Genomic DNA, 57146 nt, shown 5'->3' on the forward strand with positions numbered 1-57146 from the left:
GGGACATTGCGCCCGGCGAATCCACGGTTTCGCCAGCGGCCTTTTATCTCCCAGGCCAGCTGGAGCGAGTGACCGGCTGGGAAGGCAAGCGTTTCTACCCTTATGTCCACCCCGCACGGACCATGGAGGGCGGGGAGTGCATCGAGCAGGGCGCAACCCGTGGCTATCTGATCAAGGACGCCTGGCTGATCGACGGCGCGCTCTACAAGGGCAATGCCAGCCATTGGTTATCGCGAAAACCCAGCACCTTCCCACGGATCAGCGTGGACCATGAGATCGAGCGTGGCGCCGTTTATTGCACGCAGAACGGCAACTCGTGGTTTGGTACCTGGCTGATGGAAGACTGCGTCACTTATGCCCTGGCCTGTGACGAGGGGGTGCCGGTGACCACCGCGCCGTCGGCGCGATTCCCGCTGTTCACCCAGGCCCCGGCCTATGAAGATTGGCTGGATATGCGACCGCTGCGCCTGCACAGTGCGTTTTTCCGCGAACTGGTTTTGTTCGACGACCACTGCAACAACCGCAGCCGGCATGCCCGCTACCGCGCGATGGGCCAGAAACTGCTGGCGCATGTTGATGCAGCGCCCCACCCGGGGGTGTTCATCCTGCGTGGCGGCGATGGCGACTTGCGCTTGTTGCGCAATGAAATCGCGGTCGCCGAACACCTGGCCAAGACCCGAGGCTTTCGCATCATCGACCCGCTCCGGGCCGATGTGCCGAGTATCGTCGCTGCCTGCGCGGGGGCGCAGGTGGTGATCGGCGTCGAGGGCAGCCAGCTGGTGCATGGCGTCAACGTGCTGCAGCCAGGTGGCAGCGTGCTGACCTTGCAGCCGCCGAACCGGTTTGTCAGTTACTACAAGTACCTGACCGATCGCGATCACCAGCATTTCGGCTTTGTGGTCGGGGTGCCGGAGGGTGATGGCTTTCGGATTGATGTGGCAGAAGTGGAGCGCACGTTGGACTTGATGCCATTGTGAGCGTGGCCCCGGTGGCCATGGAGGCGAGGCGTTGGTGTTTTGACTGTAAGCTGAAGCATTAGCATTTGGCTTCTCATCGGTGAAACACCTGAGCCGCTGCCTGGTCGCTTCAAGTGCTTGATGGATACTTCAAGCACTCTTGTGGTAATCCGAAAATAGCCGAAGATAAACACCTTTCGCAGCCATTCGGCCGGGCCGTGTCGATGTCAAATCCCTGCATGTTTCATTTGGCGAGAAATTGACGTGAACAGAGGTCTTCGATTGAGATTTATTATGGTGTCGGATCGTTGACGTAGTGTCACTGTGCCCATAAGCTCAAATTCAACAGCGATACAGTCTTTGTTCCCCAACAATAACGTTCATCCTCTTGTGCAGGAGGGGATTATGCGCTCGACACTCTTCATTAAATCGATTTTTCTGTTGGTCCTGTTGAGCGGCGCCGCACGGGCAGCCGATTCCTATATGAGCCATGCCAGCGTTATTCCTTTGGCGACGGCGGGTTGGCTGTTCGTTTTTGCGGTGATCGGTTTTGTAGCTGTTGCCAACAGAAGTAAAATTTGAAGTGCGTCAATGAGTTGTGTAAGCCATTAAAGGCTGCGTTAAAAGTTGCAATGCTTTTTGGTAATAAGCCAGTAAATTGACAGGTGAAATGTGTTGTTGGCGGCCCTGGCATCCTACAGAAGCTTGTCAATTTTCCTACCATTGCTATATTCCAGTAGCCGGCGAGCTTGACGCTCAGGTGTCAGCGATCAGGCGCAAGACGGTACTGGCTTCCAGGATGATCGGGGCCATCGCGGCGGCGGTTTTCGCCGCGACCAGAGCGAGATGTAGTGCGTTGTTCTCAATCAGTGCTCTTTGCAGGCCATCAGGCCGGAGGGACCCCATGGTACGTCTAATGTCTGCTGTGCTGTGCGTGCTGATGCTGTGGTCCGGTGCCGGCCGTGCTGATGACCCATCCGCTACCCCCTATCTGCTGAGCCCTGGCGACCGGGTGATGATCTCGGTCTGGCAGGAAGAAACCCTGCGCCAGGAAACCACTGTCCTGCCTGACGGCAGCATCACCTTCCCGCTGGCGGGGCGGGTCAATGTGGCCGGGCTCGACCCGACCGCCGCCGCGCAAAAGATCAGCGCCGGGTTGAAGGCGTACCTCGCCGAGCCTAATGTCAGCGTCGTGGTGACCGGTACCGCCGGCAACCTCGTCTATGTGCAGGGCAAGGTGATCAAGCCCGGCCCGGTGCCTATGGCAGGCCCCACCGCCGTGTTGCAGGCGTTGAGCATGTCGGGCGGCCTGGACAAATTCGCTGACGAAAGCGCCATCAAGGTCATTCGCGGTACGGGCGCGACACAAAAGGTTCTGCCGGTGCGTTACAAGGATCTGGTTTCCGGGCGTGACCTGTCCACCAACTTCCAACTCCAGGCGGGCGACACTCTGGTCGTTCCCTGATCTGTCTACTCAATATTAAGACCGCATAGTGCCAATTATTCGAACAACAAGCGTTGCAACGGCAATCATGATGATGCCGTTTTCCGGCCTGGTACAGGCCGCCAACTGGCAGTCTTCGGTCGTGGTACCCACGACCGTCGAGTACGACAGCAACCCGCTGTTGCTGACGTCTGACGAGAAGGGTGTTATGCGCACACTCATCGAGCCCACTTACAACCTTGTCGGTACCTACGGCCGCGACCAGGTGAACCTGGGGCTCGGCGTGCATGTGCTGCGCTCCTCCGACACCAATGTGATGGGCAACCGTGAAGACCCCGACGTCAGCCTCGGCTGGCAACGCGATACCGACAAGGGGCGCTTCGGGCTCAAGGCGCAGTATGTCGAAAGTTCGACATTGTCCGGCAGCGTTCTGGACACCGGTGTGGTGACCACCGACGGCACCCAGAAGATGACCCTGCTGACGGGTAACTGGACCCACGCCCTCACCGAACGCACCACCCTGGACAACCAGACCACCTACTCCCACGCCCGTTACGACATCACCACGCTGACGGGCTACGACGAGTATGCCAACGCCACTACCCTGACTTACGCCTGGAACGCCCGCACCGATGTGTTCACCGGCCTGTTGGTGCGCCGCTATGAACCCGAGCAGACCGACACGGCGCGGGCCACCAACAGCTATACCCCGACAGTCGGCGTGAAGTACCAGCTGACCGATCGGCTTGAAGGCACTGTGCACGCTGGCGTCAACCAGGTCTCCGGATCCGGTGGCGGGCGCCGTGGCGAGGGCGGGGTGGCGCTCAACTACAACGGTGAGCGTGCCGATGCCAGCTTCAGCGCCGAACGCAGTACCGTCGCCAGCGCCGAGGGCGGTTTCGCCGAGCTCGACATGGTGCGCGGGCTGTGGAGCTATGCCGTGAGCGAGACCAACCGTGTGGGCCTTGAAGCGTCCTGGCAGGACAGCAAGGGCCAGACGCCGAACACCCTGCAGACCTACAGCGCCTGGGCCAGCCATGAATTCTCGCCGTTCTGGGACTTGCGCCTGTCGATGATGTACAAGGAACGTCAGCAGGACCACGTGCCGGATGCAGTCGCTACGATCATTGGATTGACCCTGACCTACAGACTCCCAGACCTTTGACTTTCAGCGTGGGCCCGCCATGAAGACTGAATACGAGATGTCCGTCAAAGATTACCTCGCCATCATCAAGGACCGGGCCCTGCTGCTGGGGTTGAGCATGATCGTCATCCTGGCGGTGACGGTCGGGATTGCCCTGACGGTGCCGCCCACCTTTCAGTCGACCGGCACCATCCTGGTGGAGTCGCAGCAGATCTCGCCAGAGCTGGTTTCGGCGAACAACAACAGCTTTGCCGATGAGCGCATCGAGGTCATTCGCCAGCGCGTGATGACCCGCGAGAACCTGCTGCAGATCATGGACAAGTACGGCTTGTTCAACGACAAGGGCCACCAGCTCAGCGAGTCGGACAAGATCGACCAGATGCGCAACGCGATCCTTGTCACTACCCTCAGCACCTTCGTCAAGGGCCGCGGCGAGACCACGGTGGCGTTCAACGTCTCGTTCGAGCACAAGCGCCCGGAAGTGGCCAAGGAAGTTGCCACCGAACTGGTCACCTTGTTCCTCAACGAGAACATGAAGCAACGCACCGAGCGGGCCAGTGAAACCACCGAGTTCCTCACCCAGGAAGCCAACAAGCTCGGCGCCGAGCTGGCCACCCTGGAGAACCAGCTCGCCGATTTCAAACAGGCCAATGCCAATGCCTTGCCCGAGAACCAGGCCTTGCGCATGAGCATGCTGTCCCGCTCGGAGCTGGAGTTCCGTGAAGTCGATCGCGACTACAAGAGTGCCCAGGAGGAGCTTCGCTACATGGAGCTGGAGCTGTCGGCGGCGAATGCAGGGGTTGCGACCAAGACCGATGGCGCACGTTCGAGTGCACCCGACCAGATGCAGGACCTGCCCAGCCTCAAGGCAGAGTACGCTCGGCTGCTGACCCGCTACACGCCAGCGCACCCGGATGTGCTGGCGGTCAAGCGCAAGATCGACGCGCTGCAGGCCAGCGGCAGCAAAGCCAACGCCGCCTCGGGCGTGAGCCTCGACGTAGCTCGGGCCCGGGCCAAGCTGGTGGCGGCCCAGGACCGGATTGCCTCGCTGGCCGAGCAGAAACGCCAGCTGAGCAGCAAGATCGAAGGGTACGAAGCGGAAATCCTCCAAGCCCCGCAAGTCGAGCGCGGCCTGGTCACCCTGATGCGTGACCATGACAACGCACGCAAGAAGTACGAAGAGATCCGCGCCAAGGAAATGGGGGCGAAGATCACCGAAAGCCTGGAGCAGGAAAACAAGGCCGAGCGCTTCGTGCTGCTGGAGCCACCGCTGATGCCGGAGAAACCGGTAAAACCCAACCGCAAGAAAATCGTCGCACTGGGCCTGGTGCTCGCACCTGCCGGTGGCGGGGCGCTGGTAATGCTGCTTGAGTTGCTCAATCAGCGGGTGCGTGGTGTCGGCGCCCTGGAGAGCGTGCTCGGCCGGCGCGTGCTGGTAGCCGTGCCATTCATCTCCACCCAGGCTGAGCAGGCGCGACGCAAGAAATGGCGAGCGTGGGGGATCATTGGCGCGTTGGTGATGGCGTTGGTCCTGCTGCTGCTTGTGCATCTCTTCTATATGCCGCTGGATCTACTACTGTTTAAAACTATGGCGCGGTTTGGCTAGGGAGCGCAGCAATGGACAGGAATACGCCAGCAATCGGCAAAGGCCTTCATCAGGTTCCACCTACCGAAAAACTGCCGGCACCGCTGGTTCAGCGAACCGACGTGCTTGGCCCGTTCGACTATGTGCAAACCAAGGTGGTGCCGCTGCGCGCGGAGCACCTTGAGCGCCACCGGATCGTGGCCTACAACAAGAACTCGAACATGAACTGGGCGTTCGATCTGCTGCGCACCCAGGTGCTGCAGACCATGGAAGAGAACGGCTGGCGCACCCTGGCGATCACCTCGCCGACGCCCGCAGCGGGCAAGACGGTGCTGGCGATCAACCTGGCCATGAGCATTGCCCACCACACCAACAAGACCGCACTGCTGGTCGATTTCGACCTGCGCCGGCCACGGGTCGGCAGTACCCTTGGCCTGCCGATGGACCGGGCGCTCAATGACCTGCTGGCCGACAAGGCGGGGCTTGAGGAGGTGCTGGTCAACCCGACGTTGCCACGTTTCGTGGTGCTGCCGACTCGAGAACCGATCCCGATGTCCACCGAGATGTTGTCTTCGGCCAAGGTGGGCAACCTGATCAACGATCTGCGCGATCGCTACGAATCGCGTATCTGCATCTTCGATCTGCCGCCTTTGCTCAGCTCGGATGACGCGATCACCGTGCTGCCCAAGATCGACTGTGTGCTGCTGGTGGTCGCCAATGGCGTGAACAGCAAGAAGGATATCGAAGACTGCCTGTATCACCTGGCCACCGCCAACATGATCGGCGCCGTGTTGAACAAGGCCGAGCCCGAGACCCGCGACTATTACTGAGCACAGTTGTGAGCTGTGAGGCGTACCCCTGGGGTCAATCCCAGGGGTATTTTTTTTCCCAGTTCCAGGCGTGACGCACGATTGCCTCAAGCGAGCCATAGACCGGTTGCCAGCCGAGCAGCTGCCTGGCCTTGCCGGCATCGGCCACCAGCCGCGGCGGGTCGCCGGCGCGGCGTGGCGCGTCTTCGACGCGGACCTCACGCCCCGTCACATCGCGCACGGTGTCGATCACATGCTGCACGGAGAAGCCGAGGCCGTTGCCCAGGTTGAACGCGGTGCTGGCGCCACCGGCTATCAGATAATCCACTGCCAGCGCATGGGCCGAGGCCAGGTCGGCCACGTGGATATAGTCGCGAATGCAGGTGCCGTCCGGGGTGTCGTAGTCGCGGCCGAACACGGTGATGGCGGGGCGACGCCCCGAGGCCGCTTGCAGGATTAGTGGGATCAGGTGGGTTTCCGGCTCGTGGCGCTCGCCGCATTCACCCTCGGGGTCCGCCCCGGCGGCATTGAAGTAACGCAGGCACACCGAGCGCAACCCATAGGCGCGGTCGAAGTCCTGGAGAACCTGTTCAACCATCCATTTGCTGCAGCCATAGGGGTTGATCGGTGCCTTGGGGTGTTGCTCGTCGATCGGGACATACTGCGGGTCGCCATAAACGGCGGCGGTGGAAGAGAAGATCAGCCGCCTTACCCCGGCGCGAACCATGGCCTGCAACAGCACCAGGGTCGCCGCCACATTGTTCTGATAGTACCTGCCAGGCTCTGTGACCGACTCGCCCACCTGGATGAACGAGGCGAAATGGAACACCGCATCGAAGCTGTATTCGGCGAACAGGGCATCCAGTGCAGGTGCATCGGCAATGTCGAGTTCCACCCATTTGATCTTGGGCCGTGTGGGGGCAAGGTCAGCCACCACCACCTCATGCCCCTCGGCCAGCAAATGCTTGACCATGTGTGAACCGATGTAGCCTGCACCACCGACAACCAAGAACTTCATGCAAACCTCCTGGAAGCTGCTGCCCGTACGGACGTCCCTTCACGGCAACCGGGCGCGCCGGCTGCCGCAACAGGCCTTTGCAGACTCTAGATGGCTATTTGAGGAACAGCCAATTGGACATGTGCTGGCCATCGAAGCGGATGTTGTAGCGCCCATTCTCGTAGGTCGCAGGCACCTGCGCTTCTTCCCCTTCGGCATTGCGCGCGAACAGTTTCAAACCTGGCAATGCCTTGACGCTGAGCGTGCCGGCGAGGGGCTCGACATGGAAGGGTGTCTTGTCATCCTCGCGGGGCACCGCGCGGGTGCCCAGCGAGATCAGCAACGCCTGCGACTGGCTCAATGGCTTGGCATCGAGGCTTTGCACCGCGACGCTGGCATAGGGGGTCTGCAACTGGACCTGGATGTTGCTCAGTTGGATCGACTGGCCTCCCAGCCAGCCGGTGGCGACCTGGCTCAGGGCGGTGTCGATGGTGTACAGCCCTGTTTGCCAGTTACGCTTGAGCTCGCCGGTATCACTGGTGGACTCGCTGGCGCTGGCGAGCAACAGCGACTGGTCTGGGTCGTGCAGCACTTTCGCATCAGCCGGGATCACGCTTGGTTGCAACCACGGCAGCTGGGGTGTGGCAGGCATGGCGATCTGCAGCCGGCCTTTCTCCCAGGCCGTGCGCAGCAGGGCCGAGCTGTTTGGGCTGATAGCACGGTTGTAGAGGGTCTCGGGCGTGGGCGCGAACACATAGCGGGTGGTGGCCTTGCGCACATCCCCGCGGCGGTAGAGCAGGGCAGCGGCGGGGAGGGTGGCGAGCATTGCCGGGTCGTTGTAGGCGTGCCAGTTGTCGGCGGTGCGCCAACCTTCGATGAATTTCTGCTGGCTGTAGGCGTACTGCATCAGCCCGTCCCAGCCTTGGTGGCTGGCGGTGCCGGCGATGTACAGCGGCAGTGAGTGGCGGTCGGGGGTGGGGAAGGGCTCGGCGTTCCACTCGGTAACCGTCATGGGCTTGCCGACTACCTGGGCCGCCGCGAGCCAGTCGAGCATGCCGTCGCTGGTCAACGGGTTGCGCTCCAGTTGCCCGCCGCCACCATAGCTGTGGGCGTCGATCACATCACCCGTGGTCAGCGCCGGCAGCGCGCTCAGGCCATTGCCCCCCCAGGTGCTGGTGGTGACGATCGGCACCTTTACGCCGAGCCCGCGTAGGTGCTGGATCATGTCGATGTCGAAGCGGTGTTCCAGGTCGTTGAGGAACAGCTTCGATGGGCCGGGCAGCCAGGTCATCTGGATTTCGTCGACATTCAGGTGTTGGCGCTGGGCGAAGGCCTTGGCCTCGTCCTCGAACAGCTTGTAGTGCCTGGGCACGTTCTTGTCTTTCAACAGGGCATTGCCAAAGTGCTGGGTGATGTCGTTCTCGTTGGTGATCAGTACTGCGGCGACCGCCGGGTCGTCCTTGTAGGCCAGGCCGGTATACCGGTTGACATGGGTCAGGTACTGCTCGGCGAAGGCTTTCATGGCCTGCTGCAGGGTGACGTTGACATAGGCGTAGCCCTTGAGCCCTGCGGCGCCGTGGGTCTTGGGCAGTTCATCGAAGCCATAGATGTCATCTGCCGGGGTGACCGGGCGCTCCACGTGCAGGTCCAGCCACACATAGATCCCTTCGTCCTTCAGGCTCTTGATCCACAGGTCGAGCTTGCGCAGCGACTCGGCATTGAGCCGGCGCGTGTCGCGCAGGGTGGTCATGTCGCCGAAGACGTTCGGGCTGACCCAGGGCGAGTCGTGATGATGCAGGCGCACCAGGTTGAAGCCCAGGGCCGAGAGGCGCTTGGCCTGCACCTTGATCTCCTCGTCCGGGGTGCCGAACAAGGCGTAGGCCGTCAGGTTGGTGCCCCAGAAGCGTGCCGGGGAACCATCGGCAAACTGCAACTGCTCGCCTGCAGCCTTGACGAAGCCACGTTTGCCCGCCGGTATTTCCGGCGCGTTGAGAAACGACAGGTCGACCGGTGACTTGCGCCAGTCGAGCTGGTCATCGGGCCAGCTGGCAGGGTCGGCCAAGCCGAAACGTTCGGTGGGCGTCGGGCCGATGGCGATGTCGCCACTCACCTGCAGTTGCGCCTTGACCTGCTGGCGACCGGGCTCGATTGCCTCGCTATAGAAGAACGCCCGAACTTCGCTGGGATTGCCGCGTTCGAAGTACACCTTGGCCAACGCCGGCTCGAAGCGCATCTCCAGGCGGCGCCCCTGCGCATCATTGCCCCATGACCAGCCGCGATTGCCGGGTAACAGTTGCGGGGCGCCCATCTCCCCGGCGACCAGTGCCGGGTCGAACTGGAAGACCATGCCGCCACCCATCACCTTGGTCTTGCGGCTATGGGCATCCAGGTCGAAGTTCCAGGCCAGGGTGCGTTCGCCGGGCCTGCTGATGTCCGCCTTGAGGTCAAAGTCCAGGTCTTTGTTCTTGCCCAACAGGGTGTAGCGGTAGGGTGCGTTGACCTTGAGCGCGGCGTAGAAACCGGTCCAGTCCCAGTCAGCGCCCCAGAAATCGAACTTGGCGACCATCGCCGGCCCTCCGCCGCGGGTCACGGTCGGCAAGCCGTTCTGTTCCTCTACCTTGACGGTCCAGGCCGCAGCCTGTGCTGCACACGGCAGAATCATCAGGCCAGCAAGGAGCGAAACCCGCAGGAACGGGCGCAGTGCAGATGACTTCATTGTCGTTACCTGGGTTGGAGGCCACGTTGGGCAATGGTTGCGGGCTGGGCTGCACGAAGCCTGCGGACCATCTGCATGTAGGCCACGCTCAACCCGGCAACGGACCAGTACACCACGGGGATCACCGTGATGCTGCTGACGGTGAAGATGATCACCAGGATGCCCACCAGGGTGGCCAGCAGCGCCCGCCCCAGTTGGCGTTGTTCGTCATCCTTGTTCGGGAATGCCAGCATGGCCTTGCGCACCCCCCGCAGCACGCAGAGGAAGAACGCCACGAACAGCCCCAGGCCCACCAGGCCAACCCTCAGCGCAAGGTTGAGGTAGGTGTTGACGATGTCGATGATGCCGTCGCCCTGGATCATCGACTGCATTTCCGGGGTGTTACGAAAATCGAACGAGCCGAACAGCGGGTTGCGCTGGATGACGATCCACGAGTTGTCGAGCAGGCGCTCGCGGTAGGTGATGTTCTCTTTTTCCAGGTTGCCGATGAACGGCAGCATGTCGAGCACCTTCTCGCCCCCCGGCACCACGGTCAGCAGCGGGATGGCCAGCACGCCGGCGACGGCCAGCAGGCTGAGGCGCTTGACCGCGCCCTTGCCGGTGGCGATGAACACGGCGACGATGATCGCCGCGCCGATCCATGGGCCGCGCGACAGTGGCGCGACCAGCCCGGCCGCCAGCAACAGCGCGCCCATGGCACGTTGCAAGGGGCTGCGCACATAGCCCTGGACGAACAGGAACAGGCCGATCGCAACGCTGATCACATAGCCCAGGGCGATGGCCTGGCCGGTGGTGACGCTGGCGCGCAGCGAGCCGCCGCGGCTCAGGTAGCTGGCCATGCTCCACTGCACACCCATGGCCTCGAGCAGGGCGTTGTACAGCAGCCAATGGCGGACGAACTCGGCCACGCCGATCAGCGCCAGGACAAAGCCGGCCAGCACGAAGGCCAGCATGGCGTCCTTGAAGTCGCTGACCTGGCGCAGGGCACGGCTGGCCACGTAGTACGGCAGGAACACATCGATATACAGGTACAGCGCCTGGCGCAGGGTGTCGGTGAGGGTGGTTTCGCGCAGGTACAGCGCGCCTATCAAAACAATGCTGGCGGCCAGCAGGCGATCGGGCCAGAGACGCCCGAAACCAGGTGTGTCGGCCTGCCTGCGCAAGGCCAGGGCTGCGGGCAGCAACACGCACAGGGTCAGCAGGCGGACGTGGTTCAGGTCGAACAGGTAGTTGATCACCCCGAAGCCGGGTATCGGCACCGTGGCAGGGGGCATCACGAACAGCAGCATGAAGAACAGCGCCATGATGTTGCGCTCGCGCCGTCCCGCCAGGTACATGATGACCGCCGCAGCCCCGGCGTATACCCAGAAGCTGTACGAGACGAAGGCCAGCAGCGTCAGGGCGAACCACAGGTTGCGTCGCCGCTTGAAATCGCGCTCGGGAATCAGGTCGCTGGCGGGGCCGCGTGCAAGCACGAACACCACGGTGGCGAGGAACAGAATGACGATCAGCGCACGAAAATGTTCAGGCATTGGCAACGGCACCTATCCGCTGGTGGAGGACGGCTAGCATCATGGCTAATTGAAACTATAGTGACTTCTTAGACATCCAGTCAGGGATTGAAGCCATGCCGTCTGTTGAAGTGTCTGCATCGGTGAGTCTTCGCAAGCGTGCACTAGGGGCCGGGGCATGGAACCTGGTGTCGTTGATTGCGTCGCAGGTGATGCGCCTGGGCGGCAACCTGATCATGGCCCGTTTGCTGCTACCGGAAATGTTCGGGGTGATGGTCATCGCCACCACCGTTTCGGTACTCCTTCACTTGCTCTCCGATGTGGGCCTGCGGCAGAACATCATCCAGAGCCACCGTGGCGACGACCCGCTGTTTCTCAATACGGCCTGGAGCGTGCAGATCGTCCGTGGTTTCGTGCTCTTCGCGCTGACCTTGCTGCTGGCCCTGGCGGCCTGGTTCGCCCAGTTGGGCAACCTGTGGCCGGCAGACTCCACCTATGCTGCGCCCGAGCTGCCACTGGTGCTGGCGGTGACCGGTGTTTCGGCGGTGATCTACGGTTTCCAGTCAACCAACATAGATGTGGCGGTGCGCACTTTCCAGCAGAAGCGCGTGGTCCTGGTGGAACTGGCATCGCAGGTCGTCGGGTTGGTCGTCATGCTGGTGATCGGTTACTTCACCCGTTCCATCTGGTCGCTGGTGATTGCCGGCCTGGCGGGCGCCCTGACCGGCACGCTGCTGGGCCACCTGGTGTTCCAGGGCCCGAAAAACCGCCTGCAATGGGATCGCAGCGCACTGAACGAACTGGTGGTGTTCGGCCGCTGGATCCTGTTGTCCTCTATCGTTGGCGTGCTGGCCATGTACGGCGACCGCATGTGGTTCGGCGCCAGCATGAGCGCTGCGGAGCTTGGGGTGTATTCGATCGCCGTGCTGATTCTCGGTTCGCTGCAGACCGGCTTGTTGAAACTGGTCGGCACGGTGGCGCTGCCAGCGTTCAGCGAGGCCGCCAGGGCCGGTGACCATGAACGGCTCAGGGCGCTGTATTACCGTTTCAGGCTGCTGGTGGACCTGGCCATGCTGTTCACCTGTGGCGTATTCATCACCGCCAGCCCACTGCTGATCGGCTGGATGTACGACGAGCGCTATGTCGCCGCAGGCACTATGCTCAGCATTCTGTCGCTGTCGTTCTTTACGCTGCGCTACACCCTGGCGCATCAAATCTGGATCGCCCAAGGGCTGACCAAGTACCAGGCCATGGACAACATCATCCGCCTCGTTGCGCTGTGGCTGGGGTTGCCGTTGTTGCTGGCCATCGGTGGCGTGCAATGGGCAATCTGGGGGGTTGCCCTGCACACGTTCCCGACCTTGGTGCTGATTGTGTATGTCAATCGCAAGCTCGGTATCTTCAGTATCAGGCGCGAGCTCATGGTGTTGCCGATGATCGCCGTCGGTGCGCTGTTCGGTGAGTTGGCAACGCGTTTCTTCAACTGGCTTTGAACCCCTTGCAATAACGCGCGGTGCCCAGGCGTCGGCGACAGCGGTTTACCTGGTTTTGGCACAACAATGGTGGGGGCTGGGGATCATGGGCAAGCTTCTGTTCTTTACGCAGCTGTCGGGGCGCAGGGTGTTCCTGCGTAACTGTGCCGTACTGGGTATCGGCGCTGTGGCGTTCGGCAAGACGGTGGCCGAAGGGCCTGTCACCCTTCCCGCTGATCCTGTCGGCAGCAGTGCCCCGGGCGGGTTCGTGGTCATCAACGGCTGGGTCCTGCCTTCGAGCTATTTCAGGGACGGGCAGGCATGATCCGCGACTACCAGGCGCAGAAGACCCTGCGCGAGGATTATGACGTCTGCATCATCGGTGCCGGGCCCGCGGGTATCACGCTGGCACTGCGCCTGGCGCAGGCCGGCTGGAAAGTGGTACTGGCCGAGGGAGGCGGGCACGACTACTCGCCGCGTTCGCAGGCACTGTACCAGTGCACCTCGACCGGCCTCGAGCTGTACCCCCATGAAACACGCCTGCGCTACCTTGGCGGCACATCCAATCACTGGGCAGGCCGTTGCCGTCCGTTCACGCCTTCCGATTTCGCGGTCCCGCCCCAAGGCGAGCTCCCCGGCTGGCCCATCGCCTATGCCGAAGTGGAACCCTACCTGGCAGCGGCCATGGAGATCGTCGACCTGCCGCAGGGCGGACAATTCAAGGCAGAGAACGCTGGGCTCAAGGGCGGTGACTTCGAGCCGGACAAGTTCCTGCTCAGCCCGCCGACGCGCTTTGCGCAGAAATACGCCGCAGCGCTCAACGATACCGCCGGGCTGGATGTCTTCATCAACTGCAACTGCGTCGACCTGGAGTTCGACCAGACCACAGGGCGCCTGGCTGCAGCGGTGGTGTCCGACTATGACCTGCAGCGCCAGCGGTTGGTGGCCAGGCACTTCATCCTGGCGACGGGGGCCCTGGAGAACGCCCGGCAACTGCTCAACAGCGCGTCCCTGCGCAAGGCCGGGGTGGTCACCCAGGATGGGCTGGTGGGGCGCTGCCTGATGGAGCACCTCAACGTCGAGATGGGCACCTTCATCCTTGAGGACGGCCAGACTGGCGAGCCGCGCCAGTACTACACCAGCGATGCCTTCGTCAGCGAATACAAGGCCGGCAAGGGCAATGTCTCCGCCACGGTGCTCGATGAAGTGCGCACCTTCGGCCGGACCGCCGAGGTCAAGCACTTCCTGGAAAATCTGCTGTGCGAGATGAACCTTGCCCACAAGGTCAACTTCATCGCCAACTTCAGCTGCCCGGGCGAAGGGGTGCTCAGCACCATGATCGAACAGTATCCCAACGCGCTGAGCCGGCTCTCGCTGCTCGAGGAGAAGGATGAACTGGGCGTGTCCAAGGCCAACGTCAACTGGGTGCTTAGCGCATACGACCGCCACACCATCCAGTGCATCGGCAGCGAGCTGGCCAAACAGTTCGTCGACACAGGCCTTGGCTTCGTCAGGCTGAACGAGTACGTCTACGACGCCGCGATACCGCTGAAGTTGGAGCCTCACGCGCACCATATGGGCACCACGCGGATGGCCGCCTCGGCGCAGTACGGCGTGGTCGACCGCGACTGCAAGGTATTCGGCACCGACAATCTTTATGTCGCCGGCAGCAGCATCTTCGCCACCGGAGGCGCCTCCAACCCGACCATGCCGCTGTTGCAGTTCGCCCTGCGGTTGGCGGATCACCTCGATCAAAGGTTGAAATCGGCGCGCGGTGCGCTCACCTGAGCAACCGGCGCAGTGTCAGGGCAACAGCAGGGTAGGTATGGGAGTGAGCGCGGGGCGGTCAGCATCAACAAGAACGAGACCGCATTCGCCTCAGGGACAGTCCAGGATCGCTTCATTTGCGAGGCTAGCAGCATGTATGGATGGATACGCAAAGCATTGGCCAACTACGCCAACTCGACCGGGCGCGCCGGCGGGACCTACAAGAAGTTCTGCAATCCGAATGCCCGCGACTGGGGCGCTTACCTGACCCGCTGGGGCAAGTTCTATTCCGTGGGCAGCAACGTTCATATCAACCCCGGGTGCAACGTCACCGACCCACGCCTGGTGCGCCTTGGCAGTAACGTCGGGTTATCGGACTGCACGCTGATCGGCCACGACGGCGTGGTTGCGCTGATCGAGATCTGTTACGGCAAACAACTCGATTCGGTCGGATTCATCGACATCCGTGACAACTGTTTCATCGGCCACGGTGCAATCGTGATGCCGCGCGTGACCATCGGCCCGGACTCGGTGGTTGCCGCCGGGGCCGTGGTCACCAAGGATGTGCCACCCGGTACCGTGGTCGGTGGCAATCCGGCGAAATTCATCTGCACCACCGAGGCGTTGATCCAACGCGTCGAGGAACGCTGCGCCGCCTACCCCTGGATAGAGCTGGTCAAGCAGCGCCAGGGTGCCTATGACCCGGCATTGGAGCCGACCCTGGCCGCTGCGCGAGGTCAGTACTTCTTTGGGGATGGCAGCAATGGCTAGCAAACCTGTCGATGTGATGGTGGTCAATTTCAATACCGCCGGCTTGCTCCAGCCGATGTTCGACGCCCTGCGCCAGGCTGACGGCGACAAGCTGGCGAGTTACCTGGTGGTGGACAACGCCTCGGTCGACGATTCGGTAGAGCGTCTGGCCAAGGTCTGCCCTGAGGCCGTATTGGTCAGCAACCAGAAGAACGTCGGTTTCGGCCGGGCCAACAACCAGCTGCTGGCGCACCTGAACGGCAAGTACGCGTTGCTGCTCAATACCGATGCGTTCGTCGCCAGGGACACCCTGGACAAGACCCTCGAGTACATGGACGCGCACCCGGAATGCGGGGTGCTGGGCGTGCGGCTGGAGGGGCGCGACGGCGACCTGCAACCCAGTTGTCGCTACTTCCCGACCCCCTTGAACGTGTTCGTGGCACGCACCGGGCTCGGGCGCTTCTTCCCGGGGCTGAAGATGGTCGACGAGATGAACTGGGACCACGGCTCGGTGCGCGAGTGCGACTGGTTGCCCGGCTGCTTCTACCTGGTGCGGCGCGAGGTGCTCGACCAGGTGGGCCTGTTCGACCCGCGCTACTTCCTTTACTACGAGGAAGTCGACCACTGCAAACGGGTCAAACAGGCCGGCTGGAAGGTGGTGTTCTATCCCCACACCACGGTGGTGCACATCGGCGGCGAAAGCTCCAAGTCGGTCGCTGAACTTGAGGCGGCCAGCCGCCAGATCTCGGCCTACCAGATCGAAAGCGAACTGCTGTATTTCCGCAAGCATCATGGGCTGGCAGGGTTGACCCTGCATATGGCGCTGGTGACCCTCGGCGATCTGGTGCTGGCCCTGAAGGCCTTGCTCAAAGGGCGGGGGCGGGCAGCCATCACGGCTTGCTGGCGGCATTGCCGGGCCACCTGGGCGCTGTTGTTCGACACCCGTTTTGCAAGCCAACCCACACGGTAGGTGACGCCATGTTCGAGAATATTCGTGCCGATCTGCGGGCCCATGGCGGTGACTGGGGCGCCCAGGGCTTCTGGGTGTTGCTGGTCTATCGCTTCGGGCGCTGGCGTTACGGGGTGCGCCCGGCGTTGCTGCGCAAGCCGCTGTCGCTGGTCTACAAAGTGCTGTTCAAGTGGGTGCAGATACTGACCGGCGTCGAGCTGCCCTGTGAGGTGCAGATCGGCCGGAACTTCGTCATCGATCACTTCGGCGGCATCATCATCAGCGGCTATGCGCGTTTCGGCGATGATTGCCGGATCCGCAACGGCGTGGTGGTGGGGTTGAAGAATGTCAGCGAACCGACCGCGCCGGTGTTCGGCAACAACGTCGATATCGGCGCCGGCGCCAAGGTGCTGGGCAACATCCGCATTGGCAACAACGTAGTGATCGGCTCCAACGCCGTGGTGCTGGTGGACGTGCCGGACGACTGCCTGGCGGTGGGGGTGCCTGCGACCGTCAAGGCGCGCAAGCCCGCCGAAGCGATGCCGTGTTCATGAGGCAGGCAACACTGCCCAGCGCCGGCAGGAGGGCGCCATGCTGACAGGGATTGGCGTTGTGGTGATCGGCCGCAACGAGGGCCAGCGCTTGCAGCGCTGCCTGACGTCACTGGCCGGTTGCGCACAGCAGGTGGTGTATGTCGACTCGGGCTCGACCGATGGCTCCCAGGCCTTGGCCCAAGGCCTGGGCGTCGAGGTGCTGGCGCTGGACATGACCCGGCCCTTTACCGCCGCACGGGCCCGTAACGAAGGCTTCGCCTGCCTGCAATCTTTGTTGCCGACACTACGCTACGTGCAGTTCGTCGATGGTGATTGCGAAGTCATGGACGGCTGGCTGCAGCAGGCGTGCGAATTTCTCGATGCACGGCCGGAAGTCGCGGTGGCGTGCGGTCGGCGCCGCGAGCGCTTCCCGCAGCATTCGGTCTACAACCTGCTGTGTGACCTGGAATGGGACACCCCGGTGGGCGAGGCCCGGGCCTGTGGGGGGGATGCGTTGATGCGTGCCGAGGCGTTCAGGGCCGTGGGCGGTTTTCGTGCGGGGCTGATCGCTGGGGAAGAGCCCGAGCTCTGTATTCGCCTGCGGGGCCGCGGCTGGAAGATCTGGCGCCTGCCCGCCGAAATGACCTTGCACGATGCCGCCATGACCCGTTTCAGCCAGTGGTGGCGGCGCAGCCTGCGCGCAGGCTACGCGTTCGCCGAGGGCACCTTCCTGCATGGCGCGCCTCCTGAGCGGCATTGGCAGCGTGAGTCGCGTCGTGCCTGGCTCTGGGGGCTGGGCATACCGCTGGCGATCGTGGCTGCGTGTGCATTGCTGGGGGGCTGGGGGTTGCTGCTGTTGCTGGCCTACCCGCTGCAGGCCGTGCGCCTGGCGCGCCGTGGTGGCCGCTCGGTTCGCGAGAACTGGCTGCAGGCGGTGTTCCTGGTGCTGGGAAAATTCCCGGAGATGGTCGGGCAGGTGCGGTTTCTGTTGAACCGGCTTACTGCCGGCAAGACGGTGTTGATCGAGTACAAGTGAGAGGCCCATGGCGTTCAGATCGTTACTCAAGAGTGTGCTCACTTTGCAACCCGGCTATTCATTGCGGGCGTTGAACAACAAGTGCAAATTGCTGGTGCTGATCATCACCCAGTGGACGGACCTGCGGCCGTTCCTGCGGCACATGGAAGCTGCGCTGGGCAAGGAAGGCTTCGACAGGCTCGGTGTCGATTGCATCGGCATGGTGCAGTGGCCCTATATCAGCAAATGCTGGTCGGTGCGTGAACGCCTCGACGCCGTGGCTTCGCACTACCAGGTGGTGACGGCGCAGTTCCCGACCCTGTTGCTGCTGGGCCGGGACGAGCGGCGGACCCTGTGCGACCTGTCAGGCATTTCTGCCGACTGCACCCTGGTGCTGGACCGGCCGATCTGGTTCAAGCGCGAAGGCGAATTGGTGCTGAACCTGTTCCAGGGCGACCTGCGCGTGGCGTCACTGGCCTTCACCCTGCAGCGCACGGCGGCAGGCCTGTGCCTGTTCATCGGCGCGGTGCAGGGGATCCACAAGGGCATCGACAGCGAACGCTCGCTGGCCATCTACCGCGACCTGACCAAGGACTTCGAAGGGCTGCGCCCGCGCAGCCTGCTGCTCGAGGCGCTCAAATGCGTGGCCAGGGCGGTCGGGGCTGACGGCCTATATGCGGTGGGCGACGCCTACCGGCACCATCGCCACCCCTACTTTGGCGCCGAAAAGTCCCAGGACCTGGCCGCCAACTACGACGCTATCTGGCTGGAGCATGGCGCAGTGCCCAGCGAGCGCGAAGACTTCTTCAGCCTCCCGCTGGCGGCGGCGCAACGTGCGGCAGAGGATATCGCACCGAAGAAACGCGCCATGTACCGCAGGCGCCAGGCCATGCTCGAGGCGTTGTTCGCGCAACTCGAAGCGGCACTGGCGGCCAGTGCGGGGAAACTGCAGGCACATCGGCAACGGCTGGGCTATGCCCTTGTGCTGCAGGAGGCCAGTGCGCCGACAGCCACGCATTCGCGGTTGGCAAAGATTGTGCAATTGTTCCGTCAGGCCCTGCGCGAACCCCGGGCGGATCAGCGTTTCATGGCGTATATACGCAAGGCCGGACTGTATCCGACCCTGAGAAAGGCGTGGCGAGAGCTGTTGCGCCATGGCCCGGCGCTGCTTTGGAAACCACCCGCCGAGCAGCGTCACGAGCTGCCCCTGGATGCCCCGGGCGTGGCGGCCAGCACGCTGTTCCCCGGGCACGTCGTGTTGATTTGCGAGAGCGACCCGGCACAAGCGCTCGATGGCCGCCCTGCGCAACTGCGGCAAATGCTGGCCGAGCTTGGCTATACCTGCACGATGGTGGACTGGGGCAATCCACAAGCCTGCCTGAATGCTCTGCAAACCTGCGCTGCAGTCATCCTGCACCGCCTGCCTTACTGTGCGCAGTTGTCGAGGCTGCTCGAAGAAGCCAGCCGCCTCAAGGTCACCTCTTGCTGGGATACAGACGAGCTGATCTTCGACCCGCAGGCGTATCGCCAGGGCAACGACCTGAACGGATTGAGCGACACAGACGTGGGTAAGCTGATGGCGGCCGTGGCCCTGCACCGACAGGCACTACTGGCGTGCGAGTGCGCGATCGCGTCGAATGCAGCACTGGCTGCGGCGATGCAGGAGGCGGGGGCCCGGCAAGTCACGGTGGTCGAGTGCAGCCAGCAGTTGGGGCAGGTCTTCCCAGCCCTATCTGGCGTTCGCCCACGCAGGGTGCTGTCGGCGAACATCTTCTTCGCCCCCAGGAGTTTCGGTGGCGCCACGGTTGTCGCCGAGCAGATGGCGCGGTTGCTGGCGGCCACTTCGCCCTGGCAGCAGTTCGTGTTCACATCGCTACCGCCGAGTGACACGGCCCCCTACAGCCTGTTCAGGTACCAGGCGCAGCAGGCTGCGGTGCTTGGCATCGGCCTGCCAGACCAGCGCTCGGCCCTTGAGGACTTCGAAAACCGCGCAACCCTGCCGCTGTTCGACGCCGTGCTCGAGCGCGTCGCCCCGGACCTTGTGCACCTGCATTCGATCCAGGGCCTGGGCGCACTGCTGGCCGAAAGCTGTGCGCGGGCGGGCATACCGTTCGTGGTGACCTTGCATGACGCGTGGTGGATCTGCGGGCGCCAGTTCATGATCAACGGCCACGGGCAATATTGCGGGCAAACGCGTATTCGCGCCGAAGTGTGTGCCGCCTGTGTCGAGGATGCGCCGCTGAACGCCTACCGTCAGCAGGCCCTGGCCGCCACCCTGCGCAAGGCCAGCCTGCTGCTGGCGCCAAGCCGCTTCGCCCGCGACCTGTACGTGGCCAATGGTTTCGATGCGGCGAAGATTCGCATCAACCGCAACGGCATCCTCGCCCCCGGTGCTGGCTACCACAAGCAGCCGGGGGCATTGCTGCGCTTCGGTTTCGTCGGTGGCAACACCGCGATCAAGGGCATCAATCTGATTACCCAGGCGTTTGCCGGGCTACCCCGCTCGGACTACGAATTGAAGGTGGTCGACAACCTGCTGCACCTGGGTTTTCGCTCGTTCAACCGGCACAGCGTGAAGATCCCGGGCACCGTCAGCATCATCCCCGGCTACACCCAGGACGACATCGACGCGTTCTTTTCCTGCATCGACGTGTTGCTGTTCCCGACTCAGTGGAAAGAGACCTTCGGCCTTGCCGTGCGCGAAGCGCTGGTGCGCGACGTCTGGGTGATCAGCACCGACGCGGGGGGCACGGTCGAGGACATCGTCGACGGGGTCAACGGCACCATCATCCCATTGAGCTCCGACCCAAGGTATCTGCGCCAGGCATTGGCCGATGCGCTCGAGCACCCGGAGCGCTTTGCGCACCTGCACAACGCTTTCAAGGGCAGCATCACGCTGTGCAGCGACCAGGCTCTGGAGCTCCAGGGCATCTATGCGGACGTCATCGAGGGCATTGCAACGGCAGACCCTGCGCCGTCAGCCATGAAAAGCCTGAAGTAGGGGGCCGGATGCCGCCTGGGCGGCCCAGCTCATTCATCACGCGGGTTTGGACTCGAATTCCTATGCGCATTGCTTATTTCATCAATCAGTACCCCAAGGTCAGCCACAGTTTCATTCGCCGTGAAATCCTCGCGTTGGAGCGCCAGGGTTTCGAGATTCAGCGCATTGCCTTGCGTGGCTGGGATGCCGAACTGCAGGACGACGAGGATGTGCAAGAGCAGGGCAAGACACAGTACGTACTGCAAGGCGGCGTGAACGCGCTGCTGAAGCCGGCGCTTCAGGTGTTGCGCCAGCAGCCCAGGCGCTTTTTCGCAAGCCTGTGGCTGGCCCTGCGCCTCGGCCGGCGAGCTGACCGGGCATGGCCCTACCACTTGATCTACCTGGCTGAGGCATGCCGTGTGCTGCAGTGGCTGCAGGCGTCGGGCGCGGTGCATGTGCATGCGCATTTCGGCACCAACTCGACCGAGGTGGTGATGCTGGCCCGCGCCTTGGGCGGGCCGGCCTACAGCTTTACCGTGCATGGCCCCGAGGAGTTCGACAAACCGCAGTTCCTGCATGTGGGCGAGAAGGTGCGGCGCGCCGCATTCGTCGCGGCGGTCAGTTCCTACGGGCGTAGCCAGCTGTTCCGCTGGGTGGCCCACGAGCACTGGGACAAGGTCAAGGTGGTGCACTGTGGCCTGGAGCGCAGCTTCCATGATGTGCCCGCCGTGGCTGCGCCCAGCGTGCCGCGGCTGGTGTGTGTTGGCCGGTTGTGCGAGCAGAAAGGCCAATTGCTGTTGCTTGAGGCCGCTCGGCTGCTGGCGGCGCAGGCGCTGGAATTCGAGTTGGTGCTGGCTGGGGACGGCGAAATGCGCGAGCAACTGGAAGCCCTGATCGCCCGGCACGGCCTGCAGGCGCAGGTGCGTATTACCGGCTGGATCAGCAGCGCACAGGTACGCGAGGAGATCCTCGCCGCCCGCGCGCTGGTGTTGCCAAGCTTCGCCGAGGGCTTGCCGGTGGTGATCATGGAGGCCATGGCCCTGCGTCGCCCGGTGCTGACCACCTATGTGGCGGGTATCCCCGAGCTGGTAACGCCAGGCGAGAACGGCTGGCTGTTCCCGGCGGGGGCCGTGGAGGAACTGGCCACGGCCATGGCCGATTGCCTGGCGCAACCTGCGCACGTGCTGCAGCGCATGGGGGAGGCGGCGTACCAGCGCGTGCTGCAACGCCATGACATCGATACCGAAGCGGCCCGGCTGGCCAGCTACTTCAAGGCATCCGCATGATCATCCTACTGAGCTGGCTGTTGGGCGCCGCGGCGCTGCTGATCCTGTTACCGGTACTGGTCCTGTTCGTCCAGGTGTTGCTGGGCTGCCTGCCCGCCCGGCCGCTGCCCATGGCCACAGGCAAGCGGGCACGGGTAGCGGTGCTGGTGCCGGCGCACGACGAGGCCTCGGTCATTCGTGCCACCCTCGCCAGCATCACCCCGCAACTGGCCGCAGGTGACCGCCTGCTGGTGGTGGCCGACAACTGCAGCGATGACACCGCCACGCTTGCCCGGCAGGCGGGCGCGCAAGTGGTCGAACGCCAGGATGACCGACTGCGGGGCAAGGGCTACGCACTGGATTTCGGTGTGCGCTACCTGGCGGACGACCCACCGCAGGTGCTGATCATCATCGATGCCGACTGCCTGGCGGACGCGGGCGCTATCGAGCGGTTGACGCGTTGCTGCAGCGAGACTGCGCGTCCCGTGCAAGCCCTCTACCTGATGCATGCGCCAGCAGGTGCCGGGCTGAAGGTACAGATCGCCGAGTTTGCCTGGCGGGTGAAGAACCTGGTGCGCCCGCGCGGGTGGGCGTGGTTGGGCCTGCCTTGCCAACTGATGGGCTCGGGCATGGCGTTGCAGTGGCGCGACCTTGCACTGATCGACCTGGCCCACGGCCACCTCGTCGAAGACCTGAAGATGGGGCTGGACCTGTGTCGCAACGGCAAACCACCGCTGTTCTGCCCACAGGCGCAGGTCTACAGCCAGTTCCCGAGCAGTGACGAAGGCCTGGCAATACAGCGCACTCGCTGGGAACACGGCCACCTCGGCGTTTTGCTTGCTGACGCCCCTCGGCTCCTGCTGAGCGCGTTGACTCGACGCAACGGGCGTCTGCTGGCCATGGCCATGGATCTGCTGGTACCGCCGCTGGCCCTGCTGGTGCTGACATTGATGGCATTGCTGGGCATTACCTGGTTGGCGTATGCGCTGTTGGGCATGTTGTTGCCGGCATTGCTGGCCACGCTGGCCATGGTCCTGCTGGGTAGCGCGGTACTACTGGCCTGGCTGCGCTTCTGCCGCGAGCAGATGCCCTTTTCGGTGTTGTTGTATGCGCCTTGTTACGCGGCTATGAAGATCCCGTTGTACCTGGGGTTTCTGGTGCGACGCCAGGTGGAATGGGTACGTTCGAAACGGGATGACAGCTGATGAAGGATCGTGCATGGCAACGGCGCTGGGCCACTGTCGTCGACAAACTGCAGGTAGTGGCTGACGCGGCTGATGAGCAACGGCTGCTCGACACCTTGTCGGCACCGCAAGCACCCACCGTGCTGGGCTTCGTCAATGCCCACGCCATGAACCTGATGGCGGGAAATGGTGAATTCTACAAGGCGCTGGTGGCCGCCGACGTGTTGCTGCGAGACGGTTCGGGCATGGGGCTGCTGTACCGCCGTCTGGGCCTTGCGCCAGGGTTGAACATGAACGGCACCGATTTCATTCCCCGTGTGCTGGCGGCCTGCAAAGGCCGGCGGGTTGCCCTGTGGGGCACCCGGGAGCCTGCCCTGGCCCAGGCCGCGCAGCACTGCGAAGCCCGCTTCGGGGTGCGGCCGGTGTCGGTGCACGATGGCTTCGCCGACGTGGAGACCTATCTGCGGCTGGCCCGTGAACTGCAACCCGAGCTGATCGTGCTGGGCATGGGCATGCCCAGGCAGGAGCTGGTTGCAGCCCGGCTGGTGGCCGTTACCGGGCCATGCCTGATCGTGTGCGGCGGGGCGATCCTGGACTTTCTGGGGGGAGGGGTGGAGCGGGCCCCAGCCTGGGTACGACGGCTGGGCATGGAGTGGCTGTACCGCTTGTTGAAGGAACCCAGGCGCTTGTTTGGCCGCTATGTACTGGGTAACCCGCTGTTCGTGTTGCGCACCCTGGCCTGCAGCAAGATGCGTGGTTCAGCCGGTTCCAGTGTGCCGGGCAGTGAGCCCTGACCCGTCTCAATGGCGGCGCGCGCCGCAGCGATGGCGCAGTACTGCTACAGTGATATCAGTCGCCGCAATACAGAAAAAACAATAAACAGGCGAAATGCCGCATCAGCCCCTGAGTGAACGCCATCTTGGTGGCTCAACGCTCAAGCGAGCGCTTGAATCAGGGGGTCTTGCCGCATGCAGGGATCGATAATGCGCGCTCGTGTTCACGCCATCCGTGGCACCTCAATCACTGCAGTGAAATACAACCCCCGGCAGGCTTGCCGGGGTGAGACCGCTATCGCCAGTGGCCATGCCGCTGTCCAGGGTGGCCGGGGCAATTGCAACCGTTGATTTTGAATCGTGTTCAGCCTGATGGAAGAGTGTTCGCCACGCTCACATTGATCGCTCACATTGATGAGGCCTGACAATGGTTTTGGAACCCAGAAGCAGTCGTCCCGTACTCCAGCGCAGAAGCAACGTCAGCAACGCTGTGCAGGCGGGTCTTGACGGTATTGCGGTGACAGGTGTCGCCTGGTACCTGATCTACGAACAGTTTGGCTATATCACCTCCGACTACGTGATCATGCTGCTGTTGCTGATCGGCGCGCTGGCAGTCATCTACGACCACTACGCCATCTACCGCACCAACGTCGGCTTGACGGTCAAGGCCTTCAGGCTGTTCAAGGCCTGGTCGGCGACGTTCTGCTTCCTGGTGGTGATGGCGTTCCTTACCAAACAGAGCGAATCGTATTCGCGGCTGCTGGTCGGGGAGCTGTTCGTCATCGGCTATTTCGTCCAGCTGTTCCTGCACATCGCCGTGCGCGAAGTGCAGAAGCGCTTCATGGCCCATGCCTACCGCATGGAAAACGCGCTGATCATCGGCAACGGTGAATTGGCCGATTTCCTTTACCGCAAAATCAGCAACAACCCCTGGTTCGGCGAGCGGGTGGTGGGTTGTGTGTTGTTCGACGAAGCTGACGCCGCGCAGCGGGCCGAGGGGCAGGAGGGGCCGCCCGTGCTTGGGCATATTCGCGCGCTCGACGAGATCGTCGCGCAGCACGCCATACGTACGGTGTACCTGGTAACGCCGCTCGGCGGCTCCGAAGTGATCAACGATATCTACTTGAAGCTGCTGGAAAAATGCATTGCCGTGAACTGGGTGCCGGATATTTTCTCGCTGCGCCTGATCAACCACAGCGTTCGCGAAATCGCCGGTATTCCGGTACTGACCTTGTCCGAGACACCTTTGACCGGCATGAGCCTGTTCCTCAAGAACGTCGAGGACCGGGTGCTGGCGGCGCTGATCCTGCTGTTCATCTCGCCAATACTGCTGGTTGTCGCCTTGGTCATCAAGCTCGATAGCCCTGGGCCGGTGTTCTTCCGCCAGGAGCGCATGGGCTGGACCGGCGAATCGTTCCGTATCTGGAAATTCAGGAGCATGCATGTGCACCAGCCCGAGGCCGGCGTGCTCCAGCAGGCCCAGAAGAACGACCCGCGCTTGACCCGGGTGGGCGCCTTCATCCGTCGTACCAGCCTGGACGAGCTGCCCCAGCTGTTCAACGTGCTGACCGGGGAGATGTCGCTGGTGGGCCCGCGCCCCCATGCGCTGCAGCACGACACGCAGTACTCCCAGGACATCGTCGACTACTTTGCCCGCCACAACATCAAGCCCGGCATGACTGGCCTGGCCCAGGTACGTGGCTTCAGGGGCGAAACCAAGGACATCGCGCAGATGGTCCAGCGCGTCAATTCCGATATCGAGTACATCAACAACTGGTCGCTGTGGCTCGACTTCGTGATTCTGGTGCGTACGCTCAATGCCTTCACCGGCAAACACGCCTACTGAGCACTGTCGGGCTGACCGGCGGGCCGACGGCCGGTCACACATCCCGGCACGCAGCACTACACTTGCCCGGTGATGGCGACCTGCCTGCATCGGCCTGGTCGCCCCTTCAAGGATGAAAGACCCAGCCACTGTCGATCCGCAGCGCGGACCGGCGGTGTCCTGCAAGGAGACGCAGGTCGATGGTCATCAAGCGAACGAGCATGGTTCGCGTGCCAGCAATGGCCCGTGAGCCGTCGAAAAGTGGCAATGAACTCCAGGGGGCGGTCGAAGGGTTGCTGGCCAGCCCGCTGTTCGTCAAGTCGCGGCGCCTGGGCAGCCTGCTCAGTTACCTCGCCCAGCGCAGCCAGCAGGGCGGCGAGGGCATCCCCAGCGAATACGATATCGGCATCGCGGTGTTTCGCCGGGATCCTGCGGTGTACTGCACGGGCGACGACCCGGTGGTACGGGTGCAGATCGGTCGCCTGCGGCGCAAGCTTGCGGACTATTACGCCACGCATGGGGCTCATGAGCCGTTGCGCCTGAGCGTGCCTGCCGGTGGTTATCGGCTGTGCTGCGAACGGTGGGGCGCGCCGTTGGCCGATGGTCGGCCGGCGGTACTGTGCGTGCGGCCGTTCAGTTGCCTGACCAACCTGGGTGGGGCGTTCGCGCGGGGGTTGGGCGAGGAGTTGTGCGACTTGCTGTTCCATGGTTTCGAGCGTGCCTCGGTGCGCGTGCGCTTACCACGGGGGGCACCGACGCCAGGCGAACTCACCCATGAGCATGCCTACCTGCTTGAGGGCAGTGTGCGGGCCGAAGCCAACCGTGTGCGGGTGGCGGTGCGTCTGCTGGACGTGGGTGCTGGCAGCCTGCTCTGGTCGGCCCGCTTCGACCGAGGCGGACCATTGCTGATCGCCACCGAGCAGGAGCTGGCCGAGGCCATCTGCCACTGCGTGATCGGTCAGTTCGTCCGGCACGCAGGGTGATACCGCCGGGGCGAACCCCGGCGGCCAAGGCTCAGGAAGGGATGATCCACTTCTGGTCGGAGTACATGTAGGTGGCGCTGTTGGCGAAGGTCAGGTCGATCTCCTGGGCATTGGAGCGTGAGCTGCTGAACATGGTGCTGGTCTGCACGTCCTGTTGGAACCACACCAGGATGCTTTCCTTCGGCGTGAGGCTGGTGCTGCCCTGTACGACCGCACTGGTGGCCACGTAGATCGGCGTGCTCACCTGCTTGCCGTCGATGCCGGTGGACAGCTGGTTGACGCCCGGATGGATCGAACCGTACTTGTTGATCAAGGTGACCGCCGTTTCCGGTCCACCGGTGGAAGGCGCCCCGAGTATGCCTGCATCGTCGAGGATCGATTGTTGCCCGAGGCCGATGGTGACGATATTGGTGGCCGTGGTCACCGTGACATTGTCCTGGAAGGTGTTGGTGCCAAACAGCTGGTACTGGGGCGTCCAGCTGAAAGTGTTGTTCATCAGGTACTTGTCGTAGGACTGCCAGACCACGTTGTACGCAGCGTCTCCGACCTTCTTGGCGAAGCACAGCTTGTACTTCCCGTCCTTGAGAGTACGCAGGTCATCGGCGGCAATCTGGATGTTCACCGATTTGGTAACGGCATCGGTGATGGTGCGGAACAGATTGGCGTAGTGGCTTTGCTCCAGGGGCTGGGTTCGGCCAAGCAGGGCCTTGACCGCTTGTTGCACCTGTTCCTGGCGCTGTTGGGCGACGGCGAGCTGTTGTTTGCTTGCGGCATTCGAATTGCTCATGGTGTCCCTCTGTCCTTGTTGAGTGATGGTTGCCGAATTCCGGCCTGTGCCGGCGTGTCGACCAGGCCACTTTAGGCGGAGCAGGAGGGCCGGCGAAGTATCACGGTGTTACAAGGCAGCGGCTGTTATGCCGCCCATTCAAATGAACAAGGGCCGCAATGCGGCCCTTGTTACTCGTGCAAGTACGCAAGCAAGGCTTAGGCCGTGCTCTTAACGTTGGCGTCGGCCCAGGTGAAGTTCCAACTGGTGCGCTTGCCCTTGGCCACTTCGATGAGCTTGTTTTCGTAGGTCGTGTGGCTGATCTCGCCGGTGAATGTCAGTTTACGAGCGCTGTTGTCGCCTGTGACTTCGCCCGGCGTGCCGTTGCTCAGGATCATCGCTTTCTTGAGGTCCTCTGCGGATGGCGCGCTGGCCTGGTTCTTCTCGACGATTACGAAATGCATGGTTACACCTCCTGTGTGGGTTGATCCTCGGCACGGCGCGGCGCGCAGGCCGAGGGGCACACTCTAGGCGCGGGAGGGGCAGGGGCTTAAGTTACAAGGGCGGCGGCGAAGTAACAGTGCGTAACGCCAGGTTGGATACACCGAGTGGCCCTACACACCAGGCAGTGACAACGGGTGCAACGCCCTGAATCCCTGCGCCTCCTCCACCAGCCAGTCATGCACTGCCCGGGCGCCGGGCTGGGTCAGCCCGCCGGGCGGGTAGTGCAGCACGTAGCGCTTGTGGTTGGCGATCGGTACGCCGAACGGCACGATCAGCGCCCCGCGCTCAAGTTCATCGTTGAGCAGGGTGCGTCGGGCGATGGCCACGCCGACACCGGCAATCGCCGCCTCGATGGTCAGGTGGTTGCGGTTGAAGGTATGGCCACGGCGCACGTCCAGCCCGCCGGCGCCGATACCGTCCAGGTAAAACTCCCATTCGGCATATTCCGAGCTGCCGCGCCAGGCGGTGATGTCGTGCAGCAGCGGATAGTGCACAAGGTCCGTCGGCCCGTGCAGCGGCGGGCGGCCGCGCAGCAGAGCAGGGGAGCAGACCGGGAAGATCTGTTCATCCAGCAATGGGGTGGACAGCATGCCTGGGTAGCTGCCGTCGTTGAGGTCGATGGCCAGGTCGAAGTCATCCGGGTGCAGGGCCTGGTTGCTGTCCTCGGCCACCAGGCGCAGCTCGATGTCGGGGTAGCGCTGCTGGAAGCGCGGCAGGCGCGGCGTCAGCCATTTGGCCAGGAACGACGGGATCGAGCGCAGGCGCAAGGTGCCCCGGATCTCGCCGGCATCCAGGCGCAACAGCTCGGCCTCGATGCTGCCGTAGGCCTCGGCCACGGTCTGTGCCAGGCGCTGCCCCTCGGCCGACAGCTCGACGCCGCGGGCGCGGCGCAGGAACAGGCGATAGCCCAGGCGCTCTTCCAGTTGGCGCATCTGCTGGCTGACTGCGCCGGGGGTGATGTGCAGCTCTTCTGCACAGCGGGTGAATGACAGGTGCCGCGCCGCGCAGGCAAACACATGCAGCCAGACGTATACCTGGCCGTTGAGTGGCCCCTTCATCGTTTAGTCCTGCTAAAGGCTTGTGTAGGAAGTTTCGTTGGTCATGCCGACCTGAGCGCGTCAGTATCGCCCAACTTTGTAATACCGTTCAATTTTTCCGGAGATCCGTGGTGCGCGTTGTACGGCTGCCACGGTCAGGCATTAGCATGGCTATCAGTGTTTTCGACCTTTTCAAGATTGGCATCGGCCCATCGAGCTCCCACACCGTCGGCCCCATGCGCGCCGCGGCAACCTTCGCCCTGGCACTGCGCGAGCGCGGCCTGCTGGCCCAGGTGAGCCGGGTCGAGGTCCGTCTGTACGGCTCGCTGTCGGCCACCGGGGTTGGCCATGCCACCGACCGTGCCTGCCTGTTGGGCCTGATGGGCCAGTGGCCGGACCGCATCGACCCGCACAGCATCGAGCCACGCATCGACCAGTTGATGCAGGAGCAGTGCCTGATGCTCGATGCCAGCCATCCGATCGAGTTCCAGTACAGCCGTGACATGCGCCTGCTCGACGAGAGCCTGGCTTACCACCCCAACGCCATGACCTTGGAAAGCTTCGACGCCCAGGGCAGCCAGTTCAGCCAGACCTACTATTCGGTGGGTGGCGGCTTCATCGTCGAGCAAAGCGAAATCGACGCACCCCAGGCTGGCAGCGCCGAGGTCGAGCTGCCCTACGAGTTTTCCAGTGCAGAGGAACTGCTGGCACTGTGCAAGCAGCATGGGCTGAGTGTCAGCCAGCTGATGCTGGCCAACGAGCGCGCCTGGCGCTCGGAAAGCGAGATACGCGAAGGCCTGCTGAACATCTGGGCCGCCATGCGCGAGTGCGTGGTCAACGGCCTGCGCAACGAAGGCATCCTGCCCGGCGGGCTCAAGGTCAAGCGCCGCGCCGCGCGCCTGCACCGCAGCCTGCAGGAGCTGGGCAAGCCCAACGTGATCGGTTCGACCCTCAGCGCCATGGAGTGGGTCAACCTGTTCGCCTTGGCGGTCAACGAAGAGAACGCCGCCGGCGGACGCATGGTCACCGCGCCCACCAACGGCGCGGCCGGGATCATCCCGGCGGTGCTGCACTACTACATGAAATTCAACCCCGGCGCCTGCGACGACGACGTGGTCACCTTCCTGCTGGCGGCGGCAGCGGTGGGCATCCTGTGCAAGAAGAACGCCTCGATTTCCGGCGCCGAAGTGGGCTGCCAGGGCGAGGTCGGTTCGGCCTGTTCGATGGCTGCCGCTGGGCTGGCCGAAGTGTTGGGCGCCACGCCGCCCCAGCTGGAAAATGCCGCCGAGATTGCCCTGGAACATAACCTCGGGCTGACCTGCGACCCGGTCGGTGGCCTGGTCCAGGTACCGTGCATCGAGCGCAACGCCATTGCCGCGGTCAAGGCGATCAATGCCGTGCAGATGGCCTTGCGCGGCGACGGCGAGCATTTCATTTCCCTCGACCAGGTGATCCGCACCATGCGCGATACCGGTGCCGACATGCACGCCAACTACAAGGAAACCTCGCGCGGCGGCCTGGCCGTGGCGTTCGTCGAGTGCTGACGGAACGCCAGGCATGCACTTGACCGCTGTAGGAGCAACTGCCTTGCTCAACTGCTAAAGCTAGCGCGATCCCTGTGGGAGCGGGCTTGCCCCGCGAACACGGGCGAAGCCCGTGCCACCCCGCGCGACACAAGGCCGCTCCTACAGAAGCCATGCAACCCATGAGGCCGGCAAGCCGGCTCCCACACTGCAACACCCGCTGTACCTGCGACAAAAACAACTACAAGGCGATACCCATGACTGATGTACAAAGCACCACGACCCTTCGTGCGGATTCGGCTGCCCCGGCTACGGCCTCGGGCTCGACCACCTGGAACCGCCACGACACCACCTGGGCCCTGGGCCTGTATGGCACCGCCATCGGTGCCGGCACCCTGTTCCTGCCGATCAACGCTGGCGTCGGCGGCTTCTGGCCGCTGCTGATCCTGGCGTTGCTGGCGTTCCCCATGACCTTCTTCGCCCACCGCGCACTGACCCGCTTCGTGCTGTCCGGGCGCAAGGGCGGCAGCGAAGACATCACCGAGGTGGTGGAAGAGCACTTCGGCGTTGGTGCCGGCAAGCTGATCACCCTGCTGTATTTCTTCGCCATCTTCCCGATCCTGCTGGTGTACAGCGTGGCGCTGACCAACACCCTCACCAGCTTCTTCGAACACCAGCTGCACCTGAACGCGCCGCCCCGCGCACTGCTGGCGCTGCTGCTGATCTGCGGCCTGATGATCATCGTGCGCTGCGGTCAGCAGCTCATCGTCAAGGCCATGAGCCTGCTGGTCTACCCCTTCGTCGCTTCGCTGCTGTTGCTGGCGCTGAGCCTGATCCCCAACTGGAACGGCGCGTTCTTCGCCCAGGCCAATGAGGGGCTCAGTGCCTCGAACCTGATGCTCACCTTGTGGTTGGCGATCCCGGTGATGGTGTTTTCGTTCAACCACTCACCGATCATCTCGGCCTTTGCCGTCGACCAGAAACATCGCTACGGCGCTGACGCCGACCGCAAGAGCGGCCGCACCCTGGCCACTGCCCACGTGATGATGGTGCTGACGGTGATGTTCTTCTGCTTCAGCTGCGTGCTGGCCCTGAGCCCGGAGAATCTGGCCGAGGCCAAGGCGCAGAACATCTCGATCCTGTCGTACCTGGCCAACCACTTCCAGACCCCGGTGATCGCCTTCGTTGCGCCGCTGATCGCGCTGGTGGCGATCACCAAATCGTTCCTGGGCCATTACATCGGCGCCAGCGAAGGCTTCCAGGGCATGATCGTCAAGAGCCTGCGTGGGCGTGGCAAAGTCTGGCCGGCCAAACGCCTTGAGCGTGCCACGGCGTTGTTCATGGTGGTGACCTGCTGGGCGGTGGCCACACTCAACCCGAGCATCCTTGGCCTGATCGAAGGCCTGGGTGGCCCGGTGATCGCCTGCCTGCTGTTCCTGATGCCGATGTACGCGGTGCACAAGGTGCCGGCGCTGCGTCAGTACTCGGGCAAACTGTCGAATGTGTTCGTCGTGTTGATTGGTTTGATCACGCTGTCGGCGATCGTCTACACCTTCGTCGCCTGATCTTTCGTCGCCAGATGCAACAAGGCCGCTGTCCGGCAGGGACAGCGGCCTTGTTGCATCTGGCGACGGCAGTGGGCTACTTGGTCTTGTGCTGCAGCGCCACAAAGCTGCGACGCATGTCGCTGGCCCAGCCATCGAGTACCGGCTTGACGTCGGCCAGGGTGAGTTTCTGCGTGTCGTTTTCCAGCTCCTTGCCGCTGCCTTTGCGCACCACCTGGGCCAGCACTTTCTGGCTGGCGCCATCGAGGAAGGCCGCCTCTACCGCGATGTCCACGTCCTGGTCACGCCCACCAGCGGCGGTGTTGACCGCTGCTGCCACCAGCGCGATGGGGATGACTTCGTAGGGCTTGAGGCCTTGGTTGCTGGTGGCCACGGCGGTGATCGCCGGGCGCACCACGATGGTGTTCGGCCCAGGCTCCTTGACCAGCGTCAGCACACTGCCCAGCTCGCGACGCATGGCTTCGTTGAAGTAGCGGGTGATCTCCTGCAGGGTCTGCGCCGAGATCACGTCGGTCGGTTGTGGTTTTGGATAGAACTGGCTCGGCTCGATGAACACCTTGGTGTACTGGCTGGCTTTCAGGTTCGGGTCGACCCAGCGCATCACCGGCGCGCCAGAGACGCTTTCGGCCGGTTTCAGGCGGCTGTAGTCCTTGAGAAAGCCGGAGTAATCCTTGGGGTCGACGCGGTTGCTGGAGCAGGCAACCAAAGCAAGCAGGGCTGCGCACAACAGGGTGGTGCGAGGCAGTTGCATCATGATGGCGGTGTCCATGAGTGAATTGGCCAGAACAACGCTAGCAGGTGCTTGGCGGAAGGCCAGCATCCCGTTCGATTCTCATTGCCGTTTCGCACGTCCACCCCCGAAGCAGCCGACTTTTCATTCAATCCGGAAGCTGGAAAGGTGTGCCCTTTACGGGTATGGTTTGGAGCGTTGGACATGGAAGTCTATAAAAGAAGGGAGTTCACCCGCTGGCAACTCAGCGAGAACCTCCCGGATTGCGTGCTGTGCAAGGCTGTCGAGGAAATGCAATGCGGGCTGGTGGATACCAGCCTAGGCGGGCTGCTGTTCAAGAAGCGCATCGCCGGTCGCGGTGCCGGAAAGCGCGGCAGCTATCGCACGCTGCTGTCAGCCCGCATCGGCAGCCGCTACGTGTTTCTGCATGGATTTAAAAAGAACGACCTGGTGAATGTCACGCCCAGCGAGCAGAAGGCGTTGCAGTTTGCCGGCAAGGTATTCCTGGATTTATCACCGCAGGCGTTGACCAAAGCTCTGGGCTGCGGTGTCTTGATGGAGGTCCACTGTGACCAGCAAACTCATTGAATCATTGCGTGATGACCTGAGTGCCCTGGAGCGGGCGGGCGCGGTCGGCAAAGTCACGCTGCGCGATTTCGAAGCGATCTGCCCGGCGCCCGTGCGGGCGTTCACTGCCCAGGACATCAAGCAACTGCGTGAAACCCTCAATTTCAGCCAGCCGGTGTTCGCCCTGCACCTACATACCAGCACTTCCACGGTGCGCAAGTGGGAGCAGGGCGAAACACGTCCGGCGGGGCCTGCGTTGAAACTGCTCAATGTCATCGCTGACAAAGGCCTGCAGGCCATCCTTTGAGCAAAGCCCGTCAGCCCAACGCCTCACGCAGTCGGTACCACAACATCCCCAGTGCCAGCAGCGGCGAGCGCAATGCCTTGCCGCCGGGGAAGGTCAGGTGGGGCACTGAGCTGAACACGTCGAACCCGTAACTGGCCTGGGTGGCGATGGCCTCGGCCAGCAGTTTCGCCGTCCAGTGGGTAGTGTTCAAGCCATGCCCGGAATAGCCCTGGGCATAGAACACATTGGGGTGCTGGCTGAGCCGGCCGACCTGCGGGAAGCGGTTGGCGGTGATACCGATCATGCCGCCCCATTGGTAGTCCAGGCGCACATCGGCCAACTGCGGGAACACCTTGAGCACCTTGGGTCGCATGTAGGCGCCGATGTCCTTCGGGTCGCGCCCGGAGTAGTGGCAGGCGCCGCCGAACAGCAGCCGGTTGTCGGCAGTGAGGCGGTAATAGTCCAGGCCGACTTTTTGGTCGCACAGCGCCATGTTCTGCGGGATCAGCGCCCGGGCAACGCGTTCGGGCAGCGGCTCGCTGGCCACTACATAGCTGCCGGCAGGCAACACTTTGCCGCTCAGGCGCGGTTCCAGTTCGTCGAGGTGGGCGTTGCAGCCCAGCACCAGGCTCTGGGCGCGGACCTTGCCGCGCGCAGTGTGCAGGGTCACGGTGTTGCCATGCTCGATGCGCAGCACCGGGCTCTGCTCGAAGATCTTCACGCCCAGGCCATGGGCGGCGCGTGCTTCGCCCTGGACCAGGTCGAGCGGGTGCAGGTGGCCCGAGCCCATGTCCACCAGGCCACCGGCATATTGGTCGCTGGCGACGATTTCATGCATGCGATCGGCGCCGATCAGCCGGGTTTCGTGGCGGTAGCCGAGGTCGGCAAGTTCGCGCTGCTCGTCTTCGAAGGCGGCGAACTGCGCCGGGGTGTTGGCCAGCTCGCAGAAGCCCCAGCGCAGGTCGCAGTCGATGTCGTACTGCTCGATGCGCCGCGCCACCAGCGCCACCGAGTCGATGCCGGCCTGCTTGAGGTAGCGCACGCCGTCCTGGCCGACGTGCCGGGCAAAGCCCGAAACGTCATGGCCGATGCCGCGGATCAGCTGGCCGCCGTTGCGCCCGCTGGCGCCCCAGCCGATGCGCCGGGCCTCCAGCAAGATCACCGTAAGGCCGCGTTCGGCCAGTTCCAGGGCAGCGTTGACCCCGGTCAGGCCGCCGCCGACCACGCACACGTCGGCTTGCAGGTCCTGGTCGAGAACCGGGTAGGGCGCTGCCTTGCGCGCCGTGGCGGCGTAGTAGGAGGCAGTGTGTTCAGTCATGTGAGGCATGGGTGTGCTCGACTCAGCGGTTGGACTTGATCTTGCTCCAGGAGCGGGTCATCTGCCGCAGGATCGGCGGGCTCGGCATGGTGGAAACATACAGCTTGTCCAGCACCTCCTGGGGCGGGTAGATCTCGGGGTTGTTCACCAGTGCCGGGTCCATGTCGGCCTTGGCATCCGGGTTGGCGTTGGCATAGCCGACCGTGGCGCTGACCTTGGCGATCACCTTGGGGTCGAGCAGGTAGTTGATGAACGCCAGGGCTTGTTCGGGGTTCTTGGCATCCTTGGGGATCGCCAGCAGGTCGAACCACAGGTTGCTGCCTTCCTTGGGGATGCTGTAGGCGACCTTGACGCCGTTGCCGGCCTCCTCGGCACGGTGAGCGGCCTGGAACACATCGCCGGAGTAGCCGAAGGCCACGCAGACATCGCCGTTGGCCAGGTCGGAAACGTACTTGGAGGAGTGGAAGTAGGTGATGTACGGGCGCAGCTCCAGCAGGCGTGCCTCGGCCTTTTTATAGTCGTCGGCCTTCTCGCTGCGTGGGTTCATGCCCATGTAGTTGAGGATGGCCGGGAACAGTTCGTCGGGCGAATCCATGAACGCCACGCCGCACTGCTTGAGCTTCTTCAGGTTCTCTGGCTCGAACAGCACTGCCCAGGAATCGATCCTGTCGATGCCCAGCACCGCCTTCACTTTATCGACGTTGTAGCCAATGCCGTTGGTGCCCCACAGGTAAGGCACGGCGTACTGGTTGCCCGGGTCGTTCTGCTCAAGCTGCTTGAGCAGTTCCGGGTCCAGGTGCTGCCAGTTCGGCAGCTTGCTGCGGTCCAGCGGCAGGAACGCGCCGGCCTGGGCCTGGCGGGCGAGGAAATGGTTGGACGGCACGACCACGTCGTAGCCGGTGCGTCCGGCCAGCAGCTTGCCTTCCAGGGTTTCGTTGGAGTCGAACACGTCATAGACCACCTTGATCCCGCTGCTGGCCTGAAAGTCCGCCAGGGTGGTATCACCGATGTAATCGGTCCAGTTGTACACGCTCACCGTCGGCTGGGCCTGGACGGCAGCGCCGAACAACAGGGCGAAGGTTGCGGGAATCAGGGCTTGCGGATGACGCATGTCGACACCTCGTTGGTCTTGTTCTTGGTCGTGGTATTAACGATGGTTCAGTGTTGGGGCATCGTGGGAGCGGGCTTGCCCCGCGATTGGGCTGATGGCCTCGTCGCGGGGCAAGCCCGCTCCCACAAGCTGTGTGATTGATCAGACGCTGAGCAACAGGAACTCACGTTCCCACGAACTGATCACCCGCTTGAAGTTCTCGTGCTCGGCGCGCTTGACCGCCACGTAGCCCTGGACGAACTGCTGGCCCAGGTACTGCTGCACCACTTCACAATCTTCCATGTGCTGCAACGCGTCCTCGATGGTGATCGGCAGGCGCAGGTTGCGTCGTTCGTAAGCGCGGCCCTGCACCGGTGCACTCGGCTCGAGCTTCTCGACCATGCCGATATAGCCGCACAGCAGGCTCGCGGCGATGGCCAGGTACGGGTTGGCATCGGCACCCGGCAGACGGTTTTCCACGCGCATCGCCTCGGGGCTTGAGGTGGGTACGCGCAGGCCGGCGGTACGGTTTTCTTCACCCCACTCGACGTTCACCGGCGCCGAGGTGTCGGGCAGGAAACGGCGGAACGAGTTGACGTTGGGCGCGAACATCGGCAGCAGCTTGGGGATGTACTTCTGCAGGCCGCCGATATGGTGCAGGAACAGCTCGCTCATGCTGCCGTCTTCGTTGGCGAAGATCGGCTTGCCGGTGGCGATGTCGACCACGCTCTGGTGCAGGTGCATGGCGCTGCCCGGCTCGTCGGTGATCGGTTTGGCCATGAAGGTGGCGGTGACGTTGTGCTTGAGCGCCGCTTCGCGCATGGTGCGTTTGAACACGGTGATCTGGTCGGCCAGGTCCAGTGCGTCGCCATGGCGGAAGTTGATCTCCATCTGCGCCGGGCCGTCTTCGTGGATCAGCGTGTCCAGGTCCAGGCCTTGCAGTTCGCACCAGTCGTAGACGTCCTCGAACAGCGGGTCGAATTCGTTGGCGGCGTCGATGGAGAACGACTGCCGGCCACTTTCGGCGCGGCCCGAGCGGCCCAGCGGCACTTGCAGTGGCAGGTCCGGGTCTTCACAGCGTTGCGTGAGGTAGAACTCCATCTCTGGCGCGACGATTGGCTGCCAGCCCTTATCGGCGTAGAGCTTGAGCACCTTTTTCAGCACGTTGCGCGGCGACAGCTCGATGGGCTTGCCCTGCTTGTCGAAGGTGTCGTGGATCACGATCGCGGTAGGTTCGATGGCCCACGGGATCTGGTACACCGCGGTGGGGTCGGGGCGGCAGACCATGTCGATGTCGGCGGCGTCGAGCAGGCTGTAGTAGATGTCATCGTCGACGTAGTCGCCGGTCACGGTCTGCAGCAGCACGCTCTCGGGCAGGCGCATGCCGCGCTCGTGGAGGAACTTGGCGGTGGGGGCGATCTTGCCGCGGGCGATGCCGGTCAGGTCGCTGATCACGCATTCGACTTCGGTGATCCGGTGTTCTTTCAGCCAGGTGGACAGCTGATCGAAGGGGGCGTTCATACAAACCTCTTGGTTGGGTAGTTGTGGTGGGAAGCATGGCGTTCATCGCGTAGGGCACTTCCCACAGGTGACGCTGAGGACTATCTTGGGCGCAGCCCCCTGGGCTGATCTATCCACTTTCTCCGTCAATGAATGCACCAAAAGAGTGCAACTAGGACAGCGCGTGACAACGCCAATCGCCTTGCAGGTTCAGGATTTCCACACCACCGATGTGACCGAACAGACCCGCGTCACCCCCGGCTGGCAGCAGCAGTACCGGCAGATGTCCCCCGGGCATTTCAACGGCCAGCTGCGCTGGCTGGGGCTTGAGGGCGTGGAGGTTTACGAGGAGCGCCTGAACACCCGGGTCGAACAGTTCTTCCGGGCCCCCAGCGGTGCCCTGGCGTTCTGTTTCGACCGCAGCGAAAACAGCCTGTACCTGCTGAACGAAGACAGCCGCAACATCTGGATCACCCCGGAGAACTACCAGGAGGTGGCGGTGGTGTTCGAGCAGCCGTTCCTGGCCAGCCACGGGTTGGATGTGGAGCGCTTGCGCGGGTTGTTCATGGTGCCGCTGAGTTGCCAGCAAAACGCTCTGTTCGGCAATTGGCTCAGCGCCACGCTGACCCGCCTGGGCCAGGCCGATTGCCCGCTGGAGGGCAGGGCGCTGGCGGAGCAGTTGCTGGAGGACTGCCTGTTCATTCTCGACAACGCCGGGCAGCGTCTGCAAGGCGATGCCCTGGGGCGGCGCGACGAGGAACGGGCGATCATGCGCCGGGTCAGCGAATGGGCGGCCGATTGCCCCGACGAGACCCTCAACCTGGTGCAGTTGGCCAAGGTCGCCGGGGTTTCCGTGCGTCAGTTGCAGCAGGCGTTCAAGGGCTTTACCAACCTGCCGCCGGCGCACTGGTTGCGCCTGCGCAGGCTCAACGGGGCACGGCGGGATCTGTTGGCGGGGGATGCGACCGTGGCCGAGGTGGCCATGCGCTGGTCGTTCTGGCACCTGGGGCGGTTTTCCGAAAGCTACCGACAGTTGTTTCGCGAGTTGCCGAGCGAAACGCTAAAGCGCGCGCGCGGCGCCTAGTGCCTGGAGCCGCGAACACCGGCGAAGCCGGTGCCATGCACGGTGTCGTCTGCTTAGCGGCTAAAGCCGCTCCCACAGGGTTCGTGCATTCCCCAGGATTGCACAGTACCTGTGGGAGCGGGTTTACCCGCGAACACTGGCAGAGCCGGTGCCATCCACCGCGCCGCTCGCTTCGCGGCTAAAGCCGCTCCCACAGGGGTGTGATTATTGGCCTGTGCCGCAGCCAGATGATCTGCCACCAGGGTAAATAACTGCTAGGGTGCCCACCGCAGCCCTCGTTCAGGTCAGGTATGGATACCGAACAGCATCCCCGTTTCACCTACCAGAAAGTCCACCGCTACCTCAGCCACTGGCTCGACGCGCGAGCGCCGGGGCAGGCGCACCGGCTTCCCTCGCTGCGCGAGGTCGCCCGGCAGTTGCAGGTGTCGTTGTCCAGTTGCAAGCAAGGCTTCGCCCTGCTCGAGTCCCAAGGACGCATCCAGGCGCGGCCCAAGGTCGGCTACTTCAGCGTCGTCCAGGCGCCCACTGTACCGCTGCCGGCCACGGCCAACCTGCTCGATCGGGTCTTCGCCAGCGCCCGGCAGCCGGGCATGCTGGCCTTGAGCAGCGATGCCCCGGCCATGCTGGGCGCCCTCGATGGCCCGTTGCTGTTGCTCGAACGCGAGCTGCTGCGCCGCACACCTGCGGCTGAACTGCCGCCTTTCCAGCCGCTGGGCGAACCGCAGCTGCGGGCGGCGCTGGCGCACGATTACAGCCAGGCCTCATGCGAACCGTGGCAGGCCGACCAGGTGTTCATCGGCCCGGACCTGCGCAGCGTGTTCGATCTCGCCCTCCAAACGTTGATCCCCGCAGGTTCTGTGGCGCTGGTCGAGTCGCCGTGTTCCTGGTTGATACTGCGCCGGCTGCGTGCGGCGGGCCTGCAGGTCTTCGAGGCGCCGCTGGACCGGGAGGGCCGGATGGACCTCGATGCCGTGGCCCGGATGCTGGAGACCACGCCCGTGCGCGTGGCTGTGTTGTCATCCCGGGTCAACACCCCGCAGGGCAACGCGATGCCGGCAGCCGACAAACGACGCCTGTGCGACTTGCTGGCCCGGCATCGGGTGTGGCTGTTCGAGAACGACAGCTACGGAGGCTTGTGCGCCGACCTTCCGGCGTACCGGGAACACGCCGACCCGCAGCGGGTGCTGGTGTTCGCCAGCTTCGACAAATGCATCGGCGCCGAGGCCCCATTCGCCTACCTGTTATGCCGCAGCGCGACGGCGCCCCTGGCCGAAGCGTTCTTCGCCCGTGGCTTTCGCCTGCCAACCTATCGCCAGCGGGCCATCGCCGGGCTGTACGGCTCCGCGCGCATCGACCGACAACGGACGTTGCTGGGTCGACAACTCGCCGCCAGCGCGGCGCGGATGGCCGCGCTATTGAAGCAGCATGCCGATGACTGCCTGCAAGGCGCCATGCCCCAGGCCGGAGCCACATTCTGGTTGCGCGCCACGCGCTCGGTGGACATGGACGTGGTCTGCGAGAAACTGCTTGGCGAGGGCATTGTCATCGCGCCCGGCTCGCTGTTCAGCCAGGCTGGCCATTGGCGCGACCACCTGCGCCTGAGCGTTACCGTCGACTGGCGTCAAGACATCGAAGGTGCCTTGGTGCGCCTGGCCCAGGCGGTTCGTCAGGCGCCTCAGTCGCCATAGCAGTGAGCAAGCTCCGGGAATTCGCCCTGGCGCACTTCGTTGGCGTAGCGCGCGCAAGCCAACCGGATCACCGCGGCCAGGTCGGCGTACTGCTTGACGAAGCGCGGCTTGCGAGGCCCGCCCAGGCCCAGCAGGTCCTCGGTCACGAGGATCTGGCCGTCGCAGGCCGGGGAGGCGCCAATACCGATACAAGGTTGCGTACTGTGTTCACTGATCCGCCGCGCCAGCGGCTCGGCCACGCCCTCCAGCAGCAGGCTGAAGGCACCCGCCGCCAGGTTGGCGCGGGCGTCCTCGGCAATCGCCTCGGCGCTGGCTTCCGTCAGCCCCTGGGCCTTGTAGCCGCCCATCACGTTGACGAACTGCGGCATCAGCCCTACGTGGGCCATCACCGGGATGCCGCGCTCCACCAGAAACGCCACGGTACCGGCCAGTGCCCGATTGCTTTCCAGCTTCACAGCGGCGCAACCGGTTTCGGCCAGTACCTGGGCGCAGTTGTGAAAAGCCTGCTCGGGTGAGGCTTGGTAACTGCCGAAAGGCATGTCGGCGATCACGCAGGCGTGCTCGGTGCAGTCCATCACTGCGCGGGTGTGGCTGATGGTCTCGTCCAGGCGCATGGCCAGGGTGGAGCGTCGGCCGTAGGCGACCATGGCGGTCGAATCGCCGACCAGGATGAAGTCCACCAGCGGGTCGATCAAACGGGCGATGGGGGCGCTGTAGGCGGTGAGGGCGACGATTTTCTGCCGGCCTTTCATGGCGGCCAGGTCGGGGATGGTCAAGCGGCGGGTGGGGATATGCATGCTCATCGGTTACCTCCGAGGTGGTCGGGAGGTCATCGATTATTCACCTGATGCAGGGTGATTCAAGGTACAGGATCGGGCGATTTTGCAGCCCAGAAGGTATTCGCCGGCAAGGCCGGCTCCCACAGGAGCCAGCCTTGCCGGCGAACAGCGCGGTCAGATCAGTTGCGATCCAGCCACACGGTCTGGGCATTGGTGAACTCACGCACACCAAAGTGCGACAGCTCGCGCCCGAAGCCGCTCTTTTTCACGCCGCCGAAGGCCACACGGGGGTCGGAGGCGCAATAGCCGTTGATGAATACGCCACCGGTGTCCAGCGCGCTGGTCATGCGCTCGGCCAGGGCGTAGTCGGCGGTGTAGATGGTCGCGGCCAGGCCGAAGTCGCTGTCGTTGGCCAGTTCCACCGCATGGTCGGCGTCACGGGCTGTGATGATTGCCGCTACCGGGCCGAACAGCTCCTGCTTGAACGCGGTCATGTCCGGGGTGACGTTGGCGAACACGGTCGGTGCGTAGAAGTTGGCCGCGCCTTCGACCTTGTGGCCGCCCAGCAGCAGGGTGGCGCCTTCAGCCAGCGTGGCCTGCACTTGGCCGTCGAGTTCGTCGCGCAGGTCATAACGGGCCATTGGGCCGATATAGGTGTCGTCCTGGAGTGGGTTGCCTACCTTGAGCGCACGGGTAGCCTCGACGAACTTGGCGGTGAACGCCTCGACGATGCTTTCTTCGACGATCAGGCGCTTGGCCGCGGCGCAGACCTGGCCGGTGTTCTGGTAGCGACCGATCACGGCGGCTTTTACGGCGGCGTCCAGGTCGGCGTCTGCCAGCACGATGAACGGGTCCGAGCCGCCCAGCTCCAGCACGCACTTCTTCAGCGCGGCACCGGCCTGTGCACCGATGGCCATGCCGGCGCGCACGCTGCCGGTGAGGGTGATGGCGGCGATGCGCGGGTCGTTGATGGCGCGGGTAACACCCTCAGGGGTGACGTTGAGCACTTCGAACACGCCCTCAGGCAGGCCGGCGCGCTTGAACAGGTCGGCCAGCAGGTAGGCGCTGCCCATCACGTTGGGGGCGTGCTTGAGCACGTAGGTGTTGCCGGCCAGCAGGGCGGGCACGGCGCCACGCAGTACCTGCCAGACCGGGAAGTTCCACGGCATCACGGCGAGGATCGGGCCCAGCGGGCGGTATTCGATACGGGCTTTCTCGATCTGCGTGGGCTCGGCGGCGAGCATCGCCGGGCCGTGTTCGGCGTACCACTGGCACAGGCCGACGCACTTGGCGACTTCGCCACGGGCCTGAGCGATCGGCTTGCCGATCTCGCGGGCGATCATCTGGGCGAAAGCTTCGGCGTTGGCCTGCAGGGCGTTGGCCAGGGCGATCAGGTATTCGCTGCGCTGACCCAGCGACACCTTGCGCCACTGGTTGTAGCCAACCTTGGCGCGTTGCAGCGCCGCTTCCAGTGCGGCGTCGGTGTCGAAGGCATAGTGGCCGATCTGCTCGCCGGTGTAGGGGTCGACGGAGATGGCGTGGGTCAGGCTGCTGATCTCGCTCATGGCAGGACTCTCATTGTTTTGAAGGGGTGAGCCCAGACTAGTGGTGGCGCGCTTTAATGAAAACTGAATAATAATGAGCGAAACATTCACGTTTGGAGAATGACTGTGGACCTGGTGCAACTGGAGATCTTCAAGGCAGTGGCCGAGCACGGCAGCATCAGCGCTGCCGCCCAGCACATCCACCGGGTGCCGTCGAACCTGACCACCCGTATCAAGCAGCTCGAAGAAGACCTCGGCGTCGAGCTGTTCATCCGCGAGAAGAGCCGCCTGCGCCTGTCGCCGGCCGGCTGGAACTTCCTCGAATACACCCGGCGCATCCTCGACCTGGTGCACGAAGCGCGGTTGACCGTGGCGGGGGAGGACCCGCAAGGCACCTTCGCCCTGGGCTCGCTGGAAAGTACCGCGGCGGTGCGCATCCCGGCGTTGCTGGCGGCCTACAACCAGCGCTATCCCAAGGTGGACCTCGACCTGTCCACCGGCCCGTCGGGGACCATGCTCGAAGGCGTGCTGTCCGGGCGCCTGGTGGCCGCTTTCGTCGATGGCCCGGTGCTGCACCCCACGCTCGAAGGCATGCCGGTGTTCGAGGAGGAGATGATGGTCATCGCACCGCTGCACCATGCCCCGGTCACCCGCGCCCGCGACGTCAATGGTGCGAGCATCTACGCGTTTCGCGCCAATTGCTCGTACCGCCATCATTTCGAGAGTTGGTTCGTTCACGACCAGGCCGTGCCGGGCAAGATCCACGAAATGGAGTCCTACCACGGCATGCTCGCCTGCGTCAGCGCAGGCGCGGGCCTGGCGATGATGCCGCGCAGCATGCTCGACAACATGCCCGGTTGCAGCACGGTCAGCGCCTGGCCGATGGCCGAGGACTTTCGCTACCTCAAGACCTGGCTGGTGTGGCGCCGAGGCACGGTGTCGCGCAGCCTGAGCATGTTCATCAAATTACTCGAGGAGCGCCGGGCCGAGTCGCTGGCGGGTTGAGTGCGCGGCTTACACGTTAAATACCTGGCGTGATTCCTGTGGGAGCGGGTTCACCCGCGAACACGGGCATAGCCCGTGCCAGACAACGAGGTGTCATCTTCGCGGGTAAATCGCAGCGGCGAACCGCCGCTCCCACAGGCAGCTTGCACATCTTGAGTTCGGCGCGATCAGGTGGGAACAACTGTCTTCTTGAAGAGGCTGGCCTTGCCGGCGATGGGCTGCGCAACAGCCCCATGCGCTGACTAACGGTCCGAAACCCCGCGAACGCGCGCTGCAGCCAGGCATCAAAACTGTGTAGACCATCCCTCCAAGGGAGGAATGCACCATGCGTACTCATCACTACGGGCTTTGCGCGGCACTGCTGGTAACCCTGGCCATGCCCTGGACCTTGGCCGCCGCCGCCGACCTCAACGCCCCCATCGACCCACAAGCCGTGCAACTGCAGCCGCAGGAGCAGAACGGCATCCGCTACCTGCAGGGCGGCATTGGCCAGGATGAGGCCAACGCCTTGCGCCGCACCCCTGGCTACGACCTGCACATCACCCTGTCCACCGGTGCCGAAGGCAAGTTCCAGAGCGGCGCTGCGCTGGACATCCAGTCTGCCCAAGGCAAGTCGGTGCTGGCCTTGCAGGACGTCGGGCCACTGATCTTCGTGCAACTGCCTCCGGGGCACTACCGGGTGACGGGTAACGCCGAGGGCCAGAGCGTGCAGCAGCAGGTCAATGTCGACGGCAAGACGCCGGCACGGGTGGACCTGAACTGGCGCTGAGCGATAAGGAGTACAAATGTGCCCCGGGCTTGTGGAGGGACACCGATGAACCCGCTTGAGTCCCTCCACGAGCAGGGCTTCGCCCTGATACCCAGCGTGCTCGACCCAGCACGCATTGCGTTGCTGCGCGGTGCCATCGACGGCCTGCAACCGTTGCATTGGGACTACCAGGGCCTGCTCGAACACTACAAGTGTGTGTTCAACCGCGACCCGCTGTGGTTGCCGTTTCTCGACCTGCCACCTTTGATCGAACTGGCCGAAACAGTGCTGGGCAGCGACTGCCACGTCATCGGCCAGACCGCCTGGCGCAGCCACCCGGGCTATCCGGGCATGGGCCTGCACCTGGACCATCTGCCCATGGCACTGCCGACCGAGCTGCGCGGTCGCTTGAGCCTGCCCGCCCAGATACTCACCGCACAGCTGTACCTGTGCGATATCGACCTGGACGTGGGGCCAACCCTTGTCATCCCCGGCAGCCATCGCGCCGGTCGCGCACCTCGAGCGGGAGAGGACAGCTGGCAAGGGCAGGGCCTGCGCCCGGTGCTGTGCCAGGCGGGCGACGCGCTGGTGATGCGCAGCGATGCCTGGCACAGCGGCGGCGCCAATCGCAGTGCCGAGCGGGTGCGCGACATGCTGCAGGTGCATTACGGCCGACGCATGGTGGCGCAGAAGTTCTCGCCCTATCTCACCTGGCGTTTCAACCCCGAGGTGCTCGCCGCGGCGACGGCGCGCCAGCGGCGCTTGCTGGGTGAGCATGAAGAATCGGTCTACGACTGAACAAGGCGTTGGCCAGTAGTGGCAAAGTACTTTCAACTTGTGGCGTGATCAGATAATAATCGAGAAAACTATTACCACTTGTGACCTGGTTGGATGCACCAGCTCATGGGTGCATAACGAGGGGCCCAAGCCCCCATTTGCCGCAGGCCTGCGCACGCCAGGCCGGGCCTGTTCGTGAAGACCCTCAGGAGTAGTCATAGATGAATACCCGTCTTGCCAGTTCCCTGGCCGCATTCGTGCTGGCGTTCGCCGGCGCCAACCTGGCCCAGGCCGCACAGCTGTCCGGTGCAATCGGCGCCACCAGCCAGGGCGACATGACCTACCGTCTCGGTGCGTCGTTCGACTGGGACAAGCGTTGGCTGGAAAGCAGTGCGGGCCACCTGACGGGTTATTGGGATGCGGCCTACACATACTGGGAAGGTGGCGACTACAGCGGCGCCCACTCGCTGTCATTGAGCCCGGTGTTCGTCTATGAGTTCAGCGGCTTCACCTATACCCCGTTCATCGAGGCCGGCATCGGCCTGGCGGCGTTCTCCAAGACCGAGGTCGGCGACCAGCGTCTGGGTTCTTCGGTCAACTTCGAAGACCGCATCGGCTTTGGCCTGAAACTGCCGGCCGATCAGAAGATCGGCATCCGCGCCATGCATTACTCCAATGCCGGCATCAAGCAGCCCAACGACGGCATCGAGTCGTACTCGCTGTTCTACAGCAAGGGCTTCTGAGCCACTGCAGGGTTAGCCAACCGGCCTCGCCCAGGCGGGCGCGGTCAGCGCACCGCCTTGATCGCCAGCACGTTGCACAGCGGGTGCTCCAACACGTGCGACGTCGTCCCGCCGAGAAAGGTGTGCAGCGCATCATGCCGGTGAGTGCCCATGACGATCACGTCGATGCGGCTGTGGCTGACGTACTGGGCGATCGCCTTGATCGCCGGCCCTTCGAGGAAGTGCCTGCGCTCCAGGGCAATCTCATAGTGATCGCCCAGGCGGTTGAACGCCGCGCGCTGGGCGGCGCGCACGCTGCCTTCGAAGCCGGGCATGGTCACGGTGCCGGCGCCGAAGTCGGCGATATGGGTTTTTGCCGCGTCGCACACGTGCAGCAGGTGCAGCTCGGCGTTGCACTGCAGGGCCAGGGCATGGGCGCTGCGGAACACCTGGTCGTCCAGGTGCTCGCCGGCACCGTGCAGGTTGAGGTCGACCGCTGCGGCGATCTGGCGGGGCAGGGGCAGGCGGACATCGCTGACCAGGTGCACGGCCACCGGGCTGTCCTTGAGCAGTTGCCAGTCCAGTGGGGTGACCAGCAGGCGCTTGAGCACCGGTTCGTGCTGCACGTCCTTGACCAGCAGGTCGCAGCCCAGGCGCTCGATCTGTTCGACGGCACTGCCCAGCGGGTCGCGGGTCAGCAGCAGTTCGGTCGACACATCCAGCCCGTTGTCGGACAGTTGCTCCTTCGCGTCCGCCAGCCATTGCCGGTTATCGGCGAGCAGCCGCTCGCGCTCGCGGCCATCGCTCATCAGCCCGAAGGTATCGACGTCGTCGACGAATACATTGATGTCCAGCAGGGCCCCGCTGGACTCCGCCAGTGCTGCGGCCCGTTGCAGGGCAGGGCTGTAGCGCATCTGCGGGCCGAGCATGACGAACAAACGCTTGAACTGGCTCATCGCACACCTCCACGTGTGGCAGCCCCCCGTTCATGCCTGATCTGTATGGCCCTTGCCGTGCGTTGCGGTGCGGGCGTTGCCCAATGAGTTTAGCTGTTGGAAGACTTTGCGCGCCCCTGTAGGAGCGGCCTTGTGCCGCGAAAGGGCTGCGCAGCAGCCCCGGCGATTGTTGAGGCGACGCTGATATCTGGGGCTGCTGCGCAGCCCTTTCGCGGCACAAGGCCGCTCCTACAGGGGGCGCGCAGCGCATTCAAAGGGCGTAATGCTTCAACTCCCGCGCAATCAGCATGCGCTGGATCTCGCTCGACCCTTCGTAGATCTGGGTAATCCGCGCATCGCGGTAGTACTTCTCCACCGGGTAGTCTTCCAGGTAGCCGTACCCACCATGCACCTGGATCGCCATCGAGCACACCCGCTCAGCCATTTCCGAGGCGAACAACTTGGCCTGGGAGGCCTCCGACAAACACGGCTTGCCGGCCGTGCGCAACCGCGCGGCATGCAGGATCAGCAAGCGCGCAGCGTTGATCTGCACCTGCATGTCGGCCAGTAGGTTGGCGATGCTCTGGTGCTCGTTGATTGGCTTGCCGAACTGGATGCGGTCACGCGAATACAGCAGCGCCGCCTCGAACGCCGCACGGGCGATGCCCAGGGCCTGGGCGGCGATGCCGATGCGCCCGCCTTCGAGGTTGGACAGGGCGATCGCCAGCCCCTTGCCACGCTCACCCAGCAGGTTGGCGGCAGGGATACGGCAGTTGTCCAGGGTGACCGCGCAGGTATCGGAGGCGCGGATACCCATCTTGTGTTCGCTGCGGTCGACCTTGAACCCCGGGTTGTCGGTGGGCACCAGGAACGCCGACAGGCCTTTCTTGCCCAGGTCCGGGTCGGTCACCGCGAACACGATGGCCAGCTTGGCGCGGCGGGCGTTGCTGACGAACTGCTTGGCACCGTTGATCACCCACTGGCCATCGATCAGCTCGGCGCGAGTGCGCAGGTTGTGGGCTTCGGAGCCCGCCTGGGGTTCGGTCAGGCAGAAACAGCCGATCACTTCACCGCTGGCCAGCTTCGGCAGCCAGGCCTGTTGTTGCTCAGGGTTGCCGTAGGCCAGCAGCGGGCCGCAGCCCACCGAGTTGTGAATGCTCATCAGCGCCCCGATGGCGCCGTCACCGGCCGAGATTTCCTCCACCGCCAGGGCATAGGCGACGTAGTCGGTGTAGCTGCCGCCGAACTGTTCCGGCGCGACCATGCCGAGCAGGCCCAGTTCGCCCATCTTGCGCACCACCTCGTCATCGATCCAGCCGGCCTTTTCCCAGGCCTGGGCGTGGGGCGCGATCTCGCCACGGGCGAAATCCCGCGCCATGTCGCGGATCATGATCTGTTCTTCGCTCAGTTCCAGGTCTTGCATCTGCGTACTCCCGGCCTTACAGGCCTTCGAAGAATTGGTCGACCCGCTGGGCATTGAGCGCCGCCAGGGTCGGCGGGTTCCAGCGCGGTTGCTTGTCCTTGTCGATGATCAGGGCGCGCACGCCCTCGATGATGTCGCCGTGGTCGAACCACTGGCGGTCGATGTGCAGCTCCATGGCGAAGCAGTCTTCCAGCGCCAGGTGGCGGCCACGGCGCAACAGCTCAAGGGTCACGGCCATGGCCAGCGGCGAGCGGGTCTGCAGCAGGTCGGCGGTGTCCAGCGCCCATTGATGGCAGTCGCCGATGCTCACCGCGCGCAGTTGCTCGATGATGCTGGGCAGGTCGGGCAGGGCGAAGTAGTGATCGATCACCGGGCGCAGCTTGGCCAGCGGCGCATCGCCCAGGGTCTGGGTGCCAAGCCGCGCGAGCAGGCCTTGCAGGTCCTTGAGCGGGTGGTCGCCGAATGCCAGGCGGTCGAGGCCCTCATCCAGGGCGGCCAGTTTGTCGCTGTCCAGGTACCAGTCGGCGAGGCCGCAGTACAAGGCGTCGGCGGCCTTTATCTGGGTGCCGCTGACGCCCAGGTAGATACCCAGCTCGCCGGGCACCCGCGGCAGGAAATAGCTGCCGCCGACATCGGGGAAGTAACCGATGCCCACCTCGGGCATCCCCAGGCGGCTGCGCTCGGTGACGATACGCAGGTCGCAGCCCTGGGCCAGGCCCATGCCACCGCCCAGGGTGAAGCCGTCCATCAGCACCATGACCGGCTTGCGGTAACGGTGGATGCACAGGTCGAGGGCGTATTCCTCTTCGAAGAAGTCCAGGTGCAGGCGCTGGCTGGCCTTGTAGCTGTCATGCAGCGAGCGGATATCGCCACCGGCGCAGAAGCCCTTCGGCCCTTCGCCGCGCAGCACCACGGCCTGCACGTCGGCGTCCTGGGCCCAGCGATGCAGGTGTTTTTGCAGGCTGCGAACCATGTCGAGGGTAAGGGCATTGAGGCCGGCGGGGCGGTTGAGGGTGAGGTGGCCGATATGGTTACGGACCTCGGCCAGTACATGATCCGTTGCCGAGGTGTGAGCGTGCGCGGTCATCGCGTTCTCCCTGCTTTGTTATTGATTTTCCAAGTGAAGCCTGGAATGCGCGGGCGGGTCGCAGGATCCTGTCATGCGAATTTGCCTTGCACAATTGGCAAATCTGCAGGGTTAGGCTGCATTTTTACCTTGGGTGCGCGCCTTCTGGCCGAGGTGGTTTCACTTTAACCCGTTGCCTCTCAAGGATCCTGCGGATCATGCCCCAACGATTGCAGGAACAACGAAAACAACTCCGACTGCGAGGAAATATCCAGCTTGGCGTACAGGTGCCGCCGATGCACCTTGACCGTCTCCGGCGAGATCGCCAGCCGTTCGGCCATGGCTTTCGACGAATACCCGCGCAACACCAGCCGGGCGATCTCCAGCTCGCGCTCCGACAGCACCTTGGCGCCGAACAGGCTCATGGCGTCGCGCACCTGGCTGGCCATCGCCGGGGCCGGGCGCTGGCCTTGCTGTTGCCAGTGCTGGCCGAGCAGCGCCAGCACCCACGGGCAGACCATCACCAGCAGGCCATGCTGCGCCGCCGCGAAGCGCTGGCGGCTGCCCAGCGACAGCGACAGGGCGCCGCTGTCGCCCAGTTGCACGATGAACTGCATTTCGTCTTCCAGCACATGGTCGTGGAAGTAGGTGAGGTAGTACTCGCTCTGGCGGAACTGGTCCGGCGCCACTTCTTCCAGGCGGTGCAGGCCATCGCCGATGCCTTCCTGGCAGGCCTGGTAGAAGGGGTCGAGCTGGTACAGCCCGCTCAGGTACAGGGCCATGGCCTCAGGGTTGCCCTCGCCGCGGGCGTCGAAGATCTCCAGCGCCCGCGGCAGGCCGGCGCGGGGGTAGAACATCGCCAGGGCATTGTCGAACGGCACCCAGTGCTGCAACAGCAGCATCAACTGGCGCCAGAAGCGCGGCTGGCCGAGCTGCTCGACGGTGCGGGCCAGGCCCGCGTGGGCGCTGGCTTCGGTGAACAGGTTGTGCATGATCCCCCAGGCATTCGCAATGTAGACCTATCGCGGGGCAAGCCCGCTCCCACGTGGGGCCTCTGTGGGAGCGGCGGTGCGCCGATGCGACTTGCCCCGCGATGAATGTCCCACAGTATCAGGTGATCTTTCCCTACGTCGTCAAGGGGCGTACCCCCATAGGGTAATTGGCGTCCACCACCCGCAAGCATAGAGTTCGGCCAGGTCCAGCGGCCGCACGACCCCGGTTTTGCCCTCATAACCAATAACAATCAGAGGAAAAACGCCATGAGCTCCAGCGAAGTGCCCGCGAGCGCACTCAAGCAGCGCCTGGGTATGCCCGATGTGGTCGCCATCACCGTTTCGGCGGTCACCCCAGCCAGTTCCGTGTTCGTCATCGCCCCGTTCGCCATCCAGCAGGCCGGCAGCGGCGCGTTCCTGTCTTTTCTCATGGCGGCGCTGCTGGCCCTGATGTTCGCCTGGTGCTACGCCGAGCTGGGCCGCGCCCACAGCACCGCCGGCGGTGAGTACGTGTACGCCAAACGGGTGTTCGGCGGGTTGGCAGGCTATGCCACCTTCCTCACCGTGCTGGCCTCGATGCTGTTCATCCCGCCGGTGTTGGCGGCCGGCGCCGCCACTTACCTCAACAACGCTCTGGGCACAGGCTTCGATACCCAGAGCGTGGCCCTGGTGATCGTGGTTGCCAGCTATGCCCTGGGCATTCTCAATATCCGCCTCAATGCCTGGATTACCGGGCTGTTCCTGATCTGCGAGGTGGCCGCCTTGCTGGTGATCGTCGCGCTGGGCTTGGGCAATGCCAGCCAACCGGCGGCCAGCCTGCTGCAGCCGCAGGTGCTGGAGCAGGGGGCCCTGGTGGCTGCCCCCTGGGCGCTGGTGCTGGGCGCGGTAGGCATGGCGTTGTTCGCCTTCAACGGCTACGGCGGCGCGGTGCTGCTGGCCGAAGACATGAAGGACGGCGGGCGCACCGTGCACCGGGCGGTACTGTGGTCGCTGGTCGTGGTGGTGGCCATCGAAGTCATCCCGCTGGCCGCCCTGCTGATCGGTGCGCCGTCGCTCGAGGCGATGCTGGCCAGCGGCGACCCGATCGGCTACCTGCTCACCGCCCATGGCAACGAAACCCTTGCACGGCTGGTCAGCGCCGGGATCTTCCTGTCGGTGTTCAACGCCATCGTCGCCATCGTCATCCAGGTTGGCCGGGTGGTGTACAGCAGCGGCCGCGATGCCATCTGGACACCGGCCCTCAACCGCGCCTTCACCGTGATCCACCCGCGCTGGGAATCGCCGTGGCTGGCCACGCTGTTCCTGGCCATCCCCTCGGCCTTGCTGAGCTTGACCGGCAGCCTCGAAGAGCTGACCTCGTTCACCGTGCTGTTGCTGCTGCTGATCTACCTGGTAGTGGCCGCCTGCGCCCTGTGCAGCCGGGTACTGCGCCGCGACCGCGAACACCCGTACCGCATGCCGCTGTGGCCGTTGCCGGCGCTGCTGGCCGTGAGCGGCGCCGGCTGGCTGCTGGTGACCCTGCTGCAACAGGCCTCGCTGCGCGACCTGCTGATCATCCTCGGGCTGTTGGCGGTGTCGGTCATCCTCTACAGCACCCACGGCCGGCTCAGCCCGACCTTCCAGAAATTGTGAGCATCCAAGGAGTAGACATGCGTGCGCGTCAATTGGGCATTACCCTCGGCCACGGCACCCCGGGCCCATTCAATGCCATTACCGATGTGCCGGGCGTGCGGGTTGGCCACAGCACCCTGCTCGATGAACAACGCCCGGCGCCGATCCGCACCGGGGTGACCGTGATCGAGCCGCGCCCCGGTGCCGCGCGCCTGGCGCCCTGTTTCGCCGGCTGCCATGTGCTCAACGGCAATGGCGATGCCACCGGCCTTGAGTGGATTCGCGAGGCAGGCCTGTTGACCACGCCGATCGCCATCACCAACACCCACAGCGTCGGCGTGGTGCGCGATGCGCTTATCGCTGCCGAGCGCGAACGCCTGGCGGATGACGCCGTGTACTGGTGCATGCCGGTGGTGATGGAAACCTACGACGGGCTGCTCAACGATATCTGGGGCCAGCACGTGACCCCCTTGCAGGTGCGTCAGGCGCTGGACAATGCCGCACCCGGCGCGGTAACCGAAGGCCCCGTGGGCGGCGGCACCGGGATGATCTGCCACGAGTTCAAGGGCGGTATCGGCACCGCTTCGCGGCAGTTGCCGGCACAGCAGGGCGGCTGGACGGTCGGGGCGCTGGTGCAGGCCAACCACGGCCAGCGTCAGGAGCTGCGCATCGATGGCTACCCGGTGGGGCGCCAGCTCGGGCACCTGCCGTCGCCTTTCGCCGAACGTGAGCAGGGTACGCCGGGCATGGGCTCGATCGTCGTGGTGATCGCCACCGATGCGCCGCTGTTGCCGCACCAGTGCCAGCGCCTGGCGCAACGGGCGTCCATCGGGATTGCCCGCACCGGTGGCGGTACCGAGGACTCCAGCGGTGATATCTTCCTGGCGTTCTCCACCGGTAATCAGGGCCTGCCGCCGGCCGACTACGGGCGCAAGGACCTGGCCCAGTGCACAGACGTGCGCATGCTCAACAACGACCATATCTCGGCGTTGTTCATGGCGGCGGCGGAGGCGGTGGAGGAGGCGATTGTCAATGCGCTGCTGGCAGGAAGGGCGATGGTCGGCAAGGGCGGGGCGGTGGTGCCGGGGCTCGATGGCGACACACTGCTGACTGCCTTGCATGAAGCAGGGTGGAAGGCGCAGGCCCGGCATTGAAAGCATCGCGGGGCAAGCCCGCTCCCACGCTGGATTCCTGGATTCCTGGATTCCTGGATTCCAGGAAACTTAGAGCCCTGGAGCGTGGGAGCGGGCTTGCCCCGCGATCGGTTTTGCTAGCGCGCGCGGGCGAACGCGGGATTGCCCGAACGCGACACCCGCAGTGCCACCACGCTACCCAGTACGATCAACCCTGCCAGCGCATACAGCGCCGCATCGGTCGAGCCGGTCTGGTCCTTGATGAACCCGACCAGGTATGGGCTGAGGAAGCCCGCCATCTGCCCGACCGAGTTGATCACCGCCAACCCCGCCACGGCGGTACCGGCACTGAGCAGTGCGGTCGGCATCGGCCAGAACATCGGCAGGCCGGTGAGCGCACCCATGGTGGCGATCGACAGGCCGAGGATGGCAATGGTCGGCTGGCCGGCGAAGTTGACCGCAATCAGCAAGCCCAGGGCGCCCATCAGCATCGGCACGACCAAATGCCAGCGCCGCTCGTTGCGCAGGTCCGCCGAGCGGCCCACCAGAATCATGAACACCCCGGCCAGTAGGTACGGAATGGCGCTCAGCCAGCCGATCAGCAGCGGGTTGTCGAAGCCCATGTTCTTGATGATCGACGGCAGCCAGAAGTTGATGGCATACACGCCGCTCTGGATGCAGAAGTAGACGAAGCCGAAGATCCAGATCAACGGGTTGGTCAGCACGGCGAGCACGCCGTCACCGGTGGTGGCCGGCTTGTTCGCAGCATCGGCCGCCAGGTCTGCCGCGATCAGTTGGCGTTCCGTCGGGCTCAGCCAAGGGGCTTTCTGGTAGCCGTCGCTAAGCAGCACGATGGCCAGCGCACCCAGTGCGACGGTCGGCAGGCCCTGGATCAGGAACATCCACTGCCAACCGGCCAGGCCACCCTGGCCCGCCGCGAAGTGCTGCAGGATCCAGCCGGAGAACGGCCCGCCCAGCAGGCCGGACACCGGGATCGCCGACATGAACAGGGCCATGATCCGGCCCCGGCGCGCTGCCGGGAACCAGCGCGAAAGGTACAGCACCACGCCGGGGAAGAAGCCCGCCTCGGCGGCGCCGGTGAGCAGGCGCAAGGCATAGAACTCGGTGGGGGTGGTGACGAACAGCAGGCAGGTACTCAGGCTGCCCCAGGCGATCATCATCAGCGCGATCCAGCGCCGCGGGCCGAAGCGGTTGAGCGCCAGGTTGCTGGGCAGGCCGCACAGCACGTAGCCGATGAAGAAGATACCGGCGCCAAGGCCGTACACGGTTTCGCTGAATTTGAGCGCGTCGAGCATCTGCAGCTTGGCGAAGCCGACGTTGACGCGGTCCAGGTAGTTGAACAGGTAGCAGATGAAAATGAACGGAATCAGCCGCAGGGTGATGCGCCGGTACAGCGCGTTGCGGGTGACGTCGTTGCCTTGGTCAGAGGCGGGGCTGTGTGCCATGATCGGGTTCTCTTTTGTTATGGTTGTCACCGCGTCGCCTGTTTCGGCGCTCGCCCTGACGAGTCTCGGGGAGTGTAGCGCCACTGTCTTTGTGCTTTTGCACAGCCCCAGCCACAGCCTGCTGTGCCGCCGACCAACCCTAAGGACCTGCTCATGTTCGAACTGGACCACGACCTGGCCCAGGACATCGTCGACCGGGCGATGGCCATCCTGCCGTGCAACGTCAACGTGATGGACAGCCAGGGGCTGATCCTCGGCAGCGGCGAGCCGGAGCGCATCAACACTCGCCACGAAGGTGCCCAGCTGGTGCTGGCCAACGGGCGGATCGTCGAGCTCGACGTGGACGCCGCGAAGTGCCTGAAGGGTGTGCAGCCCGGGGTCAACCTGCCGCTGATGCTCGATGACCGGCTGATCGGCGTGCTCGGCCTGACCGGCGATCCGCAGCAACTGCGCACCTACGGCGAGCTGGTGCGCATGACCGCCGAAATGCTCCTGGCCCAGCGTCATTTGCAGGTGGAGCAGCAATGGCGCCGCCAGCGTTGCGACGACCTGCTGGCCCTGCTGCTCGGCGGCAGCGGCGAATCACCCCGGCTGGTCGATGAGGCCCAGCAGCTCGGGCTCAAACCCAATCTGCCACGCACTCCCTGCCTGTTCGAACTGCAGGCAGGGCCGCCGGCCGAAGCCTTGTCGGCCTGGCTGATGAGCCGCTACCCCGACAGCTGGTGCGTCAGCCCCGCCCGCCAATCGCTGCTGTGGTGCCGCCCGGCCAACGTGGCGTTGGACGAGCCGCGCATGCTGGAGCGCCTGCAACGCCATGGCTGGGTGGTCGAACGCCTGGCCCTGGGCAGCCCGGCGCAAAGCCTGGAGCAGCTGCGCCGCGGCTACCGGCGGGTGCGCGACCTGCTGGCCTACGGGCGCGAAGTGCTGCCAGCCGAGCGCCTGCTGTCGCTGGCCCGCTACCGCCTGCCGGCGCTGCTCTGGCGCCACCGCAACGACGATGCCCTGGACGAGCTGCTCGAACCCTTGCTGCGCGTGCGCGCCAAGGATGCCAGCGGCCAGCTGCTGGTCACGCTGCGCGCCTGGTGCGCCCATGACGGGCAGAGTCAGGCCTGCGCCGATGCCTTGGGGATTCACCGCAACAGCCTGCGCTACCGGCTTGAACGCATCGCCGAACTGGGCGAAGTCGATCCACTGCGCCTGGAAGGGATGCTCAGCCTGTATCTGGGCTTGCAACTGTTACCCGCAGACTGAGTGCTGCGCCGCGTTTTCATGGAGATGTGCATTGGATTCACTGACGCAAGCCGTACTCGGCGCCGCCCTGCAAGGCGCTGTGCTGGGCCGTATTCAAGGTCGCCGTTCACTGTTTTACGGCGCCGCCCTGGCCACCTTGCCGGACCTCGACGTGCTGATCCGCTATGCCGACCCGGTGTCGCAGATGACCTTCCACCGAGGCTTTTCCCATTCGTTGTTCGTCCTTACCGGGCTTGCGCTGTTGATGGCCTGGACGCTCGCCTGGCTGGGTCAGCGCTACTGGCCGCACAAGGGCTACCGCTGGCCGCGGTTGTTCCTGGCGTTCTGGCTGGTGCTGGTCACCCACCCGATCCTCGATGCGTTCACGGTGTATGGCACCCAGTTGCTCTGGCCCTTGCAGCCGACGCCGCAAAGCTGGGCTGCGGTGTTCATCATCGACCCGGTGTACACCGTGCCGTTGCTGCTGGGGGTGCTGTACGCAGCGTTCAAGGGCCTGCAGGGCAGGGCGGTCGGCGTGCTGTGCCTGGCGCTGGCGTTCAGCACGGTTTACCTGGGTTTTGGCCTGGCCGGGCGCATGGCCGCCGAGCAGCGTTTCAGCCAGGCGCTGGCGCAGCAGGGTATCGTCGCAAGCGAGGTGCGCGCGGTGCCAATGGCTTTCAACAGCCTGGTCTGGCGGATGCTGGCGAAAACCCCGGATGGCGATTACTACGAGGGCGTCAGCAGCCTGTTCGACCGCGAGCCGCCCGAGATGCTGCGCCAATCACTGAACCTTGAGGCCGGCAAGGTGCTGGCCGGGGTGGCGCTGCACGAGCGCCTGCGCTGGTTCACCGGCGACTGGCTGCGTTACGACGTGGTCGGCGATGCGCTGGTGGTCACCGACCTGCGCATGGGCGTGCCGGGCAACTACAGTTTCCGCTTCCAGATGGCCCAGCGTGACGCTGCCGGCCAATGGCAGGTGATTCAGCCCAGGGGCTGGATCGGTGGCGGTGCGGCTTCGCTGTTCGATGGCGCCAGGCTGAGCCTGATCTGGCGGCGTATCCTCGACCAGCAGCCACCCTTGCCGCTGGCAGCCTGGGCCAGCCAGTCCGTGGGGCATGCCGCCGAGGCCGGGCGCTGACGGCGGCGGCCTTGCAATCTGCGGTTGCGCACCCATCTAGCTGGCTTGTCTTGTTCGGGAATACAGCATGGAACCCAACCGCTTCGGCGATATCGCCGCCTTCGTCAGCGCCGTGAAGGCCGGCAGTTTCACCGCTGCCGCCGCCGGCCTGGGCCTGACCCGCTCGGCGGTGGGCAAGAGCATCGCCCGGCTGGAAGCACGCATGGCGGTGAGGTTGCTCAACCGCACCACGCGCAAGCTGAGCCTGACCGACGAGGGGCT

General features: G+C 64.2%; 51 protein-coding genes and 1 pseudogene (2 of these 52 cut by a window edge). 35 read left to right on the forward strand and 17 right to left on the reverse strand.

Features of this window, described 5'->3' with window-relative positions; all coding sequences use genetic code 11:
- The 6 genes from DM373_RS05545 to DM373_RS05565 form a co-directional block, all read left to right on the forward strand.
- Positions 1-977 carry the 3' portion of a glycosyltransferase 61 family protein gene (locus DM373_RS05545; protein ID WP_110992627.1) on the forward strand. The gene continues 139 nt to the left of window position 1, outside the view, so the window shows 977 of its 1116 coding nt (coding positions 140-1116); its start codon lies off the left edge, out of view; it ends in the stop codon at positions 975-977.
- Between the two features lie 384 nt (positions 978-1361).
- Positions 1362-1538, forward strand: a complete 177-nt coding sequence (gene eppA, locus DM373_RS28910) for an EPS-associated small membrane protein EppA (RefSeq protein ID WP_167409801.1) — start codon at positions 1362-1364, stop codon at positions 1536-1538.
- Positions 1539-1860: 322 nt separating this feature from the next.
- Positions 1861-2421 carry a polysaccharide biosynthesis/export family protein gene (locus tag DM373_RS05550; RefSeq protein ID WP_110992628.1) on the forward strand — a complete coding sequence of 187 codons (561 nt, stop codon included), beginning with the start codon at positions 1861-1863 and terminating at the stop codon, positions 2419-2421.
- A gap of 73 nt (positions 2422-2494) precedes the next feature.
- Positions 2495-3565: a hypothetical protein gene (locus DM373_RS05555; protein ID WP_425272564.1), complete on the forward strand. Its 1071-nt coding sequence runs from the start codon at positions 2495-2497 to the stop codon at positions 3563-3565.
- A gap of 19 nt (positions 3566-3584) precedes the next feature.
- Positions 3585-5150 (forward strand): GumC family protein, encoded by a 1566-nt coding sequence (locus tag DM373_RS05560; RefSeq protein ID WP_110992630.1) that lies wholly within the window; start codon positions 3585-3587, stop codon positions 5148-5150.
- 11 nt (positions 5151-5161) lie between these two features.
- Positions 5162-5959 carry a CpsD/CapB family tyrosine-protein kinase gene (locus tag DM373_RS05565; protein ID WP_110992631.1) on the forward strand — a complete coding sequence of 266 codons (798 nt, stop codon included), beginning with the start codon at positions 5162-5164 and terminating at the stop codon, positions 5957-5959.
- Positions 5960-5993: 34 nt separating this feature from the next.
- Here DM373_RS05565 and galE read toward each other — a convergent pair whose 3' ends face one another.
- The 3 genes from galE to DM373_RS05580 all read right to left on the reverse strand — a co-directional run bounded on the left by galE (position 5994) and on the right by DM373_RS05580 (position 11183).
- Positions 5994-6956 (reverse strand): UDP-glucose 4-epimerase GalE, encoded by a 963-nt coding sequence (gene galE, locus DM373_RS05570; RefSeq protein ID WP_110992632.1) that lies wholly within the window; start codon positions 6954-6956, stop codon positions 5994-5996.
- Positions 6957-7050: 94 nt separating this feature from the next.
- On the reverse strand, positions 7051-9651 hold the full coding sequence (locus tag DM373_RS05575) for a glycoside hydrolase 5 family protein (protein ID WP_110992633.1): 2601 nt from the start codon (positions 9649-9651) through the stop codon (positions 7051-7053).
- Between the two features lie 5 nt (positions 9652-9656).
- Positions 9657-11183: an O-antigen ligase family protein gene (locus DM373_RS05580; protein ID WP_110992634.1), complete on the reverse strand. Its 1527-nt coding sequence runs from the start codon at positions 11181-11183 to the stop codon at positions 9657-9659.
- 95 nt (positions 11184-11278) lie between these two features.
- Between DM373_RS05580 and DM373_RS05585 the strand changes: the two genes are divergently transcribed.
- From DM373_RS05585 to DM373_RS05645, 14 genes and pseudogenes are all read left to right on the forward strand, one after another.
- A complete protein-coding gene (locus DM373_RS05585) occupies positions 11279-12655 on the forward strand; it encodes an oligosaccharide flippase family protein (RefSeq protein WP_110992635.1) in 1377 nt (458 codons plus the stop codon).
- An 85-nt stretch (positions 12656-12740) separates the two neighbouring features.
- A complete protein-coding gene (locus DM373_RS05590) occupies positions 12741-12959 on the forward strand; it encodes a hypothetical protein (RefSeq protein ID WP_110992636.1) in 219 nt (72 codons plus the stop codon).
- Positions 12956-14422, forward strand: coding sequence for an FAD-dependent oxidoreductase (locus tag DM373_RS05595; RefSeq protein ID WP_110992637.1), 1467 nt, complete (start codon positions 12956-12958; stop codon positions 14420-14422). Before DM373_RS05590 ends, DM373_RS05595 begins: the two co-directional genes overlap by 4 nt.
- 132 nt (positions 14423-14554) lie before the next feature.
- Complete coding sequence (locus tag DM373_RS05600; protein WP_110992638.1) at positions 14555-15172, forward strand: acyltransferase; 618 nt, start codon at positions 14555-14557, stop codon at positions 15170-15172.
- Positions 15165-16121: a glycosyltransferase family 2 protein gene (locus tag DM373_RS05605; RefSeq protein ID WP_110992639.1), complete on the forward strand. Its 957-nt coding sequence runs from the start codon at positions 15165-15167 to the stop codon at positions 16119-16121. Before DM373_RS05600 ends, DM373_RS05605 begins: the two co-directional genes overlap by 8 nt.
- 8 nt (positions 16122-16129) lie before the next feature.
- A complete protein-coding gene (locus tag DM373_RS05610) occupies positions 16130-16654 on the forward strand; it encodes a serine O-acetyltransferase (RefSeq protein WP_110992640.1) in 525 nt (174 codons plus the stop codon).
- A 37-nt stretch (positions 16655-16691) separates the two neighbouring features.
- Positions 16692-17669, forward strand: a complete 978-nt coding sequence (locus tag DM373_RS05615; RefSeq protein ID WP_110992641.1) for a glycosyltransferase family 2 protein — start codon at positions 16692-16694, stop codon at positions 17667-17669.
- A gap of 7 nt (positions 17670-17676) precedes the next feature.
- Positions 17677-18585 (forward strand): annotated as a pseudogene (locus DM373_RS29485) (DUF535 family protein); the annotation flags it as partial.
- Between the two features lie 720 nt (positions 18586-19305).
- Complete coding sequence (locus DM373_RS29490; RefSeq protein ID WP_341866376.1) at positions 19306-20649, forward strand: glycosyltransferase family 4 protein; 1344 nt, start codon at positions 19306-19308, stop codon at positions 20647-20649.
- Between the two features lie 62 nt (positions 20650-20711).
- Complete coding sequence (locus DM373_RS05625; protein ID WP_110992643.1) at positions 20712-21914, forward strand: glycosyltransferase; 1203 nt, start codon at positions 20712-20714, stop codon at positions 21912-21914.
- On the forward strand, positions 21911-23098 hold the full coding sequence (locus tag DM373_RS05630; RefSeq protein WP_110992644.1) for a glycosyltransferase family 2 protein: 1188 nt from the start codon (positions 21911-21913) through the stop codon (positions 23096-23098). The genes DM373_RS05625 and DM373_RS05630 overlap by 4 nt, the downstream gene beginning before the upstream one ends.
- On the forward strand, positions 23098-23871 hold the full coding sequence (locus DM373_RS05635) for a WecB/TagA/CpsF family glycosyltransferase (protein WP_110992645.1): 774 nt from the start codon (positions 23098-23100) through the stop codon (positions 23869-23871). Before DM373_RS05630 ends, DM373_RS05635 begins: the two co-directional genes overlap by 1 nt.
- A gap of 406 nt (positions 23872-24277) precedes the next feature.
- A complete protein-coding gene (locus tag DM373_RS05640; RefSeq protein ID WP_110992646.1) occupies positions 24278-25696 on the forward strand; it encodes an undecaprenyl-phosphate glucose phosphotransferase in 1419 nt (472 codons plus the stop codon).
- Between the two features lie 179 nt (positions 25697-25875).
- Complete coding sequence (locus tag DM373_RS05645; protein ID WP_244215039.1) at positions 25876-26658, forward strand: hypothetical protein; 783 nt, start codon at positions 25876-25878, stop codon at positions 26656-26658.
- 31 nt (positions 26659-26689) lie between these two features.
- Here DM373_RS05645 and DM373_RS05650 read toward each other — a convergent pair whose 3' ends face one another.
- The 3 genes from DM373_RS05650 to DM373_RS05660 all read right to left on the reverse strand — a co-directional run bounded on the left by DM373_RS05650 (position 26690) and on the right by DM373_RS05660 (position 28986).
- Positions 26690-27445, reverse strand: a complete 756-nt coding sequence (locus tag DM373_RS05650; protein WP_110992647.1) for a hypothetical protein — start codon at positions 27443-27445, stop codon at positions 26690-26692.
- Between the two features lie 197 nt (positions 27446-27642).
- Positions 27643-27888, reverse strand: a complete 246-nt coding sequence (locus tag DM373_RS05655) for a hypothetical protein (RefSeq protein ID WP_110992648.1) — start codon at positions 27886-27888, stop codon at positions 27643-27645.
- A 150-nt stretch (positions 27889-28038) separates the two neighbouring features.
- Positions 28039-28986, reverse strand: a complete 948-nt coding sequence (locus DM373_RS05660; RefSeq protein ID WP_110992649.1) for a LysR substrate-binding domain-containing protein — start codon at positions 28984-28986, stop codon at positions 28039-28041.
- A 146-nt stretch (positions 28987-29132) separates the two neighbouring features.
- Between DM373_RS05660 and DM373_RS05665 the strand changes: the two genes are divergently transcribed.
- Both DM373_RS05665 and DM373_RS05670 read left to right on the forward strand, forming a co-directional pair.
- On the forward strand, positions 29133-30509 hold the full coding sequence (locus tag DM373_RS05665; protein WP_110992650.1) for an L-serine ammonia-lyase: 1377 nt from the start codon (positions 29133-29135) through the stop codon (positions 30507-30509).
- Positions 30510-30745: 236 nt separating this feature from the next.
- A complete protein-coding gene (locus DM373_RS05670; RefSeq protein WP_110992651.1) occupies positions 30746-32053 on the forward strand; it encodes a serine/threonine transporter in 1308 nt (435 codons plus the stop codon).
- A 76-nt stretch (positions 32054-32129) separates the two neighbouring features.
- Here DM373_RS05670 and DM373_RS05675 read toward each other — a convergent pair whose 3' ends face one another.
- Positions 32130-32807 (reverse strand): DUF3313 domain-containing protein, encoded by a 678-nt coding sequence (locus DM373_RS05675; protein ID WP_110992712.1) that lies wholly within the window; start codon positions 32805-32807, stop codon positions 32130-32132.
- A 180-nt stretch (positions 32808-32987) separates the two neighbouring features.
- On the opposite strand from DM373_RS05675, the gene DM373_RS05680 reads away from it, so the two are divergent.
- Together DM373_RS05680 and DM373_RS05685 are read left to right on the forward strand one after the other, a co-directional pair.
- Positions 32988-33371, forward strand: a complete 384-nt coding sequence (locus tag DM373_RS05680) for a type II toxin-antitoxin system RelE/ParE family toxin (protein WP_110992652.1) — start codon at positions 32988-32990, stop codon at positions 33369-33371.
- Positions 33352-33657, forward strand: coding sequence for a helix-turn-helix domain-containing protein (locus DM373_RS05685; RefSeq protein ID WP_110992653.1), 306 nt, complete (start codon positions 33352-33354; stop codon positions 33655-33657). The genes DM373_RS05680 and DM373_RS05685 overlap by 20 nt, the downstream gene beginning before the upstream one ends.
- 10 nt (positions 33658-33667) lie before the next feature.
- Here the strand turns inward: DM373_RS05685 and DM373_RS05690 are convergent, their stop codons facing one another.
- The 3 genes from DM373_RS05690 to DM373_RS05700 form a co-directional block, all read right to left on the reverse strand.
- Positions 33668-34963: an NAD(P)/FAD-dependent oxidoreductase gene (locus DM373_RS05690; protein ID WP_110992654.1), complete on the reverse strand. Its 1296-nt coding sequence runs from the start codon at positions 34961-34963 to the stop codon at positions 33668-33670.
- A gap of 13 nt (positions 34964-34976) precedes the next feature.
- Positions 34977-36065, reverse strand: coding sequence for a polyamine ABC transporter substrate-binding protein (locus DM373_RS05695; protein ID WP_110992655.1), 1089 nt, complete (start codon positions 36063-36065; stop codon positions 34977-34979).
- Positions 36066-36206: 141 nt separating this feature from the next.
- Positions 36207-37565 (reverse strand): glutamine synthetase family protein, encoded by a 1359-nt coding sequence (locus DM373_RS05700; RefSeq protein WP_110992656.1) that lies wholly within the window; start codon positions 37563-37565, stop codon positions 36207-36209.
- Between the two features lie 163 nt (positions 37566-37728).
- On the opposite strand from DM373_RS05700, the gene DM373_RS05705 reads away from it, so the two are divergent.
- Together DM373_RS05705 and DM373_RS05715 are read left to right on the forward strand one after the other, a co-directional pair.
- Positions 37729-38628 (forward strand): helix-turn-helix domain-containing protein, encoded by a 900-nt coding sequence (locus tag DM373_RS05705; RefSeq protein WP_110992657.1) that lies wholly within the window; start codon positions 37729-37731, stop codon positions 38626-38628.
- Between the two features lie 290 nt (positions 38629-38918).
- Positions 38919-40316, forward strand: a complete 1398-nt coding sequence (locus DM373_RS05715; protein WP_110992659.1) for an aminotransferase-like domain-containing protein — start codon at positions 38919-38921, stop codon at positions 40314-40316.
- Here DM373_RS05715 and panB read toward each other — a convergent pair.
- Positions 40304-41119 carry a 3-methyl-2-oxobutanoate hydroxymethyltransferase gene (gene panB, locus DM373_RS05720; protein WP_110992660.1) on the reverse strand — a complete coding sequence of 272 codons (816 nt, stop codon included), beginning with the start codon at positions 41117-41119 and terminating at the stop codon, positions 40304-40306. The genes DM373_RS05715 and panB overlap by 13 nt on opposite strands.
- A 155-nt stretch (positions 41120-41274) precedes the next feature.
- Entirely contained in the window at positions 41275-42660 is a 1386-nt protein-coding gene (locus tag DM373_RS05725) for an aldehyde dehydrogenase family protein (protein ID WP_110992661.1), read from the reverse strand.
- Between the two features lie 105 nt (positions 42661-42765).
- On the opposite strand from DM373_RS05725, the gene ptrR reads away from it, so the two are divergent.
- From ptrR to DM373_RS05750, 4 genes are all read left to right on the forward strand, one after another.
- Positions 42766-43644 (forward strand): putrescine utilization regulator PtrR, encoded by an 879-nt coding sequence (ptrR, locus tag DM373_RS05730; protein ID WP_125463967.1) that lies wholly within the window; start codon positions 42766-42768, stop codon positions 43642-43644.
- A 325-nt stretch (positions 43645-43969) separates the two neighbouring features.
- The gene (locus tag DM373_RS05740) at positions 43970-44413 is read left to right on the forward strand and encodes a carboxypeptidase regulatory-like domain-containing protein (RefSeq protein ID WP_110992664.1); all 444 of its coding nucleotides are present in this window, start codon (positions 43970-43972) and stop codon (positions 44411-44413) included.
- 45 nt (positions 44414-44458) lie between these two features.
- Positions 44459-45190, forward strand: coding sequence for a phytanoyl-CoA dioxygenase family protein (locus DM373_RS05745; protein WP_110992665.1), 732 nt, complete (start codon positions 44459-44461; stop codon positions 45188-45190).
- A gap of 200 nt (positions 45191-45390) precedes the next feature.
- Positions 45391-45912, forward strand: coding sequence for an acyloxyacyl hydrolase (locus DM373_RS05750; RefSeq protein ID WP_110992666.1), 522 nt, complete (start codon positions 45391-45393; stop codon positions 45910-45912).
- Between the two features lie 44 nt (positions 45913-45956).
- Here the strand turns inward: DM373_RS05750 and DM373_RS05755 are convergent, their stop codons facing one another.
- The 4 genes from DM373_RS05755 to DM373_RS05770 all read right to left on the reverse strand — a co-directional run bounded on the left by DM373_RS05755 (position 45957) and on the right by DM373_RS05770 (position 50307).
- Positions 45957-46847, reverse strand: coding sequence for a universal stress protein (locus tag DM373_RS05755; protein WP_110992667.1), 891 nt, complete (start codon positions 46845-46847; stop codon positions 45957-45959).
- Positions 46848-47097: 250 nt separating this feature from the next.
- On the reverse strand, positions 47098-48249 hold the full coding sequence (locus tag DM373_RS05760) for an acyl-CoA dehydrogenase family protein (protein WP_110992668.1): 1152 nt from the start codon (positions 48247-48249) through the stop codon (positions 47098-47100).
- Positions 48250-48265: 16 nt separating this feature from the next.
- Positions 48266-49336 (reverse strand): enoyl-CoA hydratase/isomerase family protein, encoded by a 1071-nt coding sequence (locus tag DM373_RS05765; RefSeq protein ID WP_110992669.1) that lies wholly within the window; start codon positions 49334-49336, stop codon positions 48266-48268.
- 179 nt (positions 49337-49515) lie between these two features.
- Complete coding sequence (locus DM373_RS05770; RefSeq protein ID WP_110992670.1) at positions 49516-50307, reverse strand: helix-turn-helix transcriptional regulator; 792 nt, start codon at positions 50305-50307, stop codon at positions 49516-49518.
- A 267-nt stretch (positions 50308-50574) separates the two neighbouring features.
- Between DM373_RS05770 and DM373_RS05775 the strand changes: the two genes are divergently transcribed.
- Complete coding sequence (locus DM373_RS05775; RefSeq protein ID WP_110992671.1) at positions 50575-51939, forward strand: APC family permease; 1365 nt, start codon at positions 50575-50577, stop codon at positions 51937-51939.
- A gap of 17 nt (positions 51940-51956) precedes the next feature.
- On the forward strand, positions 51957-53072 hold the full coding sequence (locus DM373_RS05780; RefSeq protein ID WP_110992672.1) for a DmpA family aminopeptidase: 1116 nt from the start codon (positions 51957-51959) through the stop codon (positions 53070-53072).
- A gap of 116 nt (positions 53073-53188) precedes the next feature.
- On the opposite strand, the gene DM373_RS05785 is transcribed toward DM373_RS05780, so the two are convergent.
- Positions 53189-54517, reverse strand: coding sequence for an MFS transporter (locus DM373_RS05785; RefSeq protein WP_110992673.1), 1329 nt, complete (start codon positions 54515-54517; stop codon positions 53189-53191).
- 153 nt (positions 54518-54670) lie between these two features.
- Between DM373_RS05785 and DM373_RS05790 the strand changes: the two genes are divergently transcribed.
- From DM373_RS05790 to DM373_RS05800, 3 genes are all read left to right on the forward strand, one after another.
- A complete protein-coding gene (locus DM373_RS05790) occupies positions 54671-55768 on the forward strand; it encodes a sugar diacid recognition domain-containing protein (protein ID WP_110992674.1) in 1098 nt (365 codons plus the stop codon).
- 31 nt (positions 55769-55799) lie between these two features.
- Positions 55800-56885: a metal-dependent hydrolase gene (locus tag DM373_RS05795; protein WP_110992675.1), complete on the forward strand. Its 1086-nt coding sequence runs from the start codon at positions 55800-55802 to the stop codon at positions 56883-56885.
- 67 nt (positions 56886-56952) lie between these two features.
- Positions 56953-57146 carry the 5' portion of a LysR family transcriptional regulator gene (locus DM373_RS05800; RefSeq protein WP_110992676.1) on the forward strand. It continues 721 nt past the right edge of the window, so only the first 194 of its 915 coding nucleotides appear in the window; its start codon is at positions 56953-56955; its stop codon lies beyond the right edge, outside the window.

The organism is Pseudomonas sichuanensis, from assembly GCF_003231305.1.
GTDB classification, from domain to species: domain Bacteria; phylum Pseudomonadota; class Gammaproteobacteria; order Pseudomonadales; family Pseudomonadaceae; genus Aquipseudomonas; species Aquipseudomonas sichuanensis.

Coding starts and splice junctions, on each gene's coding strand:
- DM373_RS05635 (WP_110992645.1), top strand. CDS start 23,098: ATGAAGGATCGTGCATGGCAACGGCGCTGGGCCACTGTCGTCGACAAA.
- DM373_RS05670 (WP_110992651.1), top strand. CDS start 30,746: ATGACTGATGTACAAAGCACCACGACCCTTCGTGCGGATTCGGCTGCC.
- DM373_RS05550 (WP_110992628.1), top strand. CDS start 1,861: ATGGTACGTCTAATGTCTGCTGTGCTGTGCGTGCTGATGCTGTGGTCC.
- DM373_RS05640 (WP_110992646.1), top strand. CDS start 24,278: ATGGTTTTGGAACCCAGAAGCAGTCGTCCCGTACTCCAGCGCAGAAGC.
- DM373_RS05660 (WP_110992649.1), bottom strand. CDS start 28,986: ATGAAGGGGCCACTCAACGGCCAGGTATACGTCTGGCTGCATGTGTTT.
- DM373_RS05590 (WP_110992636.1), top strand. CDS start 12,741: ATGGGCAAGCTTCTGTTCTTTACGCAGCTGTCGGGGCGCAGGGTGTTC.
- DM373_RS05605 (WP_110992639.1), top strand. CDS start 15,165: ATGGCTAGCAAACCTGTCGATGTGATGGTGGTCAATTTCAATACCGCC.
- DM373_RS05770 (WP_110992670.1), bottom strand. CDS start 50,307: ATGCACAACCTGTTCACCGAAGCCAGCGCCCACGCGGGCCTGGCCCGC.
- DM373_RS05615 (WP_110992641.1), top strand. CDS start 16,692: ATGCTGACAGGGATTGGCGTTGTGGTGATCGGCCGCAACGAGGGCCAG.
- DM373_RS05630 (WP_110992644.1), top strand. CDS start 21,911: ATGATCATCCTACTGAGCTGGCTGTTGGGCGCCGCGGCGCTGCTGATC.
- DM373_RS05595 (WP_110992637.1), top strand. CDS start 12,956: ATGATCCGCGACTACCAGGCGCAGAAGACCCTGCGCGAGGATTATGAC.
- DM373_RS05575 (WP_110992633.1), bottom strand. CDS start 9,651: ATGAAGTCATCTGCACTGCGCCCGTTCCTGCGGGTTTCGCTCCTTGCT.
- DM373_RS05625 (WP_110992643.1), top strand. CDS start 20,712: ATGCGCATTGCTTATTTCATCAATCAGTACCCCAAGGTCAGCCACAGT.
- galE (WP_110992632.1), bottom strand. CDS start 6,956: ATGAAGTTCTTGGTTGTCGGTGGTGCAGGCTACATCGGTTCACACATG.
- DM373_RS05790 (WP_110992674.1), top strand. CDS start 54,671: ATGTTCGAACTGGACCACGACCTGGCCCAGGACATCGTCGACCGGGCG.
- DM373_RS05780 (WP_110992672.1), top strand. CDS start 51,957: ATGCGTGCGCGTCAATTGGGCATTACCCTCGGCCACGGCACCCCGGGC.
- DM373_RS05675 (WP_110992712.1), bottom strand. CDS start 32,807: ATGATGCAACTGCCTCGCACCACCCTGTTGTGCGCAGCCCTGCTTGCT.
- DM373_RS05750 (WP_110992666.1), top strand. CDS start 45,391: ATGAATACCCGTCTTGCCAGTTCCCTGGCCGCATTCGTGCTGGCGTTC.
- DM373_RS05775 (WP_110992671.1), top strand. CDS start 50,575: ATGAGCTCCAGCGAAGTGCCCGCGAGCGCACTCAAGCAGCGCCTGGGT.
- eppA (WP_167409801.1), top strand. CDS start 1,362: ATGCGCTCGACACTCTTCATTAAATCGATTTTTCTGTTGGTCCTGTTG.
- DM373_RS05580 (WP_110992634.1), bottom strand. CDS start 11,183: ATGCCTGAACATTTTCGTGCGCTGATCGTCATTCTGTTCCTCGCCACC.
- panB (WP_110992660.1), bottom strand. CDS start 41,119: ATGAGCATGCATATCCCCACCCGCCGCTTGACCATCCCCGACCTGGCC.
- DM373_RS05560 (WP_110992630.1), top strand. CDS start 3,585: ATGAAGACTGAATACGAGATGTCCGTCAAAGATTACCTCGCCATCATC.
- DM373_RS05715 (WP_110992659.1), top strand. CDS start 38,919: ATGGATACCGAACAGCATCCCCGTTTCACCTACCAGAAAGTCCACCGC.
- DM373_RS05745 (WP_110992665.1), top strand. CDS start 44,459: ATGAACCCGCTTGAGTCCCTCCACGAGCAGGGCTTCGCCCTGATACCC.
- DM373_RS05650 (WP_110992647.1), bottom strand. CDS start 27,445: ATGAGCAATTCGAATGCCGCAAGCAAACAACAGCTCGCCGTCGCCCAA.
- DM373_RS05585 (WP_110992635.1), top strand. CDS start 11,279: ATGCCGTCTGTTGAAGTGTCTGCATCGGTGAGTCTTCGCAAGCGTGCA.
- DM373_RS05680 (WP_110992652.1), top strand. CDS start 32,988: ATGGAAGTCTATAAAAGAAGGGAGTTCACCCGCTGGCAACTCAGCGAG.
- DM373_RS05555 (WP_425272564.1), top strand. CDS start 2,495: ATGCCGTTTTCCGGCCTGGTACAGGCCGCCAACTGGCAGTCTTCGGTC.
- DM373_RS05700 (WP_110992656.1), bottom strand. CDS start 37,565: ATGAACGCCCCCTTCGATCAGCTGTCCACCTGGCTGAAAGAACACCGG.
- DM373_RS05725 (WP_110992661.1), bottom strand. CDS start 42,660: ATGAGCGAGATCAGCAGCCTGACCCACGCCATCTCCGTCGACCCCTAC.
- DM373_RS05765 (WP_110992669.1), bottom strand. CDS start 49,336: ATGACCGCGCACGCTCACACCTCGGCAACGGATCATGTACTGGCCGAG.
- DM373_RS05690 (WP_110992654.1), bottom strand. CDS start 34,963: ATGCCTCACATGACTGAACACACTGCCTCCTACTACGCCGCCACGGCG.
- DM373_RS05740 (WP_110992664.1), top strand. CDS start 43,970: ATGCGTACTCATCACTACGGGCTTTGCGCGGCACTGCTGGTAACCCTG.
- DM373_RS05645 (WP_244215039.1), top strand. CDS start 25,876: ATGGTCATCAAGCGAACGAGCATGGTTCGCGTGCCAGCAATGGCCCGT.
- DM373_RS05695 (WP_110992655.1), bottom strand. CDS start 36,065: ATGCGTCATCCGCAAGCCCTGATTCCCGCAACCTTCGCCCTGTTGTTC.
- DM373_RS05785 (WP_110992673.1), bottom strand. CDS start 54,517: ATGGCACACAGCCCCGCCTCTGACCAAGGCAACGACGTCACCCGCAAC.
- DM373_RS05755 (WP_110992667.1), bottom strand. CDS start 46,847: ATGAGCCAGTTCAAGCGTTTGTTCGTCATGCTCGGCCCGCAGATGCGC.
- DM373_RS05655 (WP_110992648.1), bottom strand. CDS start 27,888: ATGCATTTCGTAATCGTCGAGAAGAACCAGGCCAGCGCGCCATCCGCA.
- DM373_RS05600 (WP_110992638.1), top strand. CDS start 14,555: ATGTATGGATGGATACGCAAAGCATTGGCCAACTACGCCAACTCGACC.
- DM373_RS29490 (WP_341866376.1), top strand. CDS start 19,306: ATGCAGGAGGCGGGGGCCCGGCAAGTCACGGTGGTCGAGTGCAGCCAG.
- DM373_RS05610 (WP_110992640.1), top strand. CDS start 16,130: ATGTTCGAGAATATTCGTGCCGATCTGCGGGCCCATGGCGGTGACTGG.
- DM373_RS05565 (WP_110992631.1), top strand. CDS start 5,162: ATGGACAGGAATACGCCAGCAATCGGCAAAGGCCTTCATCAGGTTCCA.
- DM373_RS05760 (WP_110992668.1), bottom strand. CDS start 48,249: ATGCAAGACCTGGAACTGAGCGAAGAACAGATCATGATCCGCGACATG.
- DM373_RS05665 (WP_110992650.1), top strand. CDS start 29,133: ATGGCTATCAGTGTTTTCGACCTTTTCAAGATTGGCATCGGCCCATCG.